Source organism: Brevundimonas sp., from assembly GCF_035627055.1.
In the GTDB taxonomy this organism is placed as follows: Bacteria; Pseudomonadota; Alphaproteobacteria; order Caulobacterales; family Caulobacteraceae; genus Brevundimonas.
Map to the genome: position 1 here is coordinate 1 of NZ_DASPMM010000023.1, position 54,683 is coordinate 54,683.

55 protein-coding genes and 1 pseudogene (1 of these 56 running past the window's edge) are annotated in these 54,683 nt (G+C 68.9%); 32 read left to right on the forward strand and 24 right to left on the reverse strand.

Annotated elements, in window-relative coordinates; genetic code table 11:
- Positions 1–1,159, forward strand: a 1,159-nt coding sequence (gene cobS / locus VEA98_RS12600; RefSeq protein WP_414642181.1) for a cobaltochelatase subunit CobS, incomplete at its 5' end; no start/stop codon positions are given.
- A gap of 137 nt (positions 1,160–1,296) precedes the next feature.
- Positions 1,297–1,533: pseudogene (locus VEA98_RS12605) on the forward strand (endonuclease domain-containing protein); the annotation flags it as partial.
- Positions 1,534–1,647: 114 nt separating this feature from the next.
- Here VEA98_RS12605 and VEA98_RS12610 read toward each other — a convergent pair.
- The gene (locus tag VEA98_RS12610) at positions 1,648–2,268 is read right to left on the reverse strand and encodes a DUF2239 family protein (protein ID WP_324814971.1); all 621 of its coding nucleotides are present in this window, start codon (positions 2,266–2,268) and stop codon (positions 1,648–1,650) included.
- A gap of 298 nt (positions 2,269–2,566) precedes the next feature.
- On the opposite strand from VEA98_RS12610, the gene VEA98_RS12615 reads away from it, so the two are divergent.
- Positions 2,567–2,875, forward strand: coding sequence for a CsbD family protein (locus tag VEA98_RS12615; RefSeq protein WP_324814974.1), 309 nt, complete (start codon positions 2,567–2,569; stop codon positions 2,873–2,875).
- Here the strand turns inward: VEA98_RS12615 and VEA98_RS12620 are convergent.
- The 3 genes from VEA98_RS12620 to clpS form a co-directional block, all read right to left on the reverse strand.
- Positions 2,872–3,453, reverse strand: coding sequence for a DUF4287 domain-containing protein (locus VEA98_RS12620; RefSeq protein WP_324814976.1), 582 nt, complete (start codon positions 3,451–3,453; stop codon positions 2,872–2,874). The two genes, VEA98_RS12615 and VEA98_RS12620, sit on opposite strands and share 4 nt — an antisense overlap.
- Positions 3,454–3,555: 102 nt before the next feature.
- Positions 3,556–5,862: an ATP-dependent Clp protease ATP-binding subunit ClpA gene (gene clpA / locus VEA98_RS12625; RefSeq protein ID WP_324814979.1), complete on the reverse strand. Its 2,307-nt coding sequence runs from the start codon at positions 5,860–5,862 to the stop codon at positions 3,556–3,558.
- 11 nt (positions 5,863–5,873) lie between these two features.
- Positions 5,874–6,206 (reverse strand): ATP-dependent Clp protease adapter ClpS, encoded by a 333-nt coding sequence (gene clpS / locus VEA98_RS12630; RefSeq protein ID WP_324797296.1) that lies wholly within the window; start codon positions 6,204–6,206, stop codon positions 5,874–5,876.
- A gap of 109 nt (positions 6,207–6,315) precedes the next feature.
- On the opposite strand from clpS, the gene VEA98_RS12635 reads away from it, so the two are divergent.
- A complete protein-coding gene (locus tag VEA98_RS12635; RefSeq protein ID WP_324814982.1) occupies positions 6,316–6,675 on the forward strand; it encodes a hypothetical protein in 360 nt (119 codons plus the stop codon).
- A gap of 71 nt (positions 6,676–6,746) precedes the next feature.
- Here the strand turns inward: VEA98_RS12635 and VEA98_RS12640 are convergent, their stop codons facing one another.
- Positions 6,747–7,244, reverse strand: coding sequence for a TIGR01841 family phasin (locus tag VEA98_RS12640; protein WP_324814985.1), 498 nt, complete (start codon positions 7,242–7,244; stop codon positions 6,747–6,749).
- A 286-nt stretch (positions 7,245–7,530) separates the two neighbouring features.
- Between VEA98_RS12640 and VEA98_RS12645 the strand changes: the two genes are divergently transcribed.
- The 7 genes from VEA98_RS12645 to VEA98_RS12675 all read left to right on the forward strand — a co-directional run bounded on the left by VEA98_RS12645 (position 7,531) and on the right by VEA98_RS12675 (position 13,120).
- Positions 7,531–8,931 (forward strand): D-alanyl-D-alanine carboxypeptidase family protein, encoded by a 1,401-nt coding sequence (locus VEA98_RS12645; protein WP_324814988.1) that lies wholly within the window; start codon positions 7,531–7,533, stop codon positions 8,929–8,931.
- A gap of 61 nt (positions 8,932–8,992) precedes the next feature.
- The gene (locus VEA98_RS12650) at positions 8,993–9,559 is read left to right on the forward strand and encodes a hypothetical protein (protein WP_324814991.1); all 567 of its coding nucleotides are present in this window, start codon (positions 8,993–8,995) and stop codon (positions 9,557–9,559) included.
- A 167-nt stretch (positions 9,560–9,726) separates the two neighbouring features.
- Positions 9,727–10,113 carry a 30S ribosomal protein S6 gene (rpsF, locus tag VEA98_RS12655; protein ID WP_324814994.1) on the forward strand — a complete coding sequence of 129 codons (387 nt, stop codon included), beginning with the start codon at positions 9,727–9,729 and terminating at the stop codon, positions 10,111–10,113.
- An 11-nt stretch (positions 10,114–10,124) separates the two neighbouring features.
- Positions 10,125–10,400, forward strand: coding sequence for a 30S ribosomal protein S18 (gene rpsR / locus VEA98_RS12660; RefSeq protein ID WP_168048961.1), 276 nt, complete (start codon positions 10,125–10,127; stop codon positions 10,398–10,400).
- A gap of 1 nt (position 10,401) precedes the next feature.
- Positions 10,402–10,986: a 50S ribosomal protein L9 gene (gene rplI, locus VEA98_RS12665; RefSeq protein ID WP_324814996.1), complete on the forward strand. Its 585-nt coding sequence runs from the start codon at positions 10,402–10,404 to the stop codon at positions 10,984–10,986.
- 171 nt (positions 10,987–11,157) lie between these two features.
- Positions 11,158–11,514, forward strand: coding sequence for a hypothetical protein (locus VEA98_RS12670; protein WP_324814998.1), 357 nt, complete (start codon positions 11,158–11,160; stop codon positions 11,512–11,514).
- A 115-nt stretch (positions 11,515–11,629) separates the two neighbouring features.
- Entirely contained in the window at positions 11,630–13,120 is a 1,491-nt protein-coding gene (locus VEA98_RS12675; protein WP_324815000.1) for a replicative DNA helicase, read from the forward strand.
- On the opposite strand, the gene VEA98_RS12680 is transcribed toward VEA98_RS12675, so the two are convergent.
- From VEA98_RS12680 to VEA98_RS12710, 7 genes are all read right to left on the reverse strand, one after another.
- Positions 13,121–16,339 (reverse strand): discoidin domain-containing protein, encoded by a 3,219-nt coding sequence (locus VEA98_RS12680; protein WP_324815002.1) that lies wholly within the window; start codon positions 16,337–16,339, stop codon positions 13,121–13,123.
- A 7-nt stretch (positions 16,340–16,346) separates the two neighbouring features.
- Positions 16,347–17,171: a carbohydrate ABC transporter permease gene (locus VEA98_RS12685; protein WP_324815004.1), complete on the reverse strand. Its 825-nt coding sequence runs from the start codon at positions 17,169–17,171 to the stop codon at positions 16,347–16,349.
- Entirely contained in the window at positions 17,168–18,127 is a 960-nt protein-coding gene (locus VEA98_RS12690) for a sugar ABC transporter permease (protein ID WP_324815006.1), read from the reverse strand. The genes VEA98_RS12685 and VEA98_RS12690 overlap by 4 nt, the downstream gene beginning before the upstream one ends.
- Complete coding sequence (locus VEA98_RS12695) at positions 18,124–19,395, reverse strand: sugar ABC transporter substrate-binding protein (protein ID WP_324815009.1); 1,272 nt, start codon at positions 19,393–19,395, stop codon at positions 18,124–18,126. The genes VEA98_RS12690 and VEA98_RS12695 overlap by 4 nt, the downstream gene beginning before the upstream one ends.
- Positions 19,392–20,810, reverse strand: a complete 1,419-nt coding sequence (locus tag VEA98_RS12700) for a glucoamylase family protein (RefSeq protein ID WP_324815012.1) — start codon at positions 20,808–20,810, stop codon at positions 19,392–19,394. Before VEA98_RS12700 ends, VEA98_RS12695 begins: the two co-directional genes overlap by 4 nt.
- A gap of 110 nt (positions 20,811–20,920) precedes the next feature.
- Positions 20,921–23,995 carry a TonB-dependent receptor gene (locus VEA98_RS12705; protein WP_324815014.1) on the reverse strand — a complete coding sequence of 1,025 codons (3,075 nt, stop codon included), beginning with the start codon at positions 23,993–23,995 and terminating at the stop codon, positions 20,921–20,923.
- Positions 23,992–25,068, reverse strand: a complete 1,077-nt coding sequence (locus tag VEA98_RS12710; protein WP_324815017.1) for a LacI family DNA-binding transcriptional regulator — start codon at positions 25,066–25,068, stop codon at positions 23,992–23,994. Before VEA98_RS12710 ends, VEA98_RS12705 begins: the two co-directional genes overlap by 4 nt.
- A 257-nt stretch (positions 25,069–25,325) precedes the next feature.
- On the opposite strand from VEA98_RS12710, the gene VEA98_RS12715 reads away from it, so the two are divergent.
- Positions 25,326–26,684 carry a GH1 family beta-glucosidase gene (locus tag VEA98_RS12715; protein ID WP_324815020.1) on the forward strand — a complete coding sequence of 453 codons (1,359 nt, stop codon included), beginning with the start codon at positions 25,326–25,328 and terminating at the stop codon, positions 26,682–26,684.
- A gap of 179 nt (positions 26,685–26,863) precedes the next feature.
- Here VEA98_RS12715 and VEA98_RS12720 read toward each other — a convergent pair whose 3' ends face one another.
- A complete protein-coding gene (locus tag VEA98_RS12720; RefSeq protein ID WP_324815022.1) occupies positions 26,864–28,384 on the reverse strand; it encodes a carboxylesterase/lipase family protein in 1,521 nt (506 codons plus the stop codon).
- Positions 28,385–28,508: 124 nt separating this feature from the next.
- On the opposite strand from VEA98_RS12720, the gene VEA98_RS12725 reads away from it, so the two are divergent.
- Both VEA98_RS12725 and VEA98_RS12730 read left to right on the forward strand, forming a co-directional pair.
- Positions 28,509–30,026, forward strand: coding sequence for an HWE histidine kinase domain-containing protein (locus VEA98_RS12725; RefSeq protein WP_324815024.1), 1,518 nt, complete (start codon positions 28,509–28,511; stop codon positions 30,024–30,026).
- Positions 30,023–30,400: a response regulator gene (locus VEA98_RS12730; protein WP_324815026.1), complete on the forward strand. Its 378-nt coding sequence runs from the start codon at positions 30,023–30,025 to the stop codon at positions 30,398–30,400. Before VEA98_RS12725 ends, VEA98_RS12730 begins: the two co-directional genes overlap by 4 nt.
- Positions 30,401–30,523: 123 nt before the next feature.
- Here the strand turns inward: VEA98_RS12730 and VEA98_RS12735 are convergent, their stop codons facing one another.
- The 3 genes from VEA98_RS12735 to queF form a co-directional block, all read right to left on the reverse strand.
- Positions 30,524–32,107 (reverse strand): NAD(P)/FAD-dependent oxidoreductase, encoded by a 1,584-nt coding sequence (locus VEA98_RS12735; protein WP_324815028.1) that lies wholly within the window; start codon positions 32,105–32,107, stop codon positions 30,524–30,526.
- Positions 32,108–32,199: 92 nt separating this feature from the next.
- A complete protein-coding gene (locus VEA98_RS12740; RefSeq protein WP_324815029.1) occupies positions 32,200–33,084 on the reverse strand; it encodes a DUF817 domain-containing protein in 885 nt (294 codons plus the stop codon).
- A gap of 70 nt (positions 33,085–33,154) precedes the next feature.
- Entirely contained in the window at positions 33,155–33,616 is a 462-nt protein-coding gene (gene queF / locus VEA98_RS12745; RefSeq protein ID WP_259551958.1) for a preQ(1) synthase, read from the reverse strand.
- A gap of 73 nt (positions 33,617–33,689) precedes the next feature.
- Here queF and VEA98_RS12750 point away from each other — a divergent pair, with 73 nt between their 5' ends.
- The 7 genes from VEA98_RS12750 to VEA98_RS12780 all read left to right on the forward strand — a co-directional run bounded on the left by VEA98_RS12750 (position 33,690) and on the right by VEA98_RS12780 (position 37,385).
- Positions 33,690–34,244: a TonB family protein gene (locus VEA98_RS12750; RefSeq protein ID WP_324815035.1), complete on the forward strand. Its 555-nt coding sequence runs from the start codon at positions 33,690–33,692 to the stop codon at positions 34,242–34,244.
- 64 nt (positions 34,245–34,308) lie between these two features.
- On the forward strand, positions 34,309–35,235 hold the full coding sequence (locus tag VEA98_RS12755) for a nitronate monooxygenase family protein (protein WP_324815038.1): 927 nt from the start codon (positions 34,309–34,311) through the stop codon (positions 35,233–35,235).
- Positions 35,236–35,262: 27 nt separating this feature from the next.
- Positions 35,263–35,964, forward strand: coding sequence for a TorF family putative porin (locus VEA98_RS12760; protein ID WP_324815039.1), 702 nt, complete (start codon positions 35,263–35,265; stop codon positions 35,962–35,964).
- 37 nt (positions 35,965–36,001) lie between these two features.
- Positions 36,002–36,211 (forward strand): hypothetical protein, encoded by a 210-nt coding sequence (locus VEA98_RS12765; protein ID WP_324815040.1) that lies wholly within the window; start codon positions 36,002–36,004, stop codon positions 36,209–36,211.
- A 163-nt stretch (positions 36,212–36,374) separates the two neighbouring features.
- Entirely contained in the window at positions 36,375–36,587 is a 213-nt protein-coding gene (locus tag VEA98_RS12770) for a cold-shock protein (protein WP_168049003.1), read from the forward strand.
- 249 nt (positions 36,588–36,836) lie between these two features.
- Positions 36,837–37,049 (forward strand): cold-shock protein, encoded by a 213-nt coding sequence (locus tag VEA98_RS12775; RefSeq protein ID WP_168049007.1) that lies wholly within the window; start codon positions 36,837–36,839, stop codon positions 37,047–37,049.
- 75 nt (positions 37,050–37,124) lie between these two features.
- Complete coding sequence (locus VEA98_RS12780; RefSeq protein WP_324815043.1) at positions 37,125–37,385, forward strand: hypothetical protein; 261 nt, start codon at positions 37,125–37,127, stop codon at positions 37,383–37,385.
- A 1-nt stretch (position 37,386) separates the two neighbouring features.
- Here the strand turns inward: VEA98_RS12780 and VEA98_RS12785 are convergent, their stop codons facing one another.
- The 4 genes from VEA98_RS12785 to VEA98_RS12800 are packed head-to-tail and all read right to left on the reverse strand — an operon-like array spanning position 37,387 to position 41,483.
- Positions 37,387–38,550: a cystathionine gamma-synthase gene (locus tag VEA98_RS12785; RefSeq protein ID WP_324815045.1), complete on the reverse strand. Its 1,164-nt coding sequence runs from the start codon at positions 38,548–38,550 to the stop codon at positions 37,387–37,389.
- Positions 38,547–39,293: a dienelactone hydrolase family protein gene (locus VEA98_RS12790; protein ID WP_324815048.1), complete on the reverse strand. Its 747-nt coding sequence runs from the start codon at positions 39,291–39,293 to the stop codon at positions 38,547–38,549. Before VEA98_RS12790 ends, VEA98_RS12785 begins: the two co-directional genes overlap by 4 nt.
- Entirely contained in the window at positions 39,280–40,056 is a 777-nt protein-coding gene (locus tag VEA98_RS12795) for a dienelactone hydrolase family protein (RefSeq protein WP_324815050.1), read from the reverse strand. Before VEA98_RS12795 ends, VEA98_RS12790 begins: the two co-directional genes overlap by 14 nt.
- 23 nt (positions 40,057–40,079) lie before the next feature.
- Positions 40,080–41,483, reverse strand: a complete 1,404-nt coding sequence (locus tag VEA98_RS12800; protein ID WP_324815052.1) for a cystathionine beta-synthase — start codon at positions 41,481–41,483, stop codon at positions 40,080–40,082.
- Between the two features lie 113 nt (positions 41,484–41,596).
- On the opposite strand from VEA98_RS12800, the gene VEA98_RS12805 reads away from it, so the two are divergent.
- From VEA98_RS12805 to VEA98_RS12835, 7 genes are all read left to right on the forward strand, one after another.
- A complete protein-coding gene (locus tag VEA98_RS12805; protein WP_324815054.1) occupies positions 41,597–41,860 on the forward strand; it encodes a type II toxin-antitoxin system prevent-host-death family antitoxin in 264 nt (87 codons plus the stop codon).
- Positions 41,857–42,297, forward strand: a complete 441-nt coding sequence (locus VEA98_RS12810; RefSeq protein ID WP_324815057.1) for a type II toxin-antitoxin system VapC family toxin — start codon at positions 41,857–41,859, stop codon at positions 42,295–42,297. Before VEA98_RS12805 ends, VEA98_RS12810 begins: the two co-directional genes overlap by 4 nt.
- An 8-nt stretch (positions 42,298–42,305) precedes the next feature.
- Positions 42,306–44,645 (forward strand): ribonuclease R, encoded by a 2,340-nt coding sequence (gene rnr / locus VEA98_RS12815; protein ID WP_324815060.1) that lies wholly within the window; start codon positions 42,306–42,308, stop codon positions 44,643–44,645.
- 88 nt (positions 44,646–44,733) lie between these two features.
- Positions 44,734–45,720, forward strand: coding sequence for a DUF4424 domain-containing protein (locus VEA98_RS12820; protein WP_324815062.1), 987 nt, complete (start codon positions 44,734–44,736; stop codon positions 45,718–45,720).
- Positions 45,704–46,441, forward strand: coding sequence for an NUDIX hydrolase (locus tag VEA98_RS12825; RefSeq protein ID WP_324815065.1), 738 nt, complete (start codon positions 45,704–45,706; stop codon positions 46,439–46,441). The genes VEA98_RS12820 and VEA98_RS12825 overlap by 17 nt, the downstream gene beginning before the upstream one ends.
- A gap of 78 nt (positions 46,442–46,519) precedes the next feature.
- Entirely contained in the window at positions 46,520–47,347 is an 828-nt protein-coding gene (locus tag VEA98_RS12830; protein WP_324815066.1) for a hypothetical protein, read from the forward strand.
- A 33-nt stretch (positions 47,348–47,380) separates the two neighbouring features.
- Positions 47,381–47,791, forward strand: a complete 411-nt coding sequence (locus tag VEA98_RS12835; RefSeq protein ID WP_324815068.1) for a DUF5990 family protein — start codon at positions 47,381–47,383, stop codon at positions 47,789–47,791.
- Here the strand turns inward: VEA98_RS12835 and VEA98_RS12840 are convergent.
- The gene (locus VEA98_RS12840) at positions 47,788–48,363 is read right to left on the reverse strand and encodes a hypothetical protein (RefSeq protein WP_324815071.1); all 576 of its coding nucleotides are present in this window, start codon (positions 48,361–48,363) and stop codon (positions 47,788–47,790) included. The genes VEA98_RS12835 and VEA98_RS12840 overlap by 4 nt on opposite strands.
- A gap of 126 nt (positions 48,364–48,489) precedes the next feature.
- On the opposite strand from VEA98_RS12840, the gene rpmG reads away from it, so the two are divergent.
- Positions 48,490–48,657: a 50S ribosomal protein L33 gene (gene rpmG / locus VEA98_RS12845; RefSeq protein ID WP_003164451.1), complete on the forward strand. Its 168-nt coding sequence runs from the start codon at positions 48,490–48,492 to the stop codon at positions 48,655–48,657.
- Positions 48,658–48,695: 38 nt separating this feature from the next.
- Here rpmG and VEA98_RS12850 read toward each other — a convergent pair whose 3' ends face one another.
- The 3 genes from VEA98_RS12850 to VEA98_RS12860 all read right to left on the reverse strand — a co-directional run bounded on the left by VEA98_RS12850 (position 48,696) and on the right by VEA98_RS12860 (position 50,758).
- A complete protein-coding gene (locus VEA98_RS12850) occupies positions 48,696–48,914 on the reverse strand; it encodes a hypothetical protein (RefSeq protein WP_324815074.1) in 219 nt (72 codons plus the stop codon).
- 99 nt (positions 48,915–49,013) lie between these two features.
- A complete protein-coding gene (locus VEA98_RS12855) occupies positions 49,014–50,375 on the reverse strand; it encodes a PleD family two-component system response regulator (RefSeq protein WP_324815076.1) in 1,362 nt (453 codons plus the stop codon).
- Positions 50,372–50,758, reverse strand: a complete 387-nt coding sequence (locus tag VEA98_RS12860; RefSeq protein WP_324815250.1) for a response regulator — start codon at positions 50,756–50,758, stop codon at positions 50,372–50,374. The genes VEA98_RS12855 and VEA98_RS12860 overlap by 4 nt, the downstream gene beginning before the upstream one ends.
- 332 nt (positions 50,759–51,090) lie before the next feature.
- Here VEA98_RS12860 and VEA98_RS12865 point away from each other — a divergent pair, with 332 nt between their 5' ends.
- The 3 genes from VEA98_RS12865 to VEA98_RS12875 all read left to right on the forward strand — a co-directional run.
- A complete protein-coding gene (locus VEA98_RS12865) occupies positions 51,091–52,338 on the forward strand; it encodes a DNA polymerase IV (protein ID WP_324815078.1) in 1,248 nt (415 codons plus the stop codon).
- Between the two features lie 565 nt (positions 52,339–52,903).
- A complete protein-coding gene (locus VEA98_RS12870) occupies positions 52,904–53,362 on the forward strand; it encodes a RidA family protein (protein WP_324815080.1) in 459 nt (152 codons plus the stop codon).
- Between the two features lie 191 nt (positions 53,363–53,553).
- Positions 53,554–54,683, forward strand: partial view of a GNAT family N-acetyltransferase gene (locus tag VEA98_RS12875; protein WP_324815082.1) — the 5' portion only. It continues 22 nt past the right edge of the window; the window shows 1,130 of its 1,152 coding nt (coding positions 1–1,130); it begins with the start codon at positions 53,554–53,556; its stop codon lies beyond the right edge, outside the window.

Consider the following 54,683-nt stretch of genomic DNA (forward strand, 5'->3'; position numbering starts at 1 on the left):
CGATTCCGAAATGCAGGTGCCCGCCTTCAGCCAGCGCACCGAGCATGTGCCGGATGTCGACGAGAGCTACCGGTTCGACCACGACACCACGATGTCGATTCTGGCCGGCTTTGCCTACAACCGCCGCGTCATGATCCAGGGCTACCACGGCACGGGCAAGTCGACCCATATCGAGCAGGTCGCCGCCCGTCTCAACTGGCCCTGCGTGCGCGTCAACCTCGACAGCCACATCAGCCGCATCGACCTGGACATCAAGGTCCCGGCGTTCAGCGAGCGCGATCCCCACGTTCCGGACGTGGATCCCGCCTACAAGTTCGACCCGGAGACCACCAAGGCCATCTGCGCGGGCTTCGCCTTCGACCGGCGGGTGATGGTCCAGGGCTATCACGGCACCGGCAAGTCGACGCACATCGAACAGGTGGCCGCGCGCCTCAACTGGCCGCTGATCCGCGTCAACCTCGACAGCCACGTCAGCCGGATCGACCTCGTCGGCAAGGACGCCATCGTCCTGAAGGACGGCAAGCAGGTCACCGAATTCCGCGAAGGCATGCTGCCCTGGGCCATCCAGCGGCCGATCGCGCTGGTCTTCGACGAATACGACGCCGGCCGCCCGGATGTGATGTTCGTGATCCAGCGCGTGCTGGAGGCGCAGGGCAAGCTGACCCTGCTCGACCAGAACCGGGTGATCCGGCCCAACCCCTATTTCCGGCTGTTCGCGACGACCAACACCGTCGGCCTCGGCGACACCACCGGCCTCTACCATGGCACGCAGGCGATCAATCAGGGCCAGATGGACCGCTGGAACATCGTCACCACGCTCAACTACCTCGACCACGACGTCGAGGCCGAGATCGTCGCCGCCAAGGTGCCCGAGTGGTCCGACGCCGAGGGCAAGCGCCGCATCGCCGCCATGGTCCGCGTCGCCGACATGACCCGCAACGCCTTCATGAACGGCGACATCTCGACGGTGATGTCGCCCCGCACGGTGATCACCTGGGCCCAGAACGCGATCATCTTCGCCGGCGACGTCGGCCTGGCCTTCCGGCTGACCTTCCTCAACAAGTGCGACGAGCTGGAACGCCCGACCATCGCGGAATTCTACCAGCGGGCGTTCGGCGAGGACCTCCCCGAGGCGGCGACGCGGGTGAAGGTGGGGTGACCCTCCCTTCTCCCCTTGCGGGAGAAGGTGGCAGCCGAAGGCTGACGGATGAGGGGTCGCACCGGCCTCTCGACAGAAGGAGCCGACAGGGTCTTACATGACCTATGGACGAGTGGCTCACACAACGTGCGAAAGAAATGCGTCACGAGCCGGTGCTCTACGAGCGCCGCCTGTGGAAGCTGCTGCGCGACCGGCGGCTGGGCGGGCTGAAGTTCCGGCGGCAGTTCAAGTTCGTGGAAGGCCCCTACATCGTCGATTTCATCTGCTTCCGCCACAGACTCATCGTGGAGGCCGACGGCCCTCAGCACGAGGATCGGGCCGAGGACGCAGCGCGGGACGACTGGTTGCGCGTTCAGGGCTTCCGGGTCCTGCGATTCCCGAACCAGCAGATCGAGAACCACGGCGAGCAGGTCGTCAGAGCGATCCTGGCGGCGGCGGATGAGAGACTGACGGAACTGATCACGCCCGCCGGCGCGACCCCTCATCCGTCAGCCCTGCGGGCTGCCACCTTCTCCCGCAAGGGGAGAAGGATCAGCTTCCCCGTTCCGCCAAGCCCCCGCCGCCATCTCCCGCGCCGTCTCCCGCACCCCTTCCGGCCAGCCTTCCACCACCGCGTCGAACGCCGTCCAGTCCCCCGCGAACAGCATCCGCGTGGCCTCCTCGTAGCCCGGCAGGTCCCCGCCCATGGCGGTCATGAAGCGGTAGGCCGTCTCCTTCGCCCGACGCGCCCGGTCCGGGCCCTCGCCCGCCTTCATCTGCGCCTCGACCAGCTTGCGCAGCGCCACCGAGATCCCGCCCGGCTGGGCCGCCAGCCAGTCCCAGTGACGCGGCAGCAGGGTGACCTCGCGCGGGGTGACGCCCAGCTTCGGCCGGCCCGGCCCCCGCTTCTCCGCCTCCACCAGCGCCGGGCCCAGCCGGGCCTTCGCCTCGCCCAGGCCGCCGCGCAGGTCGAGGTCGACCGGCCGGCCGTCGGACAGGGCGAACACCAGCAGCCCCTGCCCCGCCGCCGCGGCGGCATGGAGCACGGGCAGGGCGCGGTGCAAGGGGGCGCGGGCGATACGCTCATGGCCGACGAAGGCGACCACGGGCAGGTCTGAGGGGACGGACATGGAATTCTCCGGGGGTTGCGGCCCTACGACCGCGTTTGACGGGACGGCCCCGTACACTCTCCTGCCGGCCGGACCGGAGGCGCAGATTGGGACACCCGGCGGATGCTACGGACGCTACGCACGCTACGGACTCTGTGGACTCTACGGACGGTATTTTCGAGTTTTACCCGGGTAAAAATCACCCGTCAATATTACCCGGGTAAAACTATTCGCGCGCCGCTGTCGCAGGCCCGGAACCGCCGCCCCGGCCATGCGCTAAGCGGGCGCCCCTCCCCTCCCCGCATCCAAGGAGTTCTCCATGACCGACCAGCGCATCGAAGGCGCCGCCCTCCAGACCGAAGGCCAGGTCCAGAACGGCCTCGGCCGCCTGACCGGCGACAGCAAGCTGCAGCTCGACGGCAGGCTCAACGAGGTGAAGGGCAAGGCGCTCGACGCCTACGGCCGCGTCATCGACGGGCTGGACGGCCTCGTAGCCAAGGCCCCGGCCCAGTATCAGGACAAGGCGCGGCAGGGCCTCGACTTCGCCCGTCGCAAGCCGCTGCTGACCACCGGCATCGTCGCCGGCCTGGCCGTTCTGCTCAGCGGCATGGGCCGCCGCCGCCGCTAGCCGTTCGCGGCCGCCTGTTCGAACAGGCGGCCGATCTCGGCGTCGACTGCGCCCGGCCCGTCCAGCTCGACCACCGCCGTCAGCCGCTCCGACCAGCTCTCCCGGCGCACCGCCTCCGCCAGCCTCGGCGACGCCGCCGGCTCCAGCTTCAGCCCCAACAGCGCCTTGCCGCCCTTCAGCGGCCGGATCGCCGCGAACTGCACCGCCCGGCTGAACGAGGTGTAGCCCTTCCGCTGGCCCGAGATCACGCCCTCCACGCCGGAGGCGGCCCGCTCCACCGCCTCCAGGATCGCCAGCGAGCGCGGCTCGGCCCACAGGGCGGCGCGCAGGCCCTCCGCATCATCCCAGCCCATGGCGTCCGCCGGCCGCGCCGCGCTCAGGATGTGGGCCGCGTGATTGGCCCCGATCCCGTGCGTCGCCTTCAGCCAGGCCGCCTGCGCCTTCGGCCGCGTCTCCGGACAGCCCTTCAGGATATCGACCCAGACCGCCACCGGCCGGCCCGTCTGCTTCTCGAAATTGGCCTCGACCGTGGCGAACCACTTCCTCTGCCGCTCGGTCAGCCCCGCGCCCGTCTTCATGCCCGCCGTCTCCTCCGCTCGGCCCAACCTGCCCCCGCCGGCGGCAAAGAAAAAGGCCCCGGCGTCTCCACCGGGGCCTTCTTCGACTCATGGCTGGCGCCGTCAGTCCGCCGACTGCGCCTCGATGGCCTTCGACTGGGCCGCGTTCGGCCCGGTGATGTCGAAGGCGATCTTCCCGTCCTTCAGCTCGACCTTCACATGCCCGCCGCGCGTCAGGCGCCCGAACAGGATGTCGTCGGCCAGCGGCTTCTTGATGCTCTCCTGGATGACCCGGGCCAGCGGCCGCGCGCCATACAGTTCGTCGAAGCCGTTCTTGGCCAGCCAGTCGTTGGCCTCGTCGGTCAGTTCGATGGTGATGTTCCGATCCGCCAGCTGGGCCTCCAGCTGCAGGATGAACTTGGTCACCACCGACCGGATCGTCTCGGCGTCCAGCGCCTTGAACGCCACGATGGCGTCGAGGCGGTTGCGGAACTCGGGCGCGAACAGCCGCTGGATCGCCTTCTCGTCCTCGCCCTCGACCTTGCCGCGGCCGAAGCCGATGGCCGCCCGGGCGTTGTCGGCGGCGCCCGCGTTGGTGGTCATGATCAGGACCACGTTGCGGAAGTCGACCTTCTTGCCGATGGCGTCGGTCAGCTGCCCGTTGTCCATCACCTGCAGCAGGATGTTGTAGACGTCCGGGTGGGCCTTCTCGATCTCGTCCAGCAGCACAACCGCGTGCGGATGCTGGTCGACGGCGTCGGTCAGCAGTCCGCCCTGGTCATGGCCGACATAGCCCGGAGGCGCGCCGATCAGCCGGCTGACCGTGTGCCGCTCCATGTATTCCGACATGTCGAAGCGCAGCATCTCGATGCCCAGCGTCGAGGCCAGTTGCTTGGCCACCTCGGTCTTGCCGACGCCGGTCGGGCCGCTGAACAGGAAGGCGCCGATCGGCTTCTGCGGATCGCGCAGCCCGGCCCGCGCCAGCTTCATGGCCGCCGAGACCTGCTCGATGGCGCCCGACTGGCCGAACACGACCCGGTTCAGGTCGCGCTCCAGTTCGCGCAGGCCCTCGGTGTCGGACTTGCTGACCGACTTCGGCGGGATGCGGGCCATGCGGGCGATGACGGCCTCGACCTCCTTCTGGCCGATGACCTTCTTGCGCTTCGACTCGGGCAGCAGCATCTGCGACGCCCCCGCCTCGTCGATCACGTCGATCGCCTTGTCCGGCAGTTTGCGGTCGGTCATGTACCGCGCCGACAGCTCCACCGCCGTGCGGATGGCGGCGTCGGTGTAGCGCAGCTTGTGGTGGCCTTCGTAGGAGGTCTTCAGCCCCTTCAGGATCTTGATCGTGTCATCGACCGTGGGTTCGTTGACGTCGATCTTCTGGAAGCGGCGGGCCAGCGCCCGGTCCTTCTCGAAATGCTGGCGATACTCCTTGTAGGTCGTCGAGCCCATGCAGCGCAGGCTGCCCGAGGCCAGGGCCGGCTTCAGCAGGTTGGAGGCGTCCATGGCGCCGCCCGAGGTCGCCCCCGCGCCGATCACCGTATGGATCTCGTCGATGAACAGGATGGCGTTGTCGTGCGTCTCCAGCTCCTTGACGACCTGCTTCAGCCGCTCCTCGAAGTCGCCGCGGTAGCGCGTGCCGGCCAGCAGCGCCCCCATGTCGAGGCTGTAGATGGTCGCGCCTTCCAGCACGTCCGGCACCTCGTGGTTGACGATCTTGCGGGCCAGCCCCTCGGCGATGGCGGTCTTGCCGACGCCGGGGTCGCCCACCAGCAGCGGGTTGTTCTTGGTCCGCCGGCACAGGATCTGGATGGCGCGGTCGACCTCGGCCTGGCGACCGATCAGCGGGTCGATCTTGCCGTTTCGCGACTTCTCGTTGAGATCGACGCAATAGGCCTCCAGCGCCTCGCCGCCGGTCTTGGCGGCGGCCGCGTCCTCGGCATCCTCGGGGCTGGCGCCGGAGCGCGCCGGCCGCGTCTCGCCCCCCGCCTTCTTGGCGATGCCGTGGGCGATGTAGTTGACCGCGTCGTAGCGGGTCATGTCCTGCTCCTGCAGGAAATAGGCGGCGTGGCTCTCGCGCTCGCTGAAGATGGCGACCAGCACGTTCGCGCCGGTGACCTCCTCGCGGCCCGAACTCTGGACGTGGATGACGGCGCGCTGGATCACGCGCTGGAAGCCGGCGGTCGGCTTGGCGTCCTCGCCGTCCGAGGTGGCCAGCGCGGCCAGGTCGGTGTCGACGTAGAGGGTCAGCGCGGTCTTCAGGCTGGCCATGTCGACGTTGCAGGCGGTCATCACATTGCCGGCGTCCGGGTCGTCGACCAGGGCCAGCAGCAGGTGTTCGAGGGTGGCGTACTCGTGCCGGCGCTCGTTCGCATAGTGGACGGCGCGGTGCAGGGTCTCTTCGAGAGGACGCGAAAATGACGGCATGGAGGTTCCTCTCAGTCCTTTTCCATCGTGCATTGCAGGGGGTGCTGGTGACGGCGCGCCGTCTCGACCACCTGGGCGACCTTGGTTTCGGCCACTTCGTAGGTGAAGACGCCGCAGACCCCGACGCCATGCTGGTGCACATGCAGCATGATGCGGGTCGCGTCCTCGCGGCTCTTCTGGAAGAACCGCTCCAGCACGTAGACGACGAATTCCATCGGCGTGTAGTCGTCGTTCAGAATCAGCACCCGATACAGCGAGGGCTTCTGAAGCTTCGGCTTTGTCTCGGTGACGGTGGCGGCCCCGAGGCCTCCCTCCTGATCACCGGCCTTACGTGACGGCGGCATTCGTTGTCCGTGTTTGGGGAGTCGATGGACAGATAGGGAATGATGGCCTGATTTGAAGCGGCGTCCAGTCACACGTTGCGTGACGCAATGGAAACGAGGGAGGGGGCGGATGGATCACCGGAAACTGGGGCTCAGGGTCTATGCGACGGCCGCGACCTATTCCGACGCCCTCGGACTGGCCGAGCGGCTGATCGGCCATCTGTCCCCGCTGGTCGCGGTGCGCGAATGTCGGGTCTATCCCTATCCGAAGTTCGATGCCTGCTTCGGCCTGTGGCTGGAGCTGTCCGCTCCGGACCAGGGCTCCGCCTTCGACCGGGTCCAGGAACTGGTGGCGCCTCATTGGGGAACACACGGGGCGCCGGGCGATCGCTCGGCGATCTGGAACCAGCCGACCGACGGCGGCGTCGCCGTCCTGCCGGAGGCGACCTGGATCCACCTCAACCTGTGGAGCGACCCCGACGAAGACTGAGGCCGGACAGCGAAAGGGCCCCGGCGTTTCCACCGGGGCCCCTCGTACGCCTACTGATTTGGCAGGTCGCCTTAGCGGGCGGCCTGGAACTTCTCGACCGAGGCGGTGACGCGCTCGTTGATCGGCTTGAAGCTGTCCTTGACCGAGGCGGTGAGCACTTCGGTCATGCGGGTCACTTCGGCCAGGTAGGTTTCGGCGGCCGACTTGGCGTAGGCGGTCTGCAGCTCGAGCGCTTCCTGGACCGAACGGGCCTGCGCCAGCGACTGGGCGGCGGCGACGCCGTCTTCCCAGGACTTCTTGGTGTAGGCGACGGTCTGGGCCGACAGGGCCTCGACGCCCTTCTGGGCGGCGGTGGCCGAGGCGACGACGGCCTCGAGGTTCTTCTTGCCCTCGACGTTCAGCTCGGTCAGGCCGGCGACCGACTTGTCGGCGGCTTCACGGAAAGCCTGCGCGCCGGCGGCCTGCATCTTTTCGGCCTGGGCCTGGGCCTTCTCGGCCGAGGCCTTGACCTGGGCGGTGGCGGCTTCGACGGTCTTCTTGACGTTCACGGTTTCGGCGCTGTCGGCCATGGTATTGCTCCTGAACCTGTCGCGGCGTGGCCGCTTGTGACTGTTCCGCGGCAGGCGATCCCACCGCGACGGACCGTCATATGGTGCAAGTGCGAACAAACGTCAAGGGCGTTTTGTGCAATGCACAATACGCGCCAGCGTGAGCCGCGCGCACCTTACAGGAGAGACCGCTTCACAATTCCGTTGACCGCTTGTTTACCCTCACGAAACCCCGATGACGCATGTTAGCCTTTCGTCAGCGTCGCGTGGTGGGGCCGCCGTCGCGCTTTATGTATGAGGCCTGCGCTTGCCGATCTTCGCCCTGATCCGCCGTGGTTTGCTGTCGCTGGCGCTGGTCGTCTCCCTGGCCGTGGTTCCCTCCACGCCGCCGGCGATCGCCCTGCCCTCCGACAACCCGCGCTACGCCGCCATCGTCGTCGATGCGGAGTCCGGCGAGGTGCTGTTCGCCCGGCACGCCGACAGCCGGCGCTATCCGGCCTCGGTCACCAAGATCATGACTTTGTATCTGACCTTCGAGGCCCTCACTGAAGGCAAGGTCAAGCTGGACGACGTCATCACCGTCTCGCCGCGCGCCGCCAGCCAGCCGCCGTCCAAGCTGGGCCTGGCGGCCGGCCAGACCATCACCCTCGACGACGCCATGAAGGCCACGGCGGTGCGCAGCGCCAACGACATGGCCATGGCCATCGCCGAGCATGTCGGCGGTTCGCAGGATCGCTTCGCCGCCCAGATGACGCTGAAGGCCCGCGAACTGGGCATGACCCAGACCCGCTACGTCAATCCGAACGGCCTGCCCGACGCCCGCCAGGTCACCTCGGCCCGCGACCTCGCCATTCTGGCCCGCGCCGTCATGCGCGACTATCCGCAGTACTACCGCTACTTCGGCCTGCACGACTGGACCTATCAGGGCCGGTTGTACCGCAACACCAACGGCCTGTTGGCCCAGGGCGGAGGCTACGACGGCATGAAGACCGGCTACATCCGGGCCTCGGGCTTCAATCTGGTGGCCTCGGCGGTGCGCGACGGACGGCGGTTGATCACCATCGTCCTCGGCGGCCAGAAGGTGGCCAGCCGCAACGCCCATGTCGTCGAGCTGATGGACACCGGTTTCGAGGTCGAACGCCTGCGCCGTGCCGGCCAGCCCATCCAGGTCGCCCAGACCTTCTTCGAGCAGCGCGGCTTCGGCATCGGCTCGGACAACTCTGGCCCCGTCGAATACGCCTCCGCCGCCGACGACACCGACGAGGAGGGCGAGACCGCCGTCAGCTACGCCTCCCTTCCGTCGCCGCCGCCGCAGCCGTCGCGGGTCACCCCTGCCCCGTCCGAAGAGCGCACCGTCGCCTCGCTGTTGCGCGCCGGAGGCCCCTCAGACGTCACCGCCTCCCTCAATGGGGCCCCGCCTGCACGGCCTGGCCCGTCGCGGCCGGCGACGCGGGAGACGGCGCGCGAATCCGCCGGCCGCTGGGCCGTTCAGGTCGGCGCCTTCCGGGACGAGACCGTCGCCCGCGACTGGCTGACCGAGGTCAATCGCCGCTTCCGCAGCCAGTTCACCGCCGCCGAGCGCACGGTGCAGAACGCCGAGGGCTGGTACCGCTCGCGCTTCACCGGCATGAGCGAACAGGCCGCCCAGGCCGCCTGCGCCGCCCTGGCCGAGCGCCGTGTGACCTGCATGGTGGTGCGGCCGCAATAGCCGACCTCTTGGCGCAAGGCCCGGAACCGGCCTAGGCTCGGTCCGCGGTCGGGGGAGCGGCATGAGCGCGTTCGAATACACCTCTGTCATGTCGTCGATCATCGTCGGCCTGGCCCTGGTCGACATCCTGATCAGTCTGAACCGGCTGATCCGCGCCGGCGGCGGCGTCAGATGGCATTGGGCCGCGCCGGCCACGGCCCTGCTGATCTTCCTGACCATCATCCAGATCTGGTGGAGCATCTACCGCCCCGACGGCGGCCCCATGACCATCGGCCAGTTCTTGCCTCTGGTGGTCGAGCTGGTGATCCTGTTCCTGCTGGCCGCCGCGGCCCTGCCGGACGACGTTCCGCCCGGCGGCCTGGATCTGAAGCTCTACTACCAGGGCAACAGCCCCTACCTCTGGTCGCTGTTCGCGGCGGCGCTGGGGTGGCTGCTTTTCATCGAAATCCTCGGCAGCACGCTGATGGGCCAACCCCTCCTGACCGTTGTCGAGGGGCATCTCGTGGACCTCGTCGTCGTCCTGGCCTTCGTCGCCCTGATCTTCGTGCGCAGGCTCTGGATCCACGCCATCGCCCTGGCCTTCTTCGCGGTCGGCCCGATCGGCTGGCTGTCCCGATCACTGGGCTAGACCCCGGCGTCCTTTTCCCCTATACGCGCCGCCTTTCCAGGGCTTCGGTCCTGACGCGGAATTCCAAAGGGTTCGGGAAGTCATCCCGGCCGCCGCTTCAGGATCCATCGTGGGACAGGACTTCACCCGGTCCACCCGCGCCGACGCCCACCAAGGGAGACCACCGCATGGCTCTTTACGAGCACACGGTCATGTCGCGCCAGGATATCAGCGCGCAACAGGCCGAAGCGCTGAACGACACCATCAAGGGCTTGATCGAGCAAGGCGGCGGTTCCGTCGCCAAGATCGAGTACTGGGGTCTGCGCAACCTGACCTACCGGGTCAAGAAGAACCGCAAGGCGCACTATTCGCTGCTCGCCGTCGACTGCCCGCCCGCCGCCATGGCCGAGGTGGAACGTCAGCTGTCGATCAACGAAGACGTGCTGCGCTGGCTGACCGTCCGCGTCGAGGAACTCGACCTGGAGCTGTCGCCCCTGCTGGCCCGCCGCGAACGCGAGCGTGAGCGCGAGCGTGAGCGCACGCCCCGCGAAGACGCCGCCGAAGTCGCTGAATAGGAACCCGGAACATGACCGATACGACTGCCCCGTCGCCGGGCGCGCCGGCTGGCTCCGGCCCCGCCCGTCGCCCCTTCTACCGTCGCCGCAAGGTGTGCCCGTTCTCCGGCGCCAACGCCCCGAAGATCGACTACAAGGACGTCAAGCTCCTGCAGCGCTACATCTCCGAGCGCGGCAAGATCGTTCCTTCGCGCATCACGGCCGTCTCCCAGAAGAAGCAGCGTGAACTGGCCAAGGCCATCAAGCGCGCCCGCTATCTGGCCCTCCTGCCCTACGTGGTGAAGTGATATGAAGGTCGTTCTGCTTGAACGCGTCGAGAACCTCGGCGCCATCGGCGACGTCGTGTCCGTCAAGGACGGCTTCGCCCGCAACTTCCTTCTGCCGCGCGACAAGGCCCGCCGGGCCACGTCGGCGAACCTGAAGGCCTTCGAACTCGACCGCGCCGCCATCGAGGCCCGCAACGAGAAGAACAAGGCCGAGGCGCAGAAGGTGGCCGACAAGATCGACGGCCAGACCTACGTCATGATCCGGCAAGCCGGTGAAACGGGTCAGCTGTACGGATCGGTCGCCGGCCGCGACGTCGCCGAGGCCGTCCAGGCCGAAGGCGGCAAGGTCGAGCGCTCGCAGGTCGTGCTCAACACCGCGATCAAGACCCTCGGCGTCCACGATGTGCAGGTTCGCCTGCACGCCGAGGTCACCGCCACGGTCAAGATCAACATCGCCCGCTCGGCCGACGAGGCCGAACGCCAGGCGAAGGGCGAGGACGTGATCAAGTCCGCCTACGACCAGGACCGCGCGGAAGCGATGGAAGCGGCGCAGGACATGATCGCCGGCGGCGCCGGCCAGCAGGAAGGCCTGGGTTCGGAAGCCTGAACCCGACCAACCGGCTGAAGACTGTGAAAGGGCGCTGCCGGCGACGGCGGCGCCCTTTTTCGCGGCCGGCTCCCGTTCAGAAACGGTTCAGCAAAGCTTGTGTCTTGTCCGCGCCACGTCATTGTTCGGCGAACGGGAGGACCCTCAATGAAACGGCTTGCATCGATCCTGATGGCGTTGGGCGTCCTGCTGGCGGCGAGCGCCGTCTCGGCCCAGAACCAGCGCACCCTCGATGCCTTCCTGACCGAGGCGAACCGCATCCCGCTCAATGCGACATCCGCCCTCCGTCCCAGCGCCCACCGATTGAAGGGTGAGGCGGAGCGGGCCCTCCGCACCGTCCTCACCGGAATTCGGGCGGATCGCGCAGCCGGCCGTTCTCCGCCGGCCTGCCCGCCTGAGAGCATCAGCCTGAATCCGCGGCAATTGCTGGATTTCCTGAACGGCATCCCACAGGCGCGTCGCCAGCGCATGACGGTCGCGGACGGATTCCGCGCGTGGATGGCCGCGCGCTATCCGTGCTCCAGCTAGCTATCACTGATCTGTCACGGCTTTTCCGGCCATCCACAGGGGTGTCCCCGTTCATCTGACGGATGCCCGACTTTTCCGTCCAATTCTGACGGATCGGGGCGCTATGGCTTGATCGATGAACGCCCTGGCTCCCGTCCCCTTCCCCTCGTCTATGGACCCGTCGTCCATCCCGTCCCTGCCTCACAACCTCGAGGCGGAGCAGGCGCTGCTCGGCAGCCTGATGTTCGACAACGCCGTGTTCGAACGCCTGTCGGACCGGCTGCGCGGCAGCCATTTCTACGAGCCCTTCCACCAGCGCCTCTACGACGCCATCGAGGACCACGTTCGCCAGGGTCTGCTGGCCGAGCCGACCATCCTGATGGAGCGGTTCAAGCAGGACCCCGCCTTCCAGGAGTTCGGCGGCCTGCGCTATCTCGCCGACCTGGTCGACCGCGCCCCGCCGGCGGCCAACGCCCCCGACTACGCCCGCGTCGTCTACGACCTGGCCCTGCGCCGCGACCTGATCCGCATCGGCGGCGAGATCATCAAGGAGGCCCCGGCCCCTGAGACCGCCGCCATCGACCAGATAGAGAGCGCCGAACAGCAGCTCTACAACCTCGCCGAAACCGGCAAGCCGTCGTCCGGCTTCGTCAGCTTCTCCACCGCCCTCAGCGGGGCCGTGCAGATGGCCGCGGAGGCCTATCAGCGCGACGGCAAGCTCGCCGGTCTGGCCACCAACCTGGACGACCTCGACCAGAAGCTGGGCGGCCTGCACCCGTCCGACCTGCTGATCCTCGCCGGCCGTCCGTCGATGGGCAAGACCGCCCTCGCCACCAACATCGCCTTCAACGTGGCGCGCAACTACCGCTGGGAGCCGACCCCCGAGGGCCGCAAGACCGTCTCGGGCGGCGTGGTCGCCTTCTACTCGCTGGAAATGTCGGCGGAACAGCTGGCCATGCGTATCCTCGCGGACGCCTCGGGCGTCTCGTCGGACAAGCTGCGCAAGGGCGAGATCGACGCCGCCGACTTCGGCCGCATCCGCGACGCCGCCGTCGAGATCGGCGAGAGCCCGCTGTTCATCGACGCCACCGGCGGCCTGTCGATGTCCAAGCTGGCCGCCCGCGCCCGCCGCCTGAAGCGGATGGAGCACGGCCTTGACCTCATCGTCGTCGACTACCTGCAGCTGATCACGACGGGCGAGAGCAACAGCCAGAAGAACCGGGTGCAGGAGGTGTCCGAGATCACCGGCGGCCTCAAGGCCCTGGCCAAGGAGCTCAGCGTGCCGATCCTGGCCCTGTCCCAGCTGTCGCGTCAGGTCGAGCAGCGCGAGGACAAGCGGCCGCAGCTGTCCGACCTGCGCGAATCCGGCTCGATCGAGCAGGACGCCGACTGCGTCATGTTCGTCTACCGCGAGAGCTACTACCTCGGCCGCGCCGAGCCGCGTGAGGGCACCGAGGAGCACCTCAAGTGGCAGGAGGACATGGACCGCCTCAAGCACCAGGCCGAGGTCGTCATCGGCAAGCAGCGCCACGGCCCCATCGGCATCGTCAAACTGTCGTTCGACGCCGACACCACCCGCTTCGGCAACCTCGCGCAGGGTCAGAGGTACGACAGCTACGGGGACTGATCAGCGCATCTCCACCCGGCGCGCGCCGGCGGGGATGGTCAGCTCCGACCCGGACCACTGCGCGCTCCGGCCGTCGATCCGCACCGCCGGCGGCGGCGTCTCGCCCGTCGGCCACTGCAGCACGAAGCCGCCCAGCGGGGTCGCCTGTCCGTCCAGCGTCAGGATGTAGGTCCGTCCGTCCCGATGAAGGTTGTAGGTCAGGGCGCCGTAGGGCGTGCGCACCCCGGCGACGCCCACGCCCTCGCCGTCCAGCCAGTCGAGCGGAACCCCCGCCGCCAGCACCAGCGCATGATCCCGGTCGCGATCGTAGACCAGCAGGTCCATGGCCGAGCGGATGTAGTCCGAGCTGACCCAGGCGTGCGGCATGTCGCCGATGAAGCGCGGCTCGCGCTTGTCGCGGCCGACCACCTCGGCCCAGCCGTTCCACGCCCGCGGCCGCACGTCGGCGAAGTAGAAGTCCAGCGCCCGCAGCGCCTCTTCGCGCCGGCCCAGCCGCACCAGCGCCCCGACGTTGCGCAGCTCGTACGGCGTGTAGTCCCGCCACGCCTGCCGGTTCTCCTGCCGGGCGGTGAAATTCTCCCACCATTTGTCGAACGTGCCCTCGAGCAGCTCTCGCGGAAGCTTGTCGATCAGCCCGGCCGGCGACAGGCCGATGGTGGTCGACGTGGCGTCGAAATCACCCCGGTCGGCGGCCCCGGCGATCCAGTCGATGCCGTGCACCCTCGCCGTCGCCTCGATCGAGGCCATGACGTCGGCCTTGAACTCGGCCTCCGACGCCCGGAAGCGCGCCGCCGCCGCCTCGTCCCCCAGCGTCTCGGCGATGAAGACCGCGTCGCGGTAGCCGAGCAACCCCCAGAAATCGTCCCAGTAACTGTAGGCCGGCCGGTCGGAATAGCCCTCGTGGCTGATCGTCGGCGGCAGCAGGCCGAACAGGTGCCGCCTGTCCGCCGCCTGGAACTCCGCCGTCCGGGTCGAGGCGCGCAGCTCGTCCATGTAGCGGATGGCGCCCTGCACCTGCGGCCAGACCTCGCGCAGCAGCGCCGCGTCGCCGGTGTAGCGATACGTCTCGGCGGCGAGGAAGACGAACTCCCCGTGGCTGTCGTTCTCCGGCACCGGGTCGGCCCCGCGCGCATCCGCGCAGCACGGCACCTTGCCGTTGTCGAACACCAGCGGCGCGAACCAGCGCAGGTAGTCCGCCGACAGCTCCGCATGGCCCAGCCGGTTCAGCCCCTCGGCCATCATCGCCCCGTCGCGGATCCAGCTGCGGTTATAGCTGCGCGTCCCCGGCTGCAGGATCGGTCCCTGCCGCGACATCAGCATGTGCGCCAGCGACGAACGCATGACGTCCTCGATGCGCTGCTGCCCCGGCGGCAGGGTCAGGTCGAAACGGTCCAGCTTCTCGCGCCACGACAGCGCCGCCGCCGACTGCACCTCGTCCAGCATCGCCTCGACGAAGCCCGGCCCCTCTGGAAGCGGCGCGAGCGGGCCGCTCATGGCGGAAACCCACGCCACCTGCCGGGTCTGTCCGGGCTCGAGTTCGATCTCGTAGATCAGGGCGCCCGCCGCCAGCCCGTCGTCGGATTCGACCAGACGCTCGCCCGGAGCGCGGCGGCGCGCCGCATCGGCCAGCAGGCTCTGAGGATCGGCGCCGGCCGCGAAGGTCGAGGCGGCCACGGCGTCCGCCGGCATGAGCGGACGAACGCGAATGGCGTCGTTCAGCACCAGTTCGCCGCCTGTCCAGTCCAGCTGTTCGATCGGTCCCACCCCGCCCGGCGTGGTCAGGAACTGGACCGGCCCGTTGACCTGGAAGGGCCGCGCCATCAGGCCCAGCGTGATCACCCGCCGCTCGCCGGTCAGATTGGTCAGGTAGTAGCGCCCGAACAGCCGCGGGTTCTCGGGCGGACCGTCGGCGAAGGTTTCGATCTTCAGGCTCCAGCCGTCGCCCGCCCAGGTCACCTCCGGCATCGGCAGATAGTCGCCGAGCAGCCCCTGGGTGATGTTGACATCGGCCCAAGTCACAACCCGCCCGTTGTCCACCACGAACGGCTCGATCGAGGGCCCGCCGCGGCGAAGTTCGATGGCGCCGTCCTCGCCCATCAGGGCGCTCTCGCCGCCGCCGTCGACGCCGACCAGCGTCCAGTACGGCTGCTCGCCATGGAAACCGCGCGGGTACAGCCCCCGCCGGCTCTCATCGGCCACCGCCAGCATGAAGCTGGTCGCCGTCTCGCCGAACGACAGCGGCTCGATCTCCAGGGCGTTCAGCGCATAGGCGTTCGCCGCCGCCTGGCCCAGCCGCTGTCCCGCTCCGGCCTGCCCGACGACGCCGCCCTCGTCGCGGGGGGTCAGCAGGTCCAGCCGCAGCCAGCGCGCCGAGGCCTCCGGCGTGCGCAGCCAGTCGACGCCGCCGTTGCCGTCCGTCACCGCCGCCAGTTCGCGCCAGTCCCGCCCGTCCGACGACGACATCAACCGGTACTCCGACGCCGCCATCCGCTCGGCCCAGCGCAGCGTCACGCCGCCGAACTCCCGCTCGTAGCCAAGGTCCAGCGTCAGGCTCTGCGTCCCGCCGCCCGTGGTGCGCCACGCCGTCGCCGGATCGTCGTCCACCGCTCGCGCCGCGACGTTGAGCCCGTCCTCGCTTGTCGCCGTCGCGATCGGCCGCGGCGGCACGCCCGGCTCTGGCGGCAGTTCGCGCAGCTCCAGCTGGTCGATCTCGATCCAGCCCTTGCCGCCCTCCCCGGCCGTGACCACGAACTCGATCCGCTCGGCGCCGCGGAAGGTCCGGTCCGGGTTCGGACCCCAGGCCCAGGCGATCTGGCGCTTCTTGATGGTGTAGCGGGTCCATTCCAGATTGGCCTTGAAGCCGCGGATCTGACGCCAGTGGACGTTGTCGCCGGAGCCGTCGACAAACTTTATCTCCAGCGTGTTGGGCGCCATCTCGCCCCGCAGCCAGAAGCTGATCTCGTAGTTGTCGGGGACCTCCAGATCGATCGCCCGCGCCGCAAAGGCGTAGCCCGACACCCCGTTGAAGTCGTAGTCCAGCCGCATGGCCTTGCCGTCGCGGCCGGGCACGGAGCTGATCGCCGACGACACATCGGTCGAGGCGTCCGCCGACCACGGCGTCAGCGTCTCGAACGGATCGAGCACCCGCGCCGTCTGGGCCTCGACGGGCGCGGCCCAGATCAGCGCCAGCCCGAAGAACAACGCGACACGAACCAGCATCGGAACCCTAGCCTTTCACGCTACCCGCCAGCATGCCGCGGATGTAGTACCGCTGCAGGGCGAGGAAGAGGATCAGCACCGGCGCGACGGTGATCACCGCCCCCGCCATCATCATCTCGATGTCCTGCACGTGCTCCCGCGACAGCGCCGCCAGCGCCACCGGCAGCGTATAGTTGGACTGGTCGGTCAGGATGATCAGGGGCCACAGGAAGTCGTTCCAGCTGCCGAGGAAGACGAACAGCGCCAGCGTCACGATGATCGGCTGCAGCGTCGGCAGCACCACGCGGCGGAAAATCTGCCCCTCGCTGGCGCCGTCGATACGCGCCGCCTCCAGCATCTCGTCGGGGATGGACAGCGAATACTGCCGCACCAGGAACAGGCCGAAGATCGAGGCCAGCCACGGCACCAGCGCCCCGGCGTAGGTGTTCACCAGCCCCATCCCCTTCAGCATCAGGAACAGCGGCAGGGTGCCGATCTGCGCCGGCACCACCAGCGCCCCGACCAGCAGCTGGAACACGCGCTCGCGCCCCTTGAAGCGCAGCTTGGCGAAGGCATAGCCGGCAGGCACCGTGAACAGCAGCGCCAACCCCGTCGCCAGCGTCGCCAGGGCGAAGCTGTTCCACAGGTAGCGCCCCATCCCCTGGGTTACGAACAGGTCGCGGTAGTGCTCCAGCGTCCCGGTCTTCGGCAGCAGCGGCGGCGGGAAGGTCGCGGCCTCGCCGGTCGACATGAAGCTGACCGACACCATCCACGCCAGCGGGAACAGCACCAGCAAGGCGATGAAGGCCACGCCGAGATTGAGCAGCAGGGTGCGGATGCGGCGTGCGTTCATTCGTACGCCCCCATCCGTTTGGCCACTGCCAGCTGAACCAGGGTCACCGCCAGGATGCAGACGAACAGGATGAAGGCCACGGCGCTGGCGGACCCCAGGTTCCACCATTTGAAGCCCTCTTCGTACATGAAGTAGAGCACCGTCACGGTCGACTGCGCCGGTCCGCCCTGGGTCATCACATAGGGCTCGGCGAACAGCTGGAAGAAGCCGGCCACCGAGATGATCGAGACCAGCAGCAGGGTCGGGGCGATGGCCGGCAGGGTCACGTGCGTGAACCGCTTCCACGCCCCCGCCCCGTCGATGCGCGCCGCCTCGTACAGGTCGTCGGGCACGGTCTGCAGGACCGCGAGGAAGATCAGCATGTTGTAGCCGAAGATCTTCCACACCACGAACATCAGGATGGCCGGGATCGAGGTCTCCGGCTGACCCAGCCAGTCCACCGGCGGCAGGCCGACGCTGGAGATGGCCCAGTTGATCACGCCGTAGCGGGTGTGCAGCAGGTAGTTCCACAGCACGGCGGTGGCCACGAGCGTGGTCACGTAGGGCGCGAAGAACATCACCCGCCACAGCGGTCGCCATTTCACCACCCGCGCGTTCAGGATCACCGCCGCCGCCAGCGACGCCGCGATCGACAGCGGCACGCCCAGAACCGCGAACAACCCGGTGTTCCGCATCGCCCCCCAGAACAGCGGATTGGCGAACAGCCGCTCGTAGTTCTGCAGGCCGACGAAGCGGACGTTGTGAAGGTCGGCGAGGGCGTAGATGTCGAAGTCGGTCAGGCTCAGCAGCAGGGCCGCGAACACCGGGATGGCGAAGAACACCCCGATGGCGATCAGGGCCGGCGCCACGAAGCCCCAGGCGGCGCGCTCGCGGGAGCGGGCGCCGCCGGGCCGCCGGCGCGGCAGGACGGCGGCCTCGGCTTCCACCTTGGCCATGTTCAGGCGGACGTCGGTCATGCCCGGCCCCGCTCCATCATCCAGCGGCGCTTCTCCAGCAGCCGGTCGGCTCGCCGGTCGATCTCGGCGCCCGCCGTCTCGGGCGTGTATTCGCCCCGCACCATCCGCTCCGCGACGATCTGCATCTCGGTGACGATCCGCTCCCACTCCGGCACCTTGGGCACGGCCTCGGCGCGCGACAGCTGGCCCTTGAAGGCGGCGATGTAGGGGTCGTTGGCCACCGCGGGCGCGGCCCAGGCGCTCTCCCGCGCCGGCAGGTCGCCGGTGATGACGTTGAAGCGCGCCTGCACCGCCGGATCGGACAGGTAGCGCACCAGCTTCCACGCCGCCTCCTGACGCGGCGACGAGCGATAGACCACCAGAGACGATCCGCCCGGCGCAGACGCCCCCGGCCCGGTCGGCCCCGGCACGCCCGAGGTCATCCAGCGGGTCTCCGGCTTCAGCCGGTTCCTGAACTCGCCGATGGTCCATGGCCCCGAGAAGTAGAAGCTGAACCAGCCCCGCTCGAACTCGGTCCAGACATTGGAGATCTGCGCTGCCGACGCCACCGGGGCGAGCCCCTCGTCGAACAGGCTTCTGTAGAAGGCCAGCGCCGCCACGAAGGACGGACTGGAGAAATTGCCCCGCGTGTCCTGGTCCTTCAGCAACGGCTCGTCGCCCTGCAGGCCGAAGGTCAGCAACTGCTCGAACTCATTGACCGGCAGCAGCACCGCATATTTGTCCGCCCCGGCCACCCGCTTGACCGCGTGCATGGCCTGCTTCCAGCCGGCCCAGGTCTGCGGCACCGCGTCGTATCCGGCCTCGCCCAGCAGATCGCTCCGATAGAACAGCAGACGGGTGTCGACGTACCAGGGCGTGGCCACAGCCCGGCCGTCGATGCGGTTGGTCTCCAGCACCGCCGGAAATTGATCGGTCAGCAGCTCCGAGGCGAACGCCGGCAGCGGCGAGATCGCCCCGATCGCCGCCATCTCGGCGACCCAGGTGTTGCCCACCTGGCTGAGGTCCGGCAGCGAGTCCCCGGCATAGGCGGTCAGCAGCTTCTGGTGCGCCGCGGTCCACGGCAGGGCCTGCACATCGACCTTGATGCCCGGGTTGAGCCGCTCGAACTCCGGCAGGATTTGCGGGACGTTGGTCGCCTCATTGCCCATGGCCCAGAAGGTCAGGCGGGTGATCCCGTCTTCGCGCCGCCCGCAGCCGGCCAGACCTGACGCCGCCGCCCCGGCCAGAAGGCCGAGCGCCGCGCGTCGATCCGGCCGCGGATGGATCATGCGTCAGCCAGCCAGCCGCCGGTGAATCCGGCCCGCTTCAGGCCGCGCACGATGTTCGGCTCGCCTCGCATCCGCTTCCACACGGCGTCCGACCGATGGTTCTCGATCTGGATCACGATCGGACCCTGGTCGATGCCCAGGTAGTCGCCGTCGACCCAGCCCACGCCCGGAACGATCCGGCCGTGCTGCAGCCGCCCTTCGCGCTGGGTCAGCGTCGGGTTGAACGAGTCCATGAAGCCGAACTCGGTGTAGATGCCGGCCCCGTAGCGCGCCTTCATCGCCTTCAGGCAGGCGGTCACCTCGGCCGGGGCGAAGGGCATCGACCCCATCGCGGCCGTCGGGGCCAGGGTGCCGTCGTCACGGTCGCCCGGTCCGCGCGCCGAATAGCTGAAGAACTGCCGCTCGCGCCCGTCGATGACCTGCTTGAAATCGCCAGGACCGTCGCACGCGGTCAGGCCCCACACGTCCGCCGAATAGCCCGCCCAGGCCTCGGGGTTGCGGATGGCGTGGTTGCGCTGGGCCGCGACGGCCCGGACGCTGTTCTGGAAATAGTCGAAGCCCGGAATCTCCGCCTGCTTCGAGCGCATGAAGGCGTCATGGACGCCGCGGAAATCCACGAACATGTGGCTGTACTGGTGGCCGAACAGCGGGGCGAAGGCCAGGTGCGCCGGGCCCCAGCGATCCGTCCAGCTGCGGTCATAGACGCTGCACCACTCGTCCCACACAGCAGCCGGGACCGGATGGGTCGGGCTGCCGATGGCCAGCAGCAGCACCAGCATTCCCTCGTTGTAGACGTGCCAGTCGGCCTCGATGAAGCCCGACTCGGGATGCCAGCCCATCGAGATGCGGTTGGGCCGCACGACGGCCCAGTCCCACTCGACCCGCTCGTAGATCGCCTGCGCCAGTCGCCGGATTTCGGCCTCGTCGGCATGGTCGCCGTCGAACCACCGCGCCGCGAACAGCATCCCGCCCAGCAACAGGGTGGTGTCGACTGTCGACAGCTCGGTCCGCCCGAAGCGGTGGCCCGTCTCCATGTCCAGGAAATGGTAGAAGAAGCCCTTGTGGCCGGTGACGCCCGTGGCCTCAGGCCCCTGCGGCGCGTCATGGAAGAAGCGCATCGTGTTCAGGGTTCGCGTCCGCGCCTCGTCCCGGCTCATCCAGCCCCGCTCGACGCCGATCGGCCAGCAGGTCAGGGCGAAGCCCACCGCCGCCACCGAACAGAACGACTGCGTCGGCCAGCGGTCCGGCGTCAGGCCGGTCTCGCGCGGCGTCACATGCTGGAACCAGTCGAACGTCCGCTTCTGCAGTTCCTCGACCTCCGGGTCGACCGCCGGGCGGCCGACCGGATGGAACATCCGCGCGGCGGCGCAGCCGGACAGCCCCGCCGCGCCGAGTCCGGCGATCGTGGAACCCATCAGAAACCGGCGCCGATCCATGGGCTCCATCCTCATACTCAAACACTGGGTCGTCAAAGAAATCGGCCGCCCCCCGCGCGTGGCGGGAGGCGGCCGTCAGGCTCGGGGGATCAGAAGCTGTAACGCATGCCCACCTGGAAGGTCCGGGTCGGGAACAACACGCGCGAAGGCCGCTCGAAATTGGGGTTCGGGTTGGCCGTCGATCCCGTGCCGCCGTCGAAGCCGGAGAAGTTGTCGAAGTTGAAGACGTTGATGGCGTCGACGTACACCGACAGCTCCTGGCCGGGAATGAACTCGAAATTCTTCGTCAGCCGCAGATCCAGGTTCCGGTAGGCCCAGGAGTTCGGGATGATGAAGTTGTACTGCTGCGGCCGGCCGTGGTTGGGGCGGTAGTAGAAGTCAGCCCCGCGGCCGTCGAACACGTCGAACGGCGTGCCCGAGCCCAGCGTCAGGATGCCCGACAGCTGGAAGTCGAACGGCAGGTCGACGATGCCGTTGGCCACGATCCGGTGACGCTCGTCGTTGTCGGTCGGCCGGACCGGCGAGGTCTCCACGCTGAAGCAGTCGAAGCAGAAGGCGTCGCGACCGCCGTTCTGTTCGGCTTCCGACCAGGTGTAGGCGAGGTTCAGACCCCAGCCGGAATCGGCCGTGTAGGGCTTGTCCAGCTTGACGTAGAGGGCGCGGAACTCGCGTTCCTTGTTGTGGTCCGACACGAAGTACCCGCGGAACGGGTTGTCGCCGCCCGGCCCGCAGAAGCCGCCGTTGTCGCCGAAGCCGCCGCCGTCGTTCGGACGGTTCGGTTCGCGGCAGCGGGTCAGATACTGCCATGTGAACTCGTTCTCCGTCTGGCCGTAGGCCAGGGTGAACTCGCTTTGCCAGTCGCCGAAGCGCTGACGGACGCCCAGGTTGACCTGGTCGGTCCGCGGCGGCTCGAAGTCGTTGGACAGCAGGAACACCTCGCCCTTGCCCGGGATCGTCGCGAACACCGGGTCCAGGCCCGCGGCGGTCTCGTAGGACGACTGCCACAGGATCGGATCCCCGGCGTCGCCCGGCAGGTCGACGCCCGGCCCCGGATCGCGGTCCTCGCCGACCGGCCGGCCGGTGGTGCTGAAGAAGGCGTTCTGGCGAATGTCGAACGGCTTCACGATCTCGTCGTACGAGAAGTTGAAGTTGACCCGGTCGTAGTAGCGGCCGGCGCCGCCGAAGATGACCGTGCTGCGGTCGCCGAAGACGTCGTACGAGAAGCCGATGCGCGGCTGGAAGGCGCCGGCGAACGGGTCGCGGTTGTCGCCGGTCGAGATGTAGTCGTCGCGGTTGAACCAGCTCGGGGCGTAGCCGGCCGGCTTGCCGCCGTCGGTCGATGCGATCCACTGGTCCAGTCCGGCGATGACGCTGGCCGGGGTGACGTAATCGTTGTTGTTGGCGTTGGTCTCGTAGTCCCAGCGCAGGCCCAGGTTGAGCTCGAGCTGGTCCGTGATCTGCCAGTCGTCCTGGATGTACAGGCCGACGACCTCGTTGTTGAGATCAACCGTCGGGAACGACCGGCCCAGTTCGATGCGATAGGGAACGGTGGGGTCCCCGCTGAGCTCCGGACGGCCGTCGAGGTCGAAGTGGAAGAACGGGTTGCGCCCGAACTGCTTGTCGACCTCATAGGTCTGCAGCGAGACCTTCGCGCCCATCTTGATGGTGTGGAAGCCGTTCAGCTCGATGTCGGTGAACGTCAGGTCGTTGCGGAACGTCAGCGCATTGTCGTGGATGTCCTGGGTGCTGTCCCGGCCGCCGGTGTTCAGGATCGTGAAGCCGCCGAAATAGTCCGGATCGAACGCCGGGGTGCCCGTGTTGGAATCCTCGAACCGCCGATAGCTCCGGCCGACCTCCGAGAAGTTGGCGGCGCCGGGGTTGTAGTTGTAGTCGCGGTAGTCGATGGCGAATTCGTTCAGGAACGACTCCGTCCGCCACTGCCAGCGCAGGTTGCTCGACATCGTGGTCTGGGCCAGGTCGTTCGCCCGCTCGAAGGATTCAGCGCCGCCGAAGTCGCGCAGTTCGGACTCGTCGCGGTAGGTCAGGCTCCAGTCGACCAGATGCTCAGGCGCCGGCTGCCAGCTGAGCTTGCCGAAGAACAGATCTTCCTCGAACGGCGAGGCGAAGGTGCCGATGAAGTCGGCGAACAGGGTCTCGTCGGCGGGCGTCGCGCGGTCGCCCAGATCGACCACGCTGGCGCGGTTTTCCTGCTTGTGCTCGTAGGTGCCGAAGAAGTGCAGGCGGTCGCGGATGATCGGGCCGCCGAGGGCAAAGCCGTACTGCTGGACCTCCAGGTCGACCTTCTCCTGGTTGTTCAGCTCCGCGAAATAGTCCTGCGCGATGAAGTCCTGGTCGCGATAGACCCCGAACACCTCGCCGTGGAACTCGTTGGTGCCCGAGCGGGTGACGGCGGTGATGATCGCCGACGAGGCCTGCTCGTACTCGGCCTTGAAGTTCTGGCTGACGACCCGGAACTCCTGGATGCCCGCCTGCGGGAACGGGTTACCGCGGCTGTCGTCCTGGCCGATGATGCCGCCGGCGATGATGTTGGACTTCAGGCTGGCGCCGTCGATGAAGGCGTTGACCGACTCGGCGCGCTGGCCGCCGGCGGTGATCTGCTGCTCGGTCTCGTCCTGCGACAGGCGCACGCCTGGAGCCAGGGCGGCGAAGTTGAGGAAGTTGCGGTTGATCTGCGGCAGGGTGTTGATCTGCTGCGTGGTGACGTTGGTGGCGTTCTCCGGCGTGCGCACCTCGGCCAGGCGACGGCCGGTGACGACCACCTCGCCCACGTCCGTGGTGACTGTGGAAGCGGTTACATCCGCGCCCACGGAGAGGTCGACCTCGCCGACCTGGCCGACGCCGATCGAGACCAGGTCCGAGGTGGTCTGGCCGTCGGTCGTGGTGACGGAGATCTCGTAGGTGCCGGGCCGCAGGCCGGACAGGACATAGCCGCCGTCCGCGTTGGCCGTCGTGCGGCTGGTGAAGCCGGAGGCCACGTCGCGGGCGACGATGACCGCTCCGGCTTCCGCCTGGGCGCCGTCGGTCACCGAGCCACGGATCGTGGAGGTGGTGACCTGGGCGTATGCGCCGCCGGCGGCGGCCAGAGAGATGGCGACGGCGAGGGCCGATGCGGCCCCCAGATACTGCTTGGACTTGCGGGTCATTGCGGGTTCTCCCCCTCCAGAGGTGATGGGCCGACGGCTTCGCGGGCGCGATCGCCGGGTGTGGTTCGGGTCTGTGTCGCCGGGTTGCTTGATGGGCGCACGACCAGTTCGGGCCGGACGACCTCGCAAGCGGTGTCGGCGACAGCTTCGCCCGCTGCGTTGATCAGGCGGACGAGGCGCTCGAGGGCGCTGCGTCCGGTTTCTGCGATGTTGATTCTGAGGGTGGTCAGGCCCGGCCGCATCAGGCCGGCGATCGGCACGTCGTCGAAGCCGACCACGGCCACGTCGTCCGGCACGGCCAGGCCGGCGTCCTGCAGGGCCAGCATGGCGCCCACGGCCATCATGTCGTTGCCGGCGAAGATCGCGTCCGGCCGCTCCGGCCGCATCGCCAGCTCGGCTCCGGCCCTGTGCCCCGACGCCTGGTCGAAGGCGCCCTCGACCACCACCGTCGGCAGGTTCGCCCGGGCCATCGCTTCCAGATAGCCGGCCAGCCGCGTCTCCGCCTCCAGGTTCCCGGTCGGGCCCGAGATGTGGGCGATGCGTCGCCGTCCCGTGGCGATCAGGTGCTCCACGGCCTGGACCGCGCCGCCGTGGTTGTCGACGACGATCGAAGGCCGGCCGGCCCCCGCGCCGCCGTTCATCAGCAGGATCGGCAGCCGCCCGGCCAGGGTCGTGGCCAGGTTGGCGGCGTCCAGGTGCGGCGACAGCACGATCAGGCCGTCGACCCGTCCACGCATCGAGCGAATGGCGGCCGAGGCCTCTTCCGCGTCGTCGTGCGAACTGGAGACGATCAGGTGATAGCCGAGCGCCCGGGCCGCCACGTCCATGCCGCGGATCAGCTCGGAGAAGAATTCGCCGTACAGGTCCGGCAGGATGACGCCGATCGTCTGGGTCTTGCTGGTCGACAGGCTGCGCGCGCCGGAATGGGGCACGTACTGCAGGGCCTCGACCGCTTCCATCACCTTCTTGCGGGTCGCCTCGGTGACCGGTCCGGCGCCCGTCAGCACGCGCGACACCGACGCCACGGAGACCTCGGCCCGTTCGGCGACATCGCGAATCGTCGCGGCCTTCACGCCGCCCGCTCCGCGCGGGTTGTCGGGGTCGCTCCTGGCGCCAACGTGGTCCTCCCTGACCGGTGCGCGATGCCGGCCCGCTTGTCGCGGGTCCGTTCGACATTTCCGTGTAACCGATTACATGACACACTAGCAATGAGGCCCGCAAGTGCCCTAGTTTGGTCACAAGCGGGTTGTGTCCACGGCGCTACATGCGTACCGCCTTCGCTGCGCCCGCCGCTTCACATTTGTTCCCACGCGTCTCACGAGCCTTACACATGACTACGGAAAACACAGGTAAGTTTCTGTTTCCGGAAGGTTTCCTGTGGGGCGCCGCGACGGCTGCCTATCAGATCGAAGGCTCGTCGATGGCCGACGGCGCCGGCGCATCGATCTGGGACCGATTCAGCCACACTCCGGGCAATATGAAGGACGGCGACACCGGCGACGTGGCCTGCGACCACTATAACCGCTGGCGCGAGGACATCCAGCTGATGAAGCGGCTGAACCTCCAGGCCTACCGATTCTCGGTCAGCTGGAGCCGGGTGATTCCCGAGGGCCGCGGCGCCATCAATCCCAAGGGCCTCGACTTCTACGACAAGCTGGTCGACGGCCTGCTCGAGGCCGGCATCGAGCCGCTCTGCACCCTCTATCACTGGGACCTGCCTGCCGCCCTCGACGACCGCGGCGGCTGGCTCAACCCCGACATCGCCGACTGGTTCGCCGACTACGGCCAGGTCCTGTTCGAGAAATTCAAGGGCCGGGTGAAGACCTGGGGCACCATCAACGAGCCCTGGGTCATCGTCGACGGCGGCTATCTGCACGGCGCCCTTGCGCCCGGCCACCGCTCGGCCTTCGAGGCCATGATCGCCGGCCACAACGTGTTGCGCGCCCACGGCGCCGCGGTGAAGCGGTTCCGCGAAGTCGGCGAGGGCCAGATCGGCATCGTCCTCAACATCGAGCCGAAATACCCCGCCTCGGACAAGCCCGAGGACGAGGCCGCGCGCCGCCGCGCCGAGGCCCAGATGAACCGCTGGTTCCTCGACCCGCTGATGGGCCGCGGCTATCCGGAGGAGCTGAAGGACGTCTACGGCGAAGCCTACCGCGAGTTCCCGCAGGAAGACTTCGACCTGATCGCCCAGCCGACCGACTGGATGGGCCTCAACTGGTACACCCGCTCGGTGCCCGAGAACGCGCCCGACGCCTGGCCGACCCGCTCACGACCTGTCAAACAGGTCCAGCACGCCCACACCGAGACCGGCTGGGAGGTCTATCCCCCCGCCCTGACCGACACCCTCGTCTGGCTGCACGAGCAGACCAAGGGCCTGCCGCTGATGGTCACCGAGAACGGCTCGGCCTGGTACGATCCGCCCCACGCCATCGACGGCCGCATCCACGATCCGATGCGCGTCGACTACCTGAAGAACCACCTCAAGGCCCTGCACGACGCCATCGGCAAGGGCGTCGACGTGCGCGGCTACATGGCCTGGTCGCTGCTCGACAATCTCGAATGGTCGCTGGGCTACTCCAAGCGCTTCGGCATCACCCACGTGAATTTCCAGACCCAGGAGCGGACCATCAAGGACTCCGGCCTGCTCTACGCCGAGGTGATCAGGTCGAACGGCGCGGTGCTCTAAGGCGCCTTCCGCTCCCTTCCCCCGTCGCCCTCGGGCTTGACCCGAGGGCCAGACCGTGCGGTGCTCCGTCAGCCGGACGCGGTCACATGCGTGGGGCCGCCTCCGACGAATAGCCCCGCCCCGCCTTCGATCCTCGGGTCAAGCCCGAGGATGACGACCGTGGAGGTCTCGCCTGAGCGTCAGCGCACCCGCTCATAATACGCTTCGATCAGGTCCAGCCGCTCGCCGAACGGAACCGGCTTCGCCACCGGCCCGTCATTGGTGAACTCCAGCAGCGTATCCGGTCCGTCGCCGAACTCGGGCCAGGCAGGCCGACCGGCCCCATTCGGATCGCCCTTCGCCGCGAAGGTCGTCCAGTAGCCGGCCATCGCATCCGCCTGCCGCTGGTCCATCTCATTCGTCAGCCACGGCGAGGCGGTCAGGTTGTCGAACACATACTGCCGCTCCGAGGCGTGCGTCGCCCCCGCATGAGGCTCCGGCATCGCCGCCGAGACCACGTCGAACCGGTACAGGTACGTCGGATGCCCATTCCGCGCGCGCAGCCGCGCCAGATGGCGCGCCGGCTCGTTGAACACGAGATCGCTGAGCACGAACTGGTCGTAGCCCTCCTGCCCGCCATAGGCCGCCAGGAAGGCCGCCCGCTCCTCGGGCGTCATGGCGTCGTCGATCGCGCCGTAGGGGCTGAGCTCCGACGGCTTCATCCACCAGAACTCGGCGCTGTTCGTGCCGATGATCAGAGGGACTGGCGCCTCGCGCCCGGCGGCGAAGGCCGTCGCCACATCCTCGGCCACATACAGCCCGTCATTCACCAGCAGGTCGCCGCCGTAGAAATTCGGCGCTCGCCGCAGGAGGGTCTCGGCCGGCAGGGCCCGCAACTCCGACGGGGTGCTCGCCCCGTGCGCGGCGGCGAACGCCTCCCCCCTCGCCTGCATCGACAGCCCGCCGTCGCGTCGCGCCCGGTCCAGCGGCGTGCCCTCGTCGCGCCCAAGCCCCGACTGCACCACCGCCCGGTGGAACAGCCCCCGCGCCGGCTCAGAGATCATCAACCGGGTCACCAGCGCCCCGCCCGCCGACTCGCCGAAGATCGTGACATTGTCCGGATCTCCCCCGAACGCCGCCGCATTCTCCTGCACCCATCGCAGGGCCGCGGTCACGTCCATCAGCCCGTAGTTCGCCGCCGGTTCGCCCGGCGCCCGCTCGGCCGCCAGGGCCGGATGATCGAAGAACCCCAGCCGCCCCAGTCGGTAGTTGATCGTAACCACCACCACGCCGCGTTTCGCCAGATTGGTCCCCTCGTACAGCGCCGCCGTGCCCGAGCCGTTGTTCAGCCCGCCGCCGTGAATCCAGAACATTACGGGCCAGCGCTCCCCCGGAGGCGCGGTCGTCCAGACGTTCAGCGTCAGGCAGTCCTCGCTCATCGGCAACGGACCGACGCCGTTGTCGCCGTTCGCCGGAGGCTGGATGCAGATCGCGCCGACCTGCCCTGCGTCTCGCTCGCCGCTCCAGGGCTCTGCCGGCTGCGGAGCCCGCCAGCGCAGACCGCCGACCGGCGGCCTCGCATAGGGCACGCCCTTGAAGCTGCGCACGCCGCTCGCTTCGCGGCCGACCAGCACGCCCTGCTCCACCATCGCCCGGGGCGCCGCGTCGGCGGGATCAGCCGGTGAGATCATCAGAAACGCCGCCGCGAAAAACGAAGCCATCAGCATTGATGCAGACTAGCGGCCTGCGCCCCCTTGGCCCAAACGACAAAATGCACGAGACACGCCGGGCGCGTGAACCGATGCGCGCTCAGGGCGTTACAGCGCGGGCAAGTCGGGGACGGGATTGAAGGAACTGGCGAAATCGGGCGGCCTGACGGTCGATCTGGCGAGCGCGTTCGACGCCTCGCCCAATCCCTATGTCCTGCTCACGCCCGATCTGCGCATCGCCGGGGTCAACCAGGCCTATCTCGAGGTCACCAACAGCCGCCGCGATGCGATCATCGGCAAGCCGCTGTTCGCCGCCTTCGACGCGGGTCCCGGCGAGGAAGCGCCCGAGAACGTGCGTCAGGTCCAGGCCTCGCTGGAGCGGGCCCGCGACACCCGTCAGCGCGATCATGTCCCGCTGGTCAAATTCCCGATGGCCAGACAGCTGGACGACGGGAGCAAGGTGTTCGAGGACCGCTACTGGAGCGCCACCCACACCCCGATGCTGGACGAGGCCGGAGAGGTGGCGTTCATCCTCCAGCACACCACCGACATCACCGAGCTTCAGCGGCTGCGGGACCGCCGCCAGCGGACCGAGCGGTCGAGCGCCCTCGACGTCATGCTGGGCGGCGCCGTCCTGGGACGGGCCGAACAGGTCCAGGAAGACAACCGCCGCCTCGAGGGCGAGCGCAACCGCCTGATCGACATGTTCATGCAGGCCCCCGGCTTCGTCGCCGTCCTGACCGGGCCGGACCATGTCTTCCAGATGCACAACGCCGCCTACGCCCAGTTGATCGGGCACCGCGAGATTACGGGCAAGCCGATCCGCGACGCCCTGCCCGAGGTCGTCGGCCAGGGCTATTACGAGTTCCTCGACACCGTCTATTCGACCGGCGAGCCACACGAGGGCCGCGCCAGCCGGGTCCAGCTCCAGCGCGCGCCGGGCGCGCCGCTGGAGGGGGTCTATCTCAACTTCGTCTACCAGCCGATCCGCGACGCCTCGGGCGCGGTGGTCGGCATCTTCGTCCAGGGCCACGACGTCACCGAGACCGTCCGCTCCGCCGAACGGCAGAAGCTGATGATCGACGAGCTGAACCACCGCGTGAAGAACACCCTGGCCACGGTCCAGTCGATCGCCATGCAGACGGCGCGGTCCCACGCCGATCCGCGCACCTTCGCCGAAGGCTTCCAGGCGCGGCTGCTGGCCCTGTCGCACACCCACGACCTGCTGACGCGCAGCCACTGGGAGGGCGCGGAACTGGCGGACATCCTCCAGCACGAGACCGAGGCGCACGGCAGCACCCGCGTCTCGGTCACCGGCCCGCGCGTGGCCCTGGCGCCCGCCGCCGCCCTGTCGCTGGGCATGATCTTCCACGAGCTGGCCACCAACGCCGCCAAATACGGAGCCCTGTCGGCGCCGGACGGCCGCGTCCTCGTCGACTGGAGCGTCGCCGACCAGACCCGGCCCCGGCTCGAGCTGCTGTGGCGCGAGGTCGGCGGTCCCGCCGTCGCGCCCCCGGATCGCAAGGGCTTCGGCAGCCGGCTGATCGAACGCAATGTCCGCCATGATCTGGCCGGGACGATCGAACTCGACTACGCACACGACGGATTCGTCGCGACAGTCTCATTTCCACTGGACAGGGAGCAGGGCACATGAGCCAGGCGATTGCAGGCCGCCGCGTGCTGATCGTCGAGGATGAATCCCTCGTCGCCATGCTGCTGGAGACCATCCTCGAGGACATGGGCTGCGTCCCCGTCGGCCCGGCCGCCACGGTCGACGAAGGCCTGCGGATGGCCACCGACGCCGAACGCGTCGACGCCGCCCTGCTCGACGTCAATGTCGCCGGCAAGCAGGTCTTCCCCGTCGCCGAGGCGCTGAAGGACCGCGGCGTGCCCTTCGTCTTCTCGACCGGCTACGGCGAGGGCGGCCTGCCCGACGAATGGCGCGGCCAGCCGACCCTGCAGAAGCCCTTCACCGAAGCCGCCGTCCGCGACGCCCTGATGGCCGCGATGGGGCTGGCGGACGTCTGAAGCGAGGCTCAGGCAGTAGGCAGCGGGCAGCAGGCAGCGGGAAGAACCGCGCGCCCTTGCCGAGCGGCGCCAAGTTATTCGCGGGCTACTGGACCCCTCTGCCTGCTCCCTGCCGCCTGCTCCCTACCGTCCCAGATCCTTCACCACCGCCCGCGCCGCATTGTGCCCCGGCGCCCCGGTGACCCCGCCGCCCGGATGCGCGCCCGAGCCGCACAGATAGAGCCCCGGAACCGGCATCCGGTGATCGGCATGGCCCAGCACCGGCCGGGCGCTGAACAGCTGGTCCAGCGTCAGCCGTCCGTGGAAGATGTCGCCGCCGACCAGGCCGAAGCGCCGTTCCAGGTCTCGCGGCCCCAGCGCCAGCCGTCCCAGCACCGATGCCTTGAAGCCGGGCGCATGCGCATCGACCGTCTCGATCATCAGGTCCGCCACCGTCTCGCGATGCTCGTCCGCGAGCGCCGGATCGACATGCTGGCAGAACAGGCTGGCCACGTGCTGTCCCGGCGGCGCCAGGCTGTCATCCAGCGCCGACGGGATCAGCATCTCGACGATCGGCTTCGACGACCAGCCGTTCAGCTTCGCCTCCGAATACGCCCGGTCCATATAGGCCAGCGACGGCGCCATGATGATCCCGGCGGTCAGGTGATCCCCCTGCCCCGGCAGCGCGGTGAAGTTCGGCAGCTCCGACAGCGCCACGTTCATCCGGAACGTGCCCGACCCCGACTGGTAGTTCCCGATCCGCTCGCGGAAGTCCGCCGGAACCACCGCGTCATCCACGAACCGCTCGAACAGCAGCCGCGGGTGCAGGTTCGAGACCACCGCCCGCGCCCGGACCACATCGCCCGCCTCGGTCACCGCCCCGACCGCCCGGCCCTTCTCGGTCAGCACCTCGGCGACCGGCGCCTCCAGCCGCACGTCGACGCCCTGCTCTGCGCAGGCCCTGGCCATCGCCTGGGTGATCGCCCCCATGCCGCCCAGCGCGTGACCCCACACCCCCTTGCGCCCGTTCACCTCGCCGAACACATGATGCAGCAGCACATAGGCCGAGCCCGGCGTGTACGGGCTGGCGTAGTTCCCCACCACGCTGTCGAAGCCGAACAGCGCCTTGATCGGGTCGCTCTCGAACCAGCCGTCCAGCCAGTCGCCGGCCGACTTGGCGAACAGGTCCAGCAGGTCGCGCCGCCCCTGCACATCCAGCCCCGCCGCCTGCCTGCCCAGCCCGCCGGCCTTGAGCAACTCCGGCAGCATGGCCATCCAGCCGCCCTCGACCACATTGGGCGGGGCCTTCAGGATCCAGTCGCGCAGGATCGCCGCCACCACCTCCAGGCGCCGCTCGTACTCCGGCAGCCGTTCCGCATCCCGCGCCGAAAACTTCGCCACCTCCGCCTGCGTCCGGCCCTCGCCGGCCAGCAGATGCCGCCCGCCCTCCAGCGGCAGGAAGTTGGAGACCTTGCGCTCGACCACGGTGAGCCCGTGCCGGGCCAGATCCATGTCGGCGATGACCTTCGGATTGAGCAGGCTGACGGTGTAGCTGGCGGTCGAGTTGCGGAACCCCGGATGGAATTCCTCCGTCACCGCCGCCCCGCCGACCACGTGCCGCCGCTCCAGCACCGTCACCTTCAGCCCGGCCCTGGCCAGATAGAAGGCGCAGACGAGCCCGTTATGGCCTCCGCCGAGGATGACGACGTCGCTGGTGGTTGTGGTCATGCGGCCCTCCGCCGCCTCCTCTAGCGGGTCGAGGGTCGAGGGGCGAGGGTCGAAAGGGCCGGCGCATAACTGCCAGCCCGACGCGACCCCTGCTAATCCCTCGACCCTCGACCCCCGACCCTCGACCCTTCCTCCTCCGGCCGATGCACCAAAGACACCAGCACGACCGAGATCATCATCAGCAGGAACCAGCTGCCCAGCTTGGCCAGCGACACCGGCTCCCAGCCGTCGTCCTGCCCCGGATAGATCCACGCATTGGCCCAGGTGCCGAGGTTCTCCGCGAACCAGATGAACAGCGCCACCAGCAGGAAGCCCAGCAGGAAGGGCATCGAGCGCCGCTTCCGGTCCGGCGTGAAATAGAACCAGCCGCGCCCGAACAGCACCGCCGTCAGGGCGAACAACCCCAGCCGCACGTCCGGCAGCCAGTGATGGGCGAAGAAGTTGACGTAGATCGCCGCCGCCAGCGCCCACGTCGTCCACAGCGGCGGATAGTGGCGGAAGCGGATGTCGAAGATGCGCCAGATGCGCGCGATGTAGCTGCCCACCGCCGCGTACATGAAGCCCGAGAACAGCGGCACCGCGCCGATCCGCAGCAGGCTCGGCTCCGGATAGATCCATGACCCCGCCGCCGTCTTGAACAGCTCCATGACCGTGCCGACCAGGTGGAAGACGAGGATGACCCGCGCCTCCTCCCAGCTCTCCAGCTTCAGCGTCAGCATCGCCGCCTGGATCGCCACCGCGCCCAGCACCAGGAAGTCGTAACGCGTGATCGGCGCTCCCTCGGGCCACCACAGCTTCGTCGCCAGCAGCAGCGCCAGCATGGCCCCGCCGAACAGGCAGGCCCAGCCCTGCTTGAGGCCGAACATGAGGAACTCGAACCCGTACCGGCTCCATGCGCGCCGGTCCGACCACCGCTGCAACCGCTCCAGCCAGTGCCGGCCCCACAGTTCGAGCGGAAGACGGCGCGGTTCGGTCATGGCGCCACCCTGGCGGACGCCGGACGCCCGGGCATGAGCAAATCCTGAGGATTTGACGCGCGCGGCGAATTCACCCGCGCCCGCGGTACGTCGGCACGCCCTGATCCGGCAGCCACAGCCCCTCCGGCGCCGGTCCGGTCTGCCAGAACACGTCGATCGGGATGCCGCCGCGCGGATACCAGTAGCCGCCGATGCGCAGCCACTGCGGCTTCAGCAGGTCGACCAGCCGCTTGCCGATGGCCACGGTGCAGTCCTCGTGGAAGGCCCCATGGTTGCGGAAGCTGGTCAGATACAGCTTCAGGCTCTTGCTCTCGACCAGCCACTCACCCGGCGCATAGTCGATGACGATGTGGGCGAAGTCCGGCTGGCCCGTCACCGGGCACAGGCTGGTGAACTCCGGCGCCGTGAACCGGGTCAGATACAGCGTCCCCGCATGCGGGTTCGGCACGCGCTCCAACACGGCGGTCTCCGGGCTGGTCGGGGCGGCGGTCATCTGGCCGAGCTGGTGCAGGCCTGAGGTGTCGGTGGTCATGGCGGGGCGGTTTCAACTTGCGGGCGCACTGGCGCACGGGGCATGAAGGGACTGTAGGGGAGGACATACGGCCATGCGGAACCCATTTCAAAGCCTGAGTCCCGCCCGCGGCGTTTCGGCGGCCGCGGCGAGCCTGGTCTGGCTGGCGGCCTTCGGGGTGATCGCCCAGGAGCGTCCCCATGCCCCCGGCCCGCCCGCCGGAGATGCGAGCCCCGCCCCCGTCCCCGCGCCGCCGATCTTCAAGGAAGACCGCATCGCGATCCGTCCGCCGGACTGTCTCGATTGCCGCCCGTCGCCGCCGCCGCGGCCTTCGGTGATCACCAATCCGGCCTGGGCCAGCCCGCCCAGCCCCGAGTATCCGAAGGCGGCCATGGACGCCGCGGTGGCGTCCGGACGCGTCACCTTGTCCTGCATCGTCCTGCAGAACGGCGTGCTGACCAATTGCGAGGTCCGGGATGAAACGCCTCCAGGTCTCGGTTTCGCGGAGTCGGCCCTCGTCGCCTCGGCGCGCGCCCGGGTCTCGCCGCGCACGGTCGACGGAGCGGCGGAACTTGCCCGCGTGACATTCACCGTCCGCTACATCCTGGCCCCGGAGCCGACGCCCCCTTCTCCGGCCCCGCAGACCTGAGTTCCATTTGCCTTCCCCGGCGACAGCCCGCTATCCGTAGCGAAAGACAACGGGGACGGATCTCATGGCCATTCCGGCATCGCTGCAAAAGGGACTGACGCTGCCGGTGATCGCCGCGCCGATGTTCCTCGTCTCCGGCCCCGACCTCGTCGTCGAGTGCTGCAACGCCGGCGTCATCGGAACCTTTCCGTCGCTGAACCAGCGCACCACCGAGGGCTATCGGGACTGGCTGCACGACATCAAGGCGCGGCTGACCCCCGACGCCGCCGCCTTCGGCGTCAACCACATCGTCCATCCGACCAACCCGCGCCTGATGGCCGACATGATGGTCTCGGTCGAGGAGAAGGTGCCACTGATCATCACCTCGCTCGGCGCGGTCCGCGACGTGGTCGACGCCGTGCACGGCTACGGCGGCGTGGTTTTCCACGACATCGCCAACGTCCGCCACGCCAGGAAGGCCGCCCAGGCCGGCGTCGACGGCCTGATCCTGGTGGCCAACGGCGCCGGCGGCCACGCCGGGGTGGTCAACCCCTTCGCCCTCGTGGAGGAGGTGCGCGGCTTCTTCGACGGGACCATCATCCTGTCCGGCTGCCTGTCGACCGGCCGCGACGTGGCCGCGGCGACCATGATGGGCGCCGACTTCGCCTATATGGGCACCCGCTTCATCGCCACGGCCGAGAGCCAGGCCCAGCCGCACTACAAGGAGATGATCGTCGAGGCCGGCTCGATGGACATCACCTACACCCCGGCGGTGTCGGGCATTCCGGCCAATTTCCTGACCCCGTCGCTGATCGAGAACGGCATCGACCCGAAATCCCTGCCCGAGCACAAGCTCGACATGGCCGACGAGGCCAAGGCGTGGAAAACCGTCTGGTCGGCCGGCCAGGGGGCGGGCGCCATCCACGACATCCTGCCGGCGTCGCAATTGGTTCGCCGTTTGCGCGACGAATATTCGCGGGCCTGTGATGATTTCGACAAGAAGCGGCTCTAGATCGGTCGCATCAACCGAGGCCGTAACATGATCCGCACCCTGACGACCGCCGCCGCCGCGACCGCCCTGCTGGCCTGCGCCCTGCCCGCCGCGGCGCAGGACGCAGCCCCCGCCTCCGGCTCGTGGTCGTTCGCCTTCGGCGCCGCCACCGACAACCGCTCCAAGGACGTCTCCAAGACAGACGGCGAGCCGTTCGTCTGGGGCGAGGCGGAATGGGAGAGCGCCTCGGGCCTGTTCTACGCGGGGCCCTCGTTCGAGACGATCAAGTCGTCCGGCTCCGAGCTCGAGCTCGCCCTGAACGCCGGGGTGCGGCCGGAGGTGGCCGGGTTCGACCTCGACCTCAACGTCAAGCACAAGTGGCAGGTCGACGCCAATCCCGGCGTGGACGACGACGCCTGGGAGTTCACCGCCGACGTCAAGCGGTCGATCGGCCCCGCCAGCGCCCGCCTGCGCCTGCAGTATTCGCCCGACAGCACCGGCGCCACCGAGGCCTGGACCTGGACCGAGGCCCAGGTCGGATGGGACTTCACGGACAAGCTCTACGGCTCCGCCGCCATCGGCCGCCGCGAGCAGGACAACAGCGTCGACTACACCGGCTACAACATCGGCCTGAACTACGCCCTGACCCGCAATCTCGAGGCCGAACTGCGCTGGTACGGTACGGACGCCGACGTTCCGGGCGAACAATACGCCGATAGTCTGGTCGCCGGCCTCAGCTTCGCCTTCTGAGGCTCGCAATCGCGCCCCGTCATGCCTACCTAGGGGCATGACTCACAGACCGACCACGCTCGAACGCGCCTATGAACTCGCCCGCGAGGGCCGTTGCCGCACCGTCAGCGACATCAAGCAGGCCCTTTCGGCCGAGGGTTTCGACCGCATCCAGGACTCCCTGTACGGCCCGACCCTGAGCGCGGCGCTGCGCAAGCTGTGTCAGGAGCACTACGTCGCGCCGGCCGAGGGCGAGACCGCCGAATAGGCCCGCCTTGCTTTGGCCGCGGGGAACGTGCACAACCCGGATGTCGATCTCTTTCTGCGAAACGCCACCCTCTGCTTTCGCACTGAGGTCTAGCCGCTCCTTTTAGACCCGACAGGCCTCCAGGGGCTCTTCCCTGAGGCCAACGCCAAACGGAGGTCTAAACATGGCTACCGGCACTGTGAAATGGTTCAACGGCACCAAGGGCTACGGCTTCATCCAGCCTGACGACGGCGGCAAGGACGTTTTCGTCCACATCTCGGCCGTCGAACAGGCGGGCCTGCGCGGCCTCGATGAAAACCAGAAGGTTTCCTACGAAATCGAGCGCGACAAGCGTTCGGGCAAGGAATCCGCTGGTCAGCTGAAGACCGAGGGCTGAGTTCAGGCGCCGGTCTCTGGCGCATGATTTCGAACGGCGGCGCGGGCGAAAGCCTTCGCCGCCGTTTTGCTATCTGGACCCCTGCCCTTGCTATTCCTCCGCAAAGGGCCCACCTCAGGCTCGTCGATCTCTCTGCGAAACGCTGCTGTCCCTTTGCATCGCGCACCGAGGTCCAAAGCCGATCCCATTCAGACCCGACAGGCCTTCCGGACTCTTTCCGGCGGTCAACTGCTAGCGGAGGTCCTGAAAATGGCTACCGGCACTGTTAAATGGTACAACTCCACCAAGGGCTATGGTTTCATCGCCCCCGATGACGGCGGCAAGGACGTGTTCGTCCATGCTTCGGCCGTTGAAGTTTCGGACCTCGGTTCGCTCAACGAAAACCAGAAGGTCTCCTACGAGATCGAGCGCGACTCGCGTTCGGGCAAGGAATCGGCCGGTCGCCTGAAGGCCGCCGAATAGTTTCCGACTGACGGAAAGGCCGGCCGCCGATCCCGGCGCCGGCCCGACCACCGTACCCCTGTTCTGGAGACTGCCATGACCCCGCTTGCCGACATGATCCCCGCCATGAGCGATCCCGACCTCAAGGCCCTGCGCGCCAACGCCGCCCGCCTGTCGGAATCCGGCACCGCCGTGCAGATGAACTCCGCCGCCGAAATCCTCCCCCTGATCGACGCCGAAACCGCCCGCCGCGCCGCCGCGCCCGCGTCCACGGTCAAGAAGGTCCGCGCCCCGGCCAAGAAGAAGGTCGTCCCCGCCAGCGGCCACCAGACGGCGCTGCCGAGCAAGGCCGCCTGACCTACCTCAGCGCCTGATCCAGGTCCGCGATCAGGTCCTCGACCTCCTCCACGCCCACCGACAGGCGGATCAGGCTGTCCGTCACGCCACCCGCCTCGCGCAAGTCTTTCGGCACACTCGCGTGCGTCATGATCGCCGGGTGATTGACCAGGCTCTCTACCCCGCCCAGCGACTCCGCCAGGGTGAAGATCTGCACCCGCTCCAGCACCTGTTTGGTGCGCGACAGGTCGCCGTCGATGATGGCCGTGACCATGCCCCCGAACCGGCCGTTCATCTGCTTGGCCGCCAGCTCGTGCTGCGGATGGCTGATCAGCCCGGGGTAGATCACCTTGGCGATCCCCTTGCGCTCCTCCAGCCAGCGCGCCACCGCCAGGGCGTTCTCGTTGTGGGCCTTCATGCGCAGGCCCAGCGTCTTCAGGCCCCGGTTGGCGAGGAAGGCGTCGAACGGCCCCATCACCCCGCCGATCGAGTTCTGGAGAAACTTGATCTCCTTCGCCAGTTCAGGATCGCCCGTCACCAGCGCCCCGCCGATGATGTCGGAGTGGCCGTTCAGGTATTTGGTGGCCGAGTGCATGACGATGTCCGCGCCCAGCTTCAGCGGCTGCTGGCTCCACGGCGTGGCGAAGGTGTTGTCGACCACCAGCTTCAGCCCGTGCGCCTTCGCAATCCTCGACAGCCCCGCGATGTCGGCCAGCTTCATCAGCGGATTGGTCGGCGTCTCGGCCCAGATCATCCGCGTCTGCGGCGTGATCGCCGCCTCGACCGCCTTGAGGTCGCTCAGGTCGACATAGGCGAAGTCCAGCCCCATCGAGCGCCGCCGCACCCGCTCGAACAGCCGCCAGCTGCCGCCGTACAGGTCGTCGCCGGTGACGATGTGCGAGCCGGCGTCCAGCAGCTCCAGCGCCGTCGCCGTCGCCGCCATGCCGCTGGCGAAGCCGAAGCCCTGCACCCCGCCCTCGAGATCGGCCAGGCAGGCCTCGAACGCCTCCCGCGTCGGGTTCTTGCCCCGGGCGTACTCATATCCCTTGTTCACGCCCGGGCTCTCCTGGGCGTAGGTCGAGGTGGCGTAGATCGGCGTCATCACCGCGCCCGTGGTCGGGTCGGGCCTCTGGCCGGCGTGGATGGCGCGGGTCGAGAAACCCTGGCTGTTCTTCAGCGAACTCATGCGGTGTCCTGGTCGATGCGGCCGATGTTGCCGCCGTAGAACGCCGACGACAGCTGGAAGATCTCCAGCCATTTCGGCGCGGTGAAGATGTGGTCGGAGTCCCGAAGGACTTCCACCCTGACGTTGATGTCGTGTTCGCGCAGGAAGTCGACCCAGGCGGCGGTGTTGCGCGGCAGCACGTGGGTGTCGCCCTCGGCTCGGATCATCAGCACCGGAATGCGCCGCCGGGGCGTCCGCGGCGTATAGACGTCCGTTCCGCCGGCCAGCCCGGTGGCGGCCGCCGCCCGGCTGTTGCCCAGCGCCCCGTCGACCGCCACGTAGGAGCCCAGCGAATAGCCGAACATCGCCGTCCGCCGCCGGTCGACGCCGCGCTCGATGAACCAGTCGATGGCGTGCTCGCCGACGTCGCGCCACGCCTCCATCATCCGCTCCGGCCGGATGCCGTCGTCGGGATAGGCGTCGGTGTAGAGCGGCGTCAGCACCTGATAGCCGTCGCCGGCGAAGCGCATGGCCAGTTGGTGCCAGGGTCCGCGATTGGTGATCCGCCCGCCCGAGCCGTGCATCATCACGATCGCCGCCCGCCGCCCCTCGCCGACCGGCCGGTAGTGGATGGCGCGGATGGCCTTGTCGTGGCTCTGGAAGGTCATGCCCTCGTAGGTCGGCTCCGGCGCCGGCTCCTGGGACCGGGCCCCTCCGGCCAGCCCGGCCGCCGCCGCCCCGGCCAGCAGGCTACGCCGGTCCATGTCCCGCCTCCGTCCGGCCCTCGAGGAAACCCCGCGTGCGGGCGAACACGTCGCACCAGGTCGGCAGGTCGTACTGGTGGCCGGTGAACGGCAATTCCGCCGTCTGCACCGCCGCGCCCGCCTCGCGCAGATCTTCAGCGAGCGCCAGCGTCGCCCGCACCGGAACGGCCTCGTCCCGCCGCGCATGCAGCAGCAGCACCGCCAGGCCGCGTCCGGCCAGGCTCTCCTCCACCGACCCCGCGCCCGCTGCCAGCACCGCCGAACGGATCCCGCTCCCCTCGGCCGTACTGGCGTCCAGCCCGACGCCGGCCCCCCGTGAATAGCCCCACAGCGCCACCTCGCCGGCCGGAACACCCCGGCCCGCCAACTGTCCCGCCGCATCCAGCGCCGCCTGCCGCCACGCCCGGGCGGTCGCCGCCGGCCGGCTCCGGTCCGGGGCCGCCGCGTCGAAATAGGCCGGCAGGATCACCCGATAGCCGCGCGAGGCCAGCTGGATGGCGTGGGCGTCGAACAGGATGGAGTTCATCTCGAACCCCGTGCCGCCGTGCAGCATCACCACGCCGCGGCCGTTCGCCTCGCCGCCGGGCGTGTAGAGATAGGCCCGGACCGGACGTCCGCGGCTTTCGAAACGGATCAGCTCCCGCGACGCCCGCACGGGCACGTCGTCGGCGCAGCCCGGGACGCCGACCCGGGGCGGATCCTGCGGCCCCGGCGCCCTGCCCGCGCCGCCCGTCAGTACGGCGGCGAGCCCGATCAGAGCCACGGCTGCGGATCGGGCCCGGCGTCTCACCGGTTCAGGCTCAGGTGGTTGATCAGGTCGCTGCGGGTGATCAGGCCGACGAATTTTTCCCCGTCCAGCACGATCGCCACCTTGTCGCGGTCGAACAGCGGGATCAGGGCGTCCAGCGGCTCGCCGACCTGCACGGTGTCGAGATCGCGCGTCATGGCGGACGACACCGGCTTGGCGAACCGCTCCTGGCGGGTGATCTCGTCGGTGTTCATCACATGGACCAGGTCGCTCTCGTCCAGGATGCCGACCAGCCGCCCGTCCTGGATGATCGGCAACTGGGACACGTCCGCGCCCTTCATCCGCTTGAAGGCGGTGTCCAGGGTGTCGTCGGGCCCCGCCACCACCACGTCGCCCTTCTCGTATTTGCGGGTGATCAGGTCGGACAGGTCGCCGTGCAGCTCGCGCTCGCCCAGGCCCTGATCGGCCAGCCAGGCGTCGTTGTAGACCTTGGACAGATATTTGGCGCCGGTGTCGCAGACGAAGGTCACCACCCGCTTCGGCTCCGTCTGTTCGCGGCACCAGCGCAGGGCGGCGGCGATCAGCGTGCCCGAGGACGAGCCCGCCAGCACGCCTTCCTTCAGCAGCAGTTCGCGCACCGTGGCGATCGCCTCGGCGTCCGGGATGGAATAGGCGCAGTCGATCAGGTCCATGTCGGCCGTATCCGGCACGAAATTCTGCCCGATGCCCTCGACGGTATAGCTGCCCTCCGGCCCCGGCACGCCGTCGTTGACGAGGCCGGCCAGGGTCGAGCCGACCGGGTCCGCCAGGATGACCTTGGCGCCCGAGCCGACGCTCTTCAGGAAGCGCGCGATGCCGGTGATCGTCCCGCCCGAGCCGATGCCGGCGACGAAGGCGTCGACGTCATGGCCCATCTGCTCCCAGATTTCGGGGCCCGTCGTCTTGAAATGGGCTTCGGAATTGGCGTCGTTGGCGAACTGGTTGACGTAGAAGCCGCCCAGGATCTGCTGCGCCAGCCGCTCGGCCATGTCGGTGTAATATTCCGGATGCCCGTGCGGCACGTCCGAACGCGTCAGGCGAACATCCGCGCCCATCGCCCTGAGATGCTGGATTTTTTCCTTGGACATCTTGTCCGGGATGACCAGCAGCACCTTATAGCCCTTGGCCTGTCCGACCAGGGTCAGCGCCAGCCCGGTGTTCCCGGCCGTCGCTTCCACGATGGTGCCGCCGGGCTTCAGGAAGCCCTCCCGCTCCGCCGCCGCGATCATCGACAGCGCGATGCGGTCCTTGATCGACCCGCCCGGGTTCTGGCTCTCCAGTTTCAGGAACAGCCGGCACGGACCGGTATCGATCTTCGTCACCTCCACCATCGGCGTCTTGCCGATCAGGTCCAGCAGCGAACCGGTCGGACCGGTCAGGACGGGGGTGGCGGCAAGGGACATCAATTCACTCCGGCGGTTTCGGCCGGAAGCTAGGCCCCGCCCCCGCCCGGGACAACCCGCTGGCGCCGGACGGAAATAATGGCTATATTTATGGCCAGAACAGGAGGCGAACCATGGCCACCTACGGCGTCGCGGAAGCCAAGAACAAGTTCACCCATCTGCTCGACCGGGTCGAGAGGGGCGAAAGCATCACCATCACCCGGCATGGAAAGCCCGTTGCGGAACTGAGGGGAACCCTCCACCCGGCGCCGAAAATGACGCCGGAAGAGCGCCGCGCCGCCTACGACGCGTTCGTCAAGCGAAGGGATGCCCTGCCTCCGCTCGGCATCTCCGCGGCGGAGTTGATCCGGGCGATGCGTGATGGCGATCCGGAGTGATTCTCTATCTGGACGCCAGCGCGGTCGTAGCCGTTGTCGCGCGGGAACCCACGAGCTCCGCCGTTGATCACCTGGTCCGTAGCGGAGACTACCGGGTCGTGGTCAGCGACTTCGCTATTGCAGAGATTTCAGCGGCCATTGCGAGGATCGGAAGGGTCCGTCGCCTGCGAATTGAAGATATCGAGAATCGTTTCGCGGAACTGGATGGCTGGCTCTCGAGCTTCGTCGGATCGGTCGGGATAACGTCCGCGGATATCGCCGCGGCGAACGACCTCGTCCGCATCCATGACCTGAAACTGCGGGCCCCGGATGCGATTCATCTCGCGGCCGCGCAGCGACAGGGCGCGACGCTGGCGACCCTGGACAACAACATGGCCCGCGCGGCGGCCACGCTTGATGTCCCCTGCATAAACCCCGCCGACGTTTCGGCGTTGTGAAAGACTGAATGACAAAATCCCCCAAGAGGCCGCCCGCCGGCCTCCCCGACAAAGACACGCTGATCGCCTTCCTGCGTGAAGCCGGCTCGGCCGAAAAGACCGACATCGCCCGCCACTTCGGCCTCAAGGGCGGCGACCGCCGCGCCCTGCGCGAAATGATCCGCGAGCTGGAGGCCGAGGGCAAACTCGGCAAGCGCGGCCGCAAGGGCTTCTCCGAAGCCGGCGCCCTGCCCCCGGTCGGCGTCGCCGACGTGGTCGAGCGTGACGTCGACGGCGACTTCTACGTCCAGCTGGTCGAAGCGTCGGCCGACGCGCCGCGCGCCGTCCTCGTCCCGGACAACACCGGCAAGACCGGCGCGGCTCCGGGCCTCGGCGCCCGCGTCCTGGCCAAATTCTCGCACGGTGAGAACGGCTGGGAAGCCCGCCTGATCAAGGTGCTCGACACCGACACCAACCGCGTCCTCGGCGTCATCCGCAAATCCAACAAGGAGGTCCGGGTCGAGCCCGTCGACCGCCGCTCGAAGGATGTCCTGCTGGTCCCCCACGCCCAGGCCGAGGGCCTGCGCGACGGCGACCTCGTGCTCGCCGCCATCGAGAAGGGCGAGCAGCGCTACGGCCCCAAACGCGGCAAGATCCTCGAGACCATCGGCCGCGAGGACGACCCCCGCGCCGCCTCCCTGATCGCCATCGCCGCCCACAATGTCCCGATGGGCTTCTCCGACAAGGTGCTGCAGGAGGCCCAGGACCAGGAACTGCCGTCGCTCAAGGGCCGCGAGGACCTGCGCGATCTGCCCCTGATCACCATCGACCCCGCCGACGCCCGCGACCACGACGACGCCGTCTACGCCCAGCGCGACGAGGATCCGAAGAACGAGGGCGGCTGGATCGTCTGGGTCGCCATCGCCGACGTCGCCGCCTACGTCCGCCCCGGCACGACGCTGGACCGCGAGGCGCGCGAAAAGGGCAACTCGACCTACTTCCCCGACCGCGTCGAGCCGATGCTGCCCGAGGTCCTCTCCAACGGCCTGTGCAGCCTCAAGCACGGCGAAAACCGCGCCTGCCTCGCCGTCCGCATGGTCTTCGACAAGGCCGGCCGTAAGGTCGGGCACAAATTCGTCCGCGGCCTGATGCGATCCCACGCCAGCCTCAGCTACGAGCAGGCCCAGGCCGCTATCGACGGAGTCGAAGGCGGCGGCGGGACCGACGACGTCACCGGCCCGATCATGGAGGCCATCCTCTATCCGCTGTGGAACGCCTACCGCACCATGCTCAAGGGCCGCGAGAAGCGCAGCCCGCTGGCCATCGAGAGCCCCGAGCGCAAGGTGCTGATGGACCCCGGCGGCGGCATCGGCTCGATCCAGCCGCGCAAGTCGCTGGAGGCGCACCGCCTGATCGAGGAGATGATGATCCAGGCCAACGTCTGCGCCGCCGAGACGCTGGAGCAGAAGCGGGTCCCCCTGCTTTACCGCGTGCACGACGCGCCCAGCCAGGAGAAGCTGTTCAACCTCGGCGACTTCCTCCAGACCATCGGCAAGCCGTGGAACAAGGGCGAGCCTGCCACGACCAAGCGGTTCAACAAGCTGCTCGACGAGACCCGCGACAGCGAACACGCCGAGGTCGTCAACGAGGTCGTGCTGCGCACCCAGATGCAGGCCATCTACAGCCCCGAGAACGTGGGCCACTTCGGCCTCAACCTCGACCGCTACGCCCACTTCACCTCGCCGATCCGGCGCTACTCCGACCTGATCGTCCACCGCGGCCTGATCCGCGGCCTCGGACTCGGCAAGGACGGCCTGACCGACCGCGAGATCAGCGAACTCCCGGCCATCGCCGAACAGGTGACCATGACCGAGCGCCGCTCCATGGCCGCCGAGCGCGCCGCCATGGACCGCTACATGGCCGCCTTCCTCGCCGAGCGGGTCGGCGCCACCTTCACCGGCCGCATCACCGGCGTGACCCGCTTCGGCCTGTTCATCCGGCTGGACGAGACCGGCGCCGACGGCCTCGTGCCGGTGTCCTCGCTGGGCGGCGAGTATTTCCACCACGACGACCGCACCCACGCCCTCGTCGGCGAACGCACCGGCCAGCGCTGGACCCTGGGTCGCAGCGTCGAGGTCCGCCTGACAGAAGCCACCCCGGTCACCGGCGGCCTGGTCTTCGAAATGCTCTCCGACCCCGCGCCGCGCGATCCGAACGCCCCCGCGCCCCGCCTCGGTGCCCGCACCCGCGGCCGCGGCGGCGACGGCTTTCCCAAACGCGGCGCCGGCCGTCCCGGCGGTCCCAAGCCCCCCCGCGGCGGCAAACCCTCCGGCGGCCTCAAGGGCGTCCGCAAGGGCAAGCGGCGCTAGCCCCTCGCCCCGCGGCCTTCCCCTTGAGGGAGAAGGACGGTGTTTCAGCTCTGCGGTTTGGGATAGCCTCCTCGGGGAGGGGACATTCATGATCCGCAAGACAGCACTCGCCGCGCTCGCCGCCGCCTGCCTGGCGGCGCCCGCCGTCGCCAACGACAGCGTCGCCTCGATGGGCGCCGGAGGCCTCGTGCTCCAGCGCACCGACGGCATCGTCATGCGGTCCGAGGACCTGTTCATCTCGGCTGCCGAGATCCGGGTCCGCTACGCCTTCCTCAACCGCACCGCCGCCGACATCAGCACCATCGTCGCCTTCCCCCTGCCCGACATCGTCGGCGGCGGCGAAGGGGACGTCGCCCTGTCCGATCCGGCCGATCTGCGCTTCACGACCACGGTCGCGGGCGTTCCGGTCGCCACCGAGGTCGAGCAGAAGGCGATGAAGGACGGCGTCGACCACACCGCCCTGCTCCGCGGGTTGGGCGTGCCGCTGTCGCCGTACGCCGACACCGTCCGCCATGTCCTCTCCGCCCTGCCGCGAGACCGGATCGACCGACTGATCAGCCTCGGCCTGATCGAGGACAGGGGCTACGCCGACAGCCTTGAAACCTACGTCGACTTCGCGCCGCTGTGGACCCTGAAGACCACCCACTACTGGACCCAGGTCTTCCCGGCGGGGCGTGAGCTGGACGTCGACCACCGCTACGTCCCCGCCACCGGCGGCTCGGCCGGCAGCGCCTTCGGCGATCCCGAGCTGATGGAAAGCGAATGGTTCAACGAAACCGCCACCACCTACTGCGCCGACGACGCCTTCGCCGACGCCGCCCGGCGCAAGCGGGACCGCGGCGAGTACCTGACCGAGACCTGGATCGATTACGTCCTGACCACCGGCGCCAACTGGGCCGAGCCGATCGGCGACTTCCGGGTGGTCGTCGACAAGGGCGACCCCGCCAATCTCGTCAGCTTCTGCGGCGAGGGCGTGCGTCGCATCAGCCCCACCCGGTTCGAGATGCGCCGGCGCAATTTCACCCCCGACCACGATCTGGCGGTGCTAATCCTCACCGGTGCCCCACTCGACTGAGCCCTTCGACGCCGCCCAGGACCTGAAGGACGCGCCCCGCACCGGCGGCGGTCAGCGCCCCAGGGACGCCGCCACCCTCATTCTCACCCGCAGGCGCAACGGAGCCGCCGAAGTGCTGATGGGCCGCCGCGCGCGGGGCCACGTCTTCATGGCCTCCAAATGGGTCTTCCCCGGCGGCCGGGTCGAACGCGCAGACGCCGGCGCCGCTTCCGCCACCGAGCTCCCTCCCGCCGACCTCGCCCGCCTGGCTCGCGAGGTGACGCCCCGCCGCGCCCGCGCCCTCGCCCTCGCCGCCGTGCGCGAGACCTTCGAGGAGACGGGCCTGCTCCTCGCCGAACCGGCCCCGCCCGCCCCGGTCGCCGGCCCGTGGCGCGAGTTCCGCGCCGCCGGGGCCCTGCCCGACCTCGCGGCCCTGTCCTACATCGCCCGCGCCGTCACGCCGCCGGGCCGCACCCGTCGCTTCGACGCCCGCTTCTTCATGGCCGACGCCTCCGCCCTGCTGCACCCCGAGCCCACCGCCGGCTCCGGCGAGCTGGACGAGATCGCCTGGCTCCCGCTGGACGAGGCCCGCGCCGTCGACCTCCCCGCCATCACCCGCTTCGTCCTCGCCGAGGTCGCCGAGCGGCTGGCCTGTCCGGACCGACCCCTGCCCTTCGTGCGCATGGTCCGCGGCCGCCACGTCGTGGACTATCAGGGCGGGGCGGCCCCTGATCATCCCTGACGTTCCGCGGACTCAGGGTTGTGCAACCCCGCCCGCCTGCGCTCTAGTGGCGACGGGAGCGACTTGGGAGGGTCCGACATGCGAAATCTCATCATCCTTGCGGCGGCCCTGCTCGCCGGCTGCGCCACCCAAGCCGCCTCCCCGGCCGCGCCGTCCGGCCCCGCCGGTCCGCCCGACAAGGTCGAGGTCGTCTACCATCCGGGCGCCATGTTCTTCTCCGTCGAGGACGGCGGCGAGGGCCGCTTCAGGACCAGCGACCGGGAGGACTTCACCTTCCCCGTCGGCCACGAGGACTACGTCCGCATCCGCGCCCTGCTGGAGCCCTACCGCGCCGAGGGCCTGATCTGCGGCCGCGACGAATCCTGGGAGCACAACGGCTACCTCGTCTGGCGCGAGAACGGGGTCGAGACCCGCCGCCCGCATGAGTCCATCTGCTACGCCGAGGGCCACGACGAGGAGGAACGGTCGCTCAGCCGCGCCTACTACGCCGTCGAACAGATGGCCAAGGAGCGCTGGGTCCCGCCGCCCCCGCCGCCGGGCCTGGCCGACCCGGAGCGCATCACCCTGACCTGGCTCTACTGGGGCCGGGTCACGGAGACGTGGTCCATCCCCCGCGGCGGCGAGGGCCGCTGGTCGCAAGGCGACGGGCCGGCCCGGACCTTCGCCGTGTCCGAAGCCGACTTCGACCGCCTCCGCGACCTGTTCAGGCCCTATGAGGGCGTGCGTTTCGAGTGCGAGCGGACCATTCCCGACGGACCCTACGGCCGGCTGGTCTGGTCCCAGTCCGGGCACGACGACCAGCAGCTGAACTGGGACGCCGGCTGCGTCACCGGCGACGCCGACGACGTGTTCCAGCGGGTCTCGCGGGCCGAGACCCTGCTGAAGGCCTTGCGGGACGGCGCCTGACGTCGCACCGTCGGCCGCCACCGGGAGGCCGTCATGGCCGACACGCCGATCACCCTGCGCCTGACCATCGCCGACCCGGTCCCCGGCGTCCGCTACAGCCTGCAGAAGGACGATGCGCCCTTCGAGCCGGTCACCGCCAGCGACGGGCCGATCTCGTTCGAGGTCCCCATCCGCCTGGCCGCCGACAATCGCGTCCTCGGCCCGTTCGTGCGCCGCGAGGGACCGCAGCGGCGCTTCGTCTACATCCGAATCGGAGCCCCGGCCGGCGACTGCGCCAGCCCGTGGAGCCGCCGCGCCAAGATCGACATCCACGACATCCCGCCCGGCCTGCTGGATCAGGCGCGCGCCGGCCGGACGCTCGAAGTCGTCCTGCCCGGCCGCGGCAAGGACGGCTCTCCCGCCTGCGCCACGGTTCGCCCGGCCGCCGGTTGGCGCCTTCTCTAGTCGGTCGCCGGGCGGGTCAGGTCGAACTCGACCCGCATGAACCGCCCCTCCGGCCGGCGCAGCTCATAGGCGAACATCCGCTCCGGATGGACCTCGACGGCCCAGACGTTGGTGGTCGAGACAGTCGCCCCGCCAGCCACGAACTGGTCGATCGACTCCTTGTCGACCGGGAACTCCTGCCGCTCGGCCGTCCCCGGCCCGACCGCATCGCCGCCATACATGTGATAGCCGTGGATCACCCCCTGCGGATCGCGATGATCGTGCTTGAGCCGCAGGCCCGCCGTCGTTCGGGTGATGAGCCAGCGCCGCGACCGGTCCTCGCCCACCGCGAACGGAATGCCGACCTCGCCCGCCGAACAGTCGCGCACGTGCATCACCAGCCGGTTGTTCCGGAAATCCGCGTCGGCCGGATCGGCGCTCACCACCCTTCCCTCGAACCTCTGGCCGCACAGGGCGTTCAGCCGCGCCATGAAGGCGTCCTGCGGATGCGCCGGCTCCGGCGTGCTTGCGCAGGCCCCCACGAGCGGCGACAGGAACAGGGCGGCGACGGCGGCGAGGGTCAGGGTTTTCATGCCCCACCCTGACCCGCTCAGGCCCCGGGCTCAATGCGCCTTTCGCGCGGTTGACTTCCGGACGCGCCTGAGTATGTTCCGCGCCTCTCATTTCAGCGGCTTTCGCCGTCGCAAAGGTAATTCCCGATGGCCAAGCCGGCTTCCATCAAGATCCGCCTGAACTCGACCGCCGACACCGGCTTCTTCTACGTCACCAAGAAGAACGCCCGGACCATGACCGAGAAGATGGTCGTCAAGAAATACGACCCGGTCGTGCGCAAGCACGTCGAGTTCAAGGAAGGCAAGATCAAGTAAGGCCGTCTCCGCCTCGCCTCGCGAGGCCGCTCCGAACATCAGGCGCCCGGTCGCAAGGCCGGGCGTTTTTCGTTGCCGTTGGAGCCGTGCAGCTGCCGCTCCGCCTCCTCCAGCGCCTCGGCGAGGCTCGCCAGCAGAGCCCGTCCCGCGTGCAGCGTATAGGCCGCGCTGACCAGCGGACCGCTGATCACGACCTCCCCCTCGCACGCGATCACGCGCGGGGCTTCGTCAAAGGCGTCGAGCGGAGACTGGGTCATGGACCGGTCATGCGGCCCCGCCCCTGAACCGGGTGCCCTGCCCGCCTTCATCGGCCGTTCACAAGTCTTGAGGGGCCGCCCCGGAGCAGACCCGGCCGGTCAGGCCGCGCGCGAGATCACCTGGTTCCGGCCCCGGCTCTTGGCCTCGTAGACGCCTTCGTCGCCGCGCTTGAGCAGGGCTTCCGGCGTATCGCCGGCCACGCTTGCGGCGACGCCGATCGACACGGTCACGGTCAGGCCCTCGGCCCCGCCCATGATCGGGAAGGGCTGGCCCTCGATATCGCGGCGGATGCGGTCGGCGACGCGCGCTGCGGCTTCCAGCGACGCGCCCGGCATGACCACCACGAACTCCTCGCCGCCCAGCCGGCACGGCAGGTCGATGGCGCGGACATTGGTCGCCAGCCGCACCGCGAACTCGCGCAGCACCTCATCGCCGGCGTCGTGACCGAAGCCGTCGTTGACCGACTTGAAGTGGTCGATGTCCATGACCAGCACCGCCACCGGGTCGCCGCCCTGGGCCGCGCGGCCGACCATGGCCTGCAACTGTCCCGCCATGTAGCGGCGGTTGTGCAGCCCGGTCAGGGCGTCGGTGACCGCCATCTCGAGGCTGTAGTCCAGCTTCTCCTTGAGGAAGTCGGCGTAGCGCTTGCGCTTGATCTGGGTCCGCGCCCGCGCCATCAGCTCCTCGGAGTCGACCGGGCGCGGCAGGATGTCGTTGACCCCCAACTCCAGCGCCTTCAGCAGACGCGGCCGGTCGGCCGGATCGACCACCGCCAGGATGGGCGTCCGCCGCGAGGCCTCGCTGGAGCGCACCTGGGCCACGAAGCGCAGCCCGTCGAACTCGGCGCTGGAGACGTTGACGATCATCAGGTCGACCGGCCCGCGCGCCGCCAGCAGGCCCTGGGCGGGATCGCTCTCCACCACCGGCCGGTGCTCGGCCGTCAGGTGGGCCAGCATCTTCTCGCTCTGCAGCTGGTTGTCGTCGACGATCAGCACCCGGCCGCCGGACCCGCGCAGCCGCCCGGCCCCGTCGGAATCCACCCCCATGCGGCGCCCGCTTTCCTCGCGCTCGCGCAGCTCGTCCATCACCGCCTTCAGCCGCACCAGCGACTTGACCCGGGCGAACAGGATGACGTCGTCGATCGGCTTGGTGACGAAGTCGTCGGCCCCAACGCCCAGCCCCTTGATCTTGTCCTCCCGCCCGTCCAGCGCCGTGACCAGCACCACCGGAATGTGCCGCGTGACCGGATCGGCCTTCAGCCTCCGGCAGGTCTCGAACCCGTCCATGCCGGGCATCATCACGTCCAGCAGGATGATGTCGGGCCGCTCCGCCCCCGCGATCTCCAGCGCCGTCGCGCCGTCCATCGCCGTCAGCACCTCGTAGTATTCGAGGGTCAGCTTGGCTTCGAGCAGGCGGACGTTCGGCTCGACATCGTCGACGACCAGGATGCGCGCGGTCATGGGACGGCGGCCTCCACCACTCCCAGATGCTTGCGCACCACGTCGAGGAAATGCACCACCGAGATCGGCTTGGAGATATAGGCCTCGCAGCCGCCCTGCCGGATCCGTTCCTCGTCGCCCTTCATGGCGAAGGCCGTGACCGCGACGACCGGAATGTGGCTCAACTCCTCGTCGTCCTTCAGCCATTTGGTGACTTCCAGGCCGCTGATCTCGGGCAGCTGGATATCCATCAGGATCAGGTCGGGCCGGTGCTGCCGCGCCAGGGCGAGCGCCTGCAATCCCTCGCGGGTCTGCAGGGTGCGGTATCCCTGGGACTCGAGCAGATCATGAAACAGCTTCATGTTCAGCTCGTTATCCTCGACGATGAGGACCGTCTTCGACATCATCACCCGGCCTGAATCGCCCCTCTCGGGACGCGATGGATCGGAGGCTTGCACGCCTTCTTCGGGTGCACCCTGCCCCACGGTCTCTTAAGTTGGCGTGAAGCGCCGATGCCGGCGAAGCCGGCCTTCCTGTCGACGGACCGCAGGTTCACCACAACGAACACAACGGACTCACAACGGGCACAAAGAGACCGCGCCCCATCCCAGGTCCCGTCGTGTTCGTCGTGCTTCGTTGTGTTCGTTGTGATGAACCTCGTTCGGTCGCGCTACGCGGAAGGCGGTCGTCGAATCCGCTCCCCACGACGGCCCGCGTCGGGCACAATCCACCCCCGATGAAATCCATCTGCCGCGACTGCCTGCACACCGCCGACGCCCTCGTCGAGCGCTGCCCCGCCTGCGACTCGCGGCGGGTGGTCCGGCATGAGGAACTCGCCGCCCTCACCATCGCCCACCTCGACTGCGACGCCTTCTACGCCTCGGTCGAGAAGCGCGACCGGCCGGAGCTGCGCGATGTCCCGGTCATCGTCGGCGGCGGCAAGCGCGGCGTGGTCACCACCGCCTGCTACATCGCCCGCCTGTACGGCGTCGGCTCGGCCCAGCCGATGTTCAAGGCGCTCAAGGCCTGCCCCGACGCCGTCGTCATCAAGCCCGACTTCGCCAAATACAAGGCCGCTAGCGCCCAGATCTTCGGCGCGGTGCGCGAGCTCACCCCCCTGGTCCAGACCCTGTCGCTCGACGAGGCCTGGATCGACCTGGCCGGCACCGAACGCCTCAACGGCGGCGCGCCCGCGCTCCAGCTGGTCCGCCTGCAGAAGCGCATCGAGGACGAGACCGGTCTGACCGTCTCCATCGGCCTGGCGCCCAACCGCTTCCTCGCCAAGATCGCCTCCGAGCTCGACAAGCCGCGCGGCTTCTCGGTCATCGGCTCCGAGGCCCAGAGCCTGCTGGCGCCCAAGCCCGTCGGCGTCCTCCCCGGCGTCGGTCCCGTGTTCCGCAAGACGCTGCAGAGCGACGGCTACGCTGTCGTCGGCGACCTCGCCGCCGCCGATCCGCGCGACCTGATCAAACGCTACGGCGAGACCGGCCTTCGCCTGCACGACCTGGCCCATGGACGCGACGCCCGCCGGGTCAATCCCGAGGCCGACCGCAAGGGCATGAGCGCCGAAACCACCTTCAACGAGGACCTGACCAGCGCCGCCGATCTCGAGGCCGAGCTCTGGCCCCTGTGCGAGAAACTGGCCTCCAAGGCCCGACGCGACGGCGTCGCCAGCCGCGTCATCGTGCTCAAGCTGCGCCGCACCGACTTCAAGATCGTCACCCGCCGCGTCACCGTGCCCGAGCCGGTCCAGACCGCCCGCGCCCTGTTCGCCGCCGGCCGCGAGCTGATGGCCCCTGAGCTCGGCCGCCCCTATCGCTTGATCGGCATCGGCATGGGCGATGTCCACGACGCCGTCGACGCCCCCTCCGCCCTGTTCGACAGCGCCGAGACCCGCGCCCTCAAGACCGAGACGGCCATCGACCGCCTCCGCGCCAAATTCGGAGCCGGGGCCGTGGTGGCGGGACGGGCGCTCAAGGGGTGACCCTGCGACAGTCGGGAAGGAACGGAGGACGCCCATTTCCTCTTTCGTCATCCCGGGGCAAGCAGCGAAGCTGCGCCGACCCCGGGACGAGGCGGCGCGCGTCAGCGCGAAGCTGTCGGGAGCGCCATTGTCACAGAGCCTGGCTGAACAGGTCGCCTTCGGCGCCGCCCTGTCCCGGGGTCTCGCTGCGATCGCTCCCGGGATGACGGGAGCAAGAACACATGACGCTGTGCTGACAATCTGCGGAATTACGGTCGGGTTCGGCGGATATTCTTCGGCAATACCAATCGTTTGATCTTTTCTCGACGCGATTTGCCCGCCGCAGGAGCCGGGGGGCGCACAATGCGCCCTTCCGCGGCGGTCTTTGACAATCGAACACGTCCGAAGCGCAGGCGAGCTGCGCACGCTACGCACTCTACGGACGCTATGCACTCTACGCACTCTGTGCACTCTACGGACGCTACGGACGGTATTTCTCCGTCCGGATCAGCCGGGCGGCCCGGCCGCATCGACGCGGCCCATCCGGCGCGCTAAACCGCCCCCAATTCCCAATCAGGAGCTTCCCATGACCGTCGCCGCCCGCCTCGCCGAACTCGGCATCAACCTGCCGGAACCCGCCAAGGCCGTGGCCAACTACGTGCCCTACGTGCGCGCGGGGAACCTGCTCCACATCTCCGGCCAGCTGTCGAACGACGCGTCGGGCGGCGTGAAGGGCACGGTCGGCGCCGACGTCTCGCCCGAGCAGGCCCAGGCGGGCGCCCGGATGTGCGGCGTCAATCTCCTCGCCCAGATGTCCGCCGCCCTCGACGGCGACCTCGAGCGCGTCGTGCGGGTCGTCAAGCTGGGCGGCTTCGTCCAGGCCGCCGGCGACTTCGAGGCCATCCCCGCCGTCATCAACGGCTGCTCCGACCTGATGGTCGAGGTCTTCGGCGACAAGGGCCGCCACGCCCGCTCCGCCGTCGGCGTCTACAAACTCCCCCTCGGCTTCGCCGTCGAAGTCGACGCCATCGTGGAAGTCCGCTGACGGCCCATGCGCCCTCCCGCGAAGCGGGCCTCCTGCCTCAGCCCGACGCGGAAAGGCTGGAAGGTTCTCCACAACGAACACGACGAGATCACAACGGGCACAACGGCAGCGGGGCCCCGGCGCAGGTCCCGTCGTGTTCGTCGTGATCTCGTTGTGACCGTTGTGATGAACCCGCTTCGCGGAAGCCGGGCATGACGTTCACCCTCCACGTCCATAACACTGTCGCCGACATCGGCCGCGAGGCTTGGGACGCCTGCGCGTCTCCGTCCGGCGACCCGTTCGTTTCCTTCGACTTCCTCGACGCCTGCGAGGCCTCGGGCAGCGCCGTCCCGCGCGAGGGCTGGGCCGGCCGCCACCTGTCGCTGGCCGACGAGACCGGCCGCGTCCTCGGCGTCATGCCCCTCTGGCTCAAGGGCCACAGCCAGGGCGAATACGTCTTCGACCACAGCTGGGCCGACGCCTATGAGCGCGCCGGCGGCCGCTACTATCCCAAGCTTCTGGCCGCCGTGCCCTTCACCCCCGTCGCCGGTCCCCGCTTCCTTGCTCATCCCGACGCCGACGCGGCCACGGTGCGGCAGGCCCTGCTGCAGGGCGCCCTGGCCCTCGTCGAACGCCTCGGCCTCTCCTCGCTGCACGTCAACTTCCCCACCCGCGACGAGTGGACCGCCCTGGGCGAGGCCGGCCTGCTCCAACGGCAGGACATGCAGTACGTCTGGCGCAACGGCGGCTACGCCAGCTTCGAGGACTTCCTCTCCGCCCTCTCCTCAAGCCGCCGCAAGACCATCCGCCGCGAGCGCCGCGAGGCCAACGCCGGCCTCGACATCCGCGTCCTCACCGGGAGTGATGTCAGAGAGTCCCACTGGGACGCCTTCTTCGCCTTCTACATGGACACCGGCGCGCGCAAATGGGGCCGGCCCTATCTGACCCGCGACTTCTTCAGCCGCCTCGGCGCGACCATGGCCGACCGCATCGCCCTGGTCATGGCCTTCCGGGACGACACGCCGATCGCCGGCGCCCTCAACCTGATCGGCCGCGACGCCCTCTATGGCCGCCAGTGGGGCGCGCTGGAGGAGGTCCCCTTCCTGCATTTCGAGCTCTGCTACTACCGGGCCATCGAGTTCGCCATCGAGCGCGGCCTGTCCCGCGTCGAAGCCGGGGCCCAGGGCGAGCACAAGATCGCCCGCGGCTACCTGCCCAGCCCGGTCTACTCCGCCCACTTCATCGCCGATCCGGCCCTGCGCGCGCCGGTGGCCGACTACCTGGCCCGCGAACGCCCCGCCGTCGACGCCGAGATCGGCGCCATGACGACGGAGCTGTCGCC

Coding starts and splice junctions, on each gene's coding strand:
- VEA98_RS12610 (WP_324814971.1), bottom strand. CDS start 2,268: ATGTCCGTCCCCTCAGACCTGCCCGTGGTCGCCTTCGTCGGCCATGAG.
- VEA98_RS12615 (WP_324814974.1), top strand. CDS start 2,567: ATGACCGACCAGCGCATCGAAGGCGCCGCCCTCCAGACCGAAGGCCAG.
- VEA98_RS12620 (WP_324814976.1), bottom strand. CDS start 3,453: ATGAAGACGGGCGCGGGGCTGACCGAGCGGCAGAGGAAGTGGTTCGCC.
- clpA (WP_324814979.1), bottom strand. CDS start 5,862: ATGCCGTCATTTTCGCGTCCTCTCGAAGAGACCCTGCACCGCGCCGTC.
- clpS (WP_324797296.1), bottom strand. CDS start 6,206: ATGCCGCCGTCACGTAAGGCCGGTGATCAGGAGGGAGGCCTCGGGGCC.
- VEA98_RS12635 (WP_324814982.1), top strand. CDS start 6,316: ATGGATCACCGGAAACTGGGGCTCAGGGTCTATGCGACGGCCGCGACC.
- VEA98_RS12640 (WP_324814985.1), bottom strand. CDS start 7,244: ATGGCCGACAGCGCCGAAACCGTGAACGTCAAGAAGACCGTCGAAGCC.
- VEA98_RS12650 (WP_324814991.1), top strand. CDS start 8,993: ATGAGCGCGTTCGAATACACCTCTGTCATGTCGTCGATCATCGTCGGC.
- rpsF (WP_324814994.1), top strand. CDS start 9,727: ATGGCTCTTTACGAGCACACGGTCATGTCGCGCCAGGATATCAGCGCG.
- rpsR (WP_168048961.1), top strand. CDS start 10,125: ATGACCGATACGACTGCCCCGTCGCCGGGCGCGCCGGCTGGCTCCGGC.
- rplI (WP_324814996.1), top strand. CDS start 10,402: ATGAAGGTCGTTCTGCTTGAACGCGTCGAGAACCTCGGCGCCATCGGC.
- VEA98_RS12670 (WP_324814998.1), top strand. CDS start 11,158: ATGGCGTTGGGCGTCCTGCTGGCGGCGAGCGCCGTCTCGGCCCAGAAC.
- VEA98_RS12675 (WP_324815000.1), top strand. CDS start 11,630: ATGAACGCCCTGGCTCCCGTCCCCTTCCCCTCGTCTATGGACCCGTCG.
- VEA98_RS12680 (WP_324815002.1), bottom strand. CDS start 16,339: ATGCTGGTTCGTGTCGCGTTGTTCTTCGGGCTGGCGCTGATCTGGGCC.
- VEA98_RS12685 (WP_324815004.1), bottom strand. CDS start 17,171: ATGAACGCACGCCGCATCCGCACCCTGCTGCTCAATCTCGGCGTGGCC.
- VEA98_RS12690 (WP_324815006.1), bottom strand. CDS start 18,127: ATGACCGACGTCCGCCTGAACATGGCCAAGGTGGAAGCCGAGGCCGCC.
- VEA98_RS12695 (WP_324815009.1), bottom strand. CDS start 19,395: ATGATCCATCCGCGGCCGGATCGACGCGCGGCGCTCGGCCTTCTGGCC.
- VEA98_RS12700 (WP_324815012.1), bottom strand. CDS start 20,810: ATGGGTTCCACGATCGCCGGACTCGGCGCGGCGGGGCTGTCCGGCTGC.
- VEA98_RS12705 (WP_324815014.1), bottom strand. CDS start 23,995: ATGACCCGCAAGTCCAAGCAGTATCTGGGGGCCGCATCGGCCCTCGCC.
- VEA98_RS12715 (WP_324815020.1), top strand. CDS start 25,326: ATGACTACGGAAAACACAGGTAAGTTTCTGTTTCCGGAAGGTTTCCTG.
- VEA98_RS12720 (WP_324815022.1), bottom strand. CDS start 28,384: ATGGCTTCGTTTTTCGCGGCGGCGTTTCTGATGATCTCACCGGCTGAT.
- VEA98_RS12730 (WP_324815026.1), top strand. CDS start 30,023: ATGAGCCAGGCGATTGCAGGCCGCCGCGTGCTGATCGTCGAGGATGAA.
- VEA98_RS12735 (WP_324815028.1), bottom strand. CDS start 32,107: ATGACCACAACCACCAGCGACGTCGTCATCCTCGGCGGAGGCCATAAC.
- VEA98_RS12740 (WP_324815029.1), bottom strand. CDS start 33,084: ATGACCGAACCGCGCCGTCTTCCGCTCGAACTGTGGGGCCGGCACTGG.
- queF (WP_259551958.1), bottom strand. CDS start 33,616: ATGACCACCGACACCTCAGGCCTGCACCAGCTCGGCCAGATGACCGCC.
- VEA98_RS12750 (WP_324815035.1), top strand. CDS start 33,690: ATGCGGAACCCATTTCAAAGCCTGAGTCCCGCCCGCGGCGTTTCGGCG.
- VEA98_RS12755 (WP_324815038.1), top strand. CDS start 34,309: ATGGCCATTCCGGCATCGCTGCAAAAGGGACTGACGCTGCCGGTGATC.
- VEA98_RS12760 (WP_324815039.1), top strand. CDS start 35,263: ATGATCCGCACCCTGACGACCGCCGCCGCCGCGACCGCCCTGCTGGCC.
- VEA98_RS12765 (WP_324815040.1), top strand. CDS start 36,002: ATGACTCACAGACCGACCACGCTCGAACGCGCCTATGAACTCGCCCGC.
- VEA98_RS12770 (WP_168049003.1), top strand. CDS start 36,375: ATGGCTACCGGCACTGTGAAATGGTTCAACGGCACCAAGGGCTACGGC.
- VEA98_RS12775 (WP_168049007.1), top strand. CDS start 36,837: ATGGCTACCGGCACTGTTAAATGGTACAACTCCACCAAGGGCTATGGT.
- VEA98_RS12780 (WP_324815043.1), top strand. CDS start 37,125: ATGACCCCGCTTGCCGACATGATCCCCGCCATGAGCGATCCCGACCTC.
- VEA98_RS12785 (WP_324815045.1), bottom strand. CDS start 38,550: ATGAGTTCGCTGAAGAACAGCCAGGGTTTCTCGACCCGCGCCATCCAC.
- VEA98_RS12790 (WP_324815048.1), bottom strand. CDS start 39,293: ATGGACCGGCGTAGCCTGCTGGCCGGGGCGGCGGCGGCCGGGCTGGCC.
- VEA98_RS12800 (WP_324815052.1), bottom strand. CDS start 41,483: ATGTCCCTTGCCGCCACCCCCGTCCTGACCGGTCCGACCGGTTCGCTG.
- VEA98_RS12805 (WP_324815054.1), top strand. CDS start 41,597: ATGGCCACCTACGGCGTCGCGGAAGCCAAGAACAAGTTCACCCATCTG.
- rnr (WP_324815060.1), top strand. CDS start 42,306: ATGACAAAATCCCCCAAGAGGCCGCCCGCCGGCCTCCCCGACAAAGAC.
- VEA98_RS12820 (WP_324815062.1), top strand. CDS start 44,734: ATGATCCGCAAGACAGCACTCGCCGCGCTCGCCGCCGCCTGCCTGGCG.
- VEA98_RS12830 (WP_324815066.1), top strand. CDS start 46,520: ATGCGAAATCTCATCATCCTTGCGGCGGCCCTGCTCGCCGGCTGCGCC.
- VEA98_RS12835 (WP_324815068.1), top strand. CDS start 47,381: ATGGCCGACACGCCGATCACCCTGCGCCTGACCATCGCCGACCCGGTC.
- VEA98_RS12840 (WP_324815071.1), bottom strand. CDS start 48,363: ATGAAAACCCTGACCCTCGCCGCCGTCGCCGCCCTGTTCCTGTCGCCG.
- rpmG (WP_003164451.1), top strand. CDS start 48,490: ATGGCCAAGCCGGCTTCCATCAAGATCCGCCTGAACTCGACCGCCGAC.
- VEA98_RS12850 (WP_324815074.1), bottom strand. CDS start 48,914: ATGACCCAGTCTCCGCTCGACGCCTTTGACGAAGCCCCGCGCGTGATC.
- VEA98_RS12855 (WP_324815076.1), bottom strand. CDS start 50,375: ATGACCGCGCGCATCCTGGTCGTCGACGATGTCGAGCCGAACGTCCGC.
- VEA98_RS12860 (WP_324815250.1), bottom strand. CDS start 50,758: ATGTCGAAGACGGTCCTCATCGTCGAGGATAACGAGCTGAACATGAAG.
- VEA98_RS12865 (WP_324815078.1), top strand. CDS start 51,091: ATGAAATCCATCTGCCGCGACTGCCTGCACACCGCCGACGCCCTCGTC.
- VEA98_RS12870 (WP_324815080.1), top strand. CDS start 52,904: ATGACCGTCGCCGCCCGCCTCGCCGAACTCGGCATCAACCTGCCGGAA.